At 42.9% G+C, this 57,671-nt stretch carries 54 protein-coding genes, 1 tRNA gene and 1 pseudogene (1 of these 56 running past the window's edge); 38 read left to right on the forward strand and 18 right to left on the reverse strand.

Annotated features, from left to right (window positions below):
- Positions 1-51: 51 nt before the first annotated feature.
- The 3 genes from AB4407_RS08850 to AB4407_RS08860 form a co-directional block, all read right to left on the reverse strand.
- Positions 52-125: transfer RNA gene (locus tag AB4407_RS08850), tRNA-Cys, on the reverse strand.
- Between the two features lie 198 nt (positions 126-323).
- Complete coding sequence (gene viaA / locus AB4407_RS08855; RefSeq protein ID WP_372120286.1) at positions 324-1,769, reverse strand: ATPase RavA stimulator ViaA; 1,446 nt, start codon at positions 1,767-1,769, stop codon at positions 324-326.
- Between the two features lie 12 nt (positions 1,770-1,781).
- Positions 1,782-3,437: an ATPase RavA domain-containing protein gene (locus tag AB4407_RS08860; protein ID WP_372120287.1), complete on the reverse strand. Its 1,656-nt coding sequence runs from the start codon at positions 3,435-3,437 to the stop codon at positions 1,782-1,784.
- A 287-nt stretch (positions 3,438-3,724) separates the two neighbouring features.
- Between AB4407_RS08860 and AB4407_RS08865 the strand changes: the two genes are divergently transcribed.
- The 11 genes from AB4407_RS08865 (at position 3,725) to ylqF (ending at position 14,598) form a co-directional block, all read left to right on the forward strand.
- Complete coding sequence (locus AB4407_RS08865) at positions 3,725-4,240, forward strand: NUDIX hydrolase (RefSeq protein ID WP_009845430.1); 516 nt, start codon at positions 3,725-3,727, stop codon at positions 4,238-4,240.
- Positions 4,241-4,279: 39 nt separating this feature from the next.
- Entirely contained in the window at positions 4,280-5,284 is a 1,005-nt protein-coding gene (ltaE, locus tag AB4407_RS08870) for a low-specificity L-threonine aldolase (protein WP_372120288.1), read from the forward strand.
- Between the two features lie 770 nt (positions 5,285-6,054).
- Positions 6,055-6,579, forward strand: coding sequence for a hypothetical protein (locus AB4407_RS08875; RefSeq protein WP_372120289.1), 525 nt, complete (start codon positions 6,055-6,057; stop codon positions 6,577-6,579).
- Between the two features lie 77 nt (positions 6,580-6,656).
- Positions 6,657-7,154, forward strand: a complete 498-nt coding sequence (locus AB4407_RS08880) for a hypothetical protein (RefSeq protein WP_017076027.1) — start codon at positions 6,657-6,659, stop codon at positions 7,152-7,154.
- 115 nt (positions 7,155-7,269) lie between these two features.
- Positions 7,270-7,995, forward strand: a complete 726-nt coding sequence (locus tag AB4407_RS08885; protein WP_372120290.1) for a molecular chaperone — start codon at positions 7,270-7,272, stop codon at positions 7,993-7,995.
- Between the two features lie 2 nt (positions 7,996-7,997).
- Entirely contained in the window at positions 7,998-8,684 is a 687-nt protein-coding gene (locus AB4407_RS08890) for a molecular chaperone (protein WP_372120291.1), read from the forward strand.
- A complete protein-coding gene (locus AB4407_RS08895; protein ID WP_372120292.1) occupies positions 8,668-11,160 on the forward strand; it encodes a fimbria/pilus outer membrane usher protein in 2,493 nt (830 codons plus the stop codon). Before AB4407_RS08890 ends, AB4407_RS08895 begins: the two co-directional genes overlap by 17 nt.
- On the forward strand, positions 11,150-12,031 hold the full coding sequence (locus AB4407_RS08900; RefSeq protein WP_372120293.1) for a hypothetical protein: 882 nt from the start codon (positions 11,150-11,152) through the stop codon (positions 12,029-12,031). The genes AB4407_RS08895 and AB4407_RS08900 overlap by 11 nt, the downstream gene beginning before the upstream one ends.
- Before the next feature lie 95 nt (positions 12,032-12,126).
- Positions 12,127-12,810, forward strand: coding sequence for a helix-turn-helix transcriptional regulator (locus tag AB4407_RS08905; RefSeq protein ID WP_009845438.1), 684 nt, complete (start codon positions 12,127-12,129; stop codon positions 12,808-12,810).
- Positions 12,811-13,182: 372 nt separating this feature from the next.
- Entirely contained in the window at positions 13,183-13,497 is a 315-nt protein-coding gene (locus AB4407_RS08910; protein ID WP_372120294.1) for a cytochrome c, read from the forward strand.
- Between the two features lie 165 nt (positions 13,498-13,662).
- Positions 13,663-14,598, forward strand: coding sequence for a ribosome biogenesis GTPase YlqF (gene ylqF / locus AB4407_RS08915; protein ID WP_372120295.1), 936 nt, complete (start codon positions 13,663-13,665; stop codon positions 14,596-14,598).
- Between the two features lie 185 nt (positions 14,599-14,783).
- Here ylqF and AB4407_RS08920 read toward each other — a convergent pair whose 3' ends face one another.
- Positions 14,784-15,329, reverse strand: a complete 546-nt coding sequence (locus tag AB4407_RS08920) for a GNAT family N-acetyltransferase (RefSeq protein WP_019824456.1) — start codon at positions 15,327-15,329, stop codon at positions 14,784-14,786.
- A 166-nt stretch (positions 15,330-15,495) separates the two neighbouring features.
- Here AB4407_RS08920 and AB4407_RS08925 point away from each other — a divergent pair, with 166 nt between their 5' ends.
- The 3 genes from AB4407_RS08925 to dcuC all read left to right on the forward strand — a co-directional run bounded on the left by AB4407_RS08925 (position 15,496) and on the right by dcuC (position 18,986).
- Positions 15,496-16,638 (forward strand): fatty acid desaturase, encoded by a 1,143-nt coding sequence (locus AB4407_RS08925; RefSeq protein ID WP_009845442.1) that lies wholly within the window; start codon positions 15,496-15,498, stop codon positions 16,636-16,638.
- A 253-nt stretch (positions 16,639-16,891) separates the two neighbouring features.
- Positions 16,892-17,182: a putative quinol monooxygenase gene (locus AB4407_RS08930; protein ID WP_102526037.1), complete on the forward strand. Its 291-nt coding sequence runs from the start codon at positions 16,892-16,894 to the stop codon at positions 17,180-17,182.
- Positions 17,183-17,618: 436 nt separating this feature from the next.
- The gene (dcuC, locus tag AB4407_RS08935) at positions 17,619-18,986 is read left to right on the forward strand and encodes an anaerobic C4-dicarboxylate transporter DcuC (RefSeq protein ID WP_372120296.1); all 1,368 of its coding nucleotides are present in this window, start codon (positions 17,619-17,621) and stop codon (positions 18,984-18,986) included.
- A 220-nt stretch (positions 18,987-19,206) separates the two neighbouring features.
- Here the strand turns inward: dcuC and AB4407_RS08940 are convergent, their stop codons facing one another.
- Positions 19,207-19,839 (reverse strand): response regulator, encoded by a 633-nt coding sequence (locus AB4407_RS08940; RefSeq protein ID WP_009845450.1) that lies wholly within the window; start codon positions 19,837-19,839, stop codon positions 19,207-19,209.
- Positions 19,826-21,556 (reverse strand): nitrate/nitrite two-component system sensor histidine kinase NarQ, encoded by a 1,731-nt coding sequence (narQ, locus tag AB4407_RS08945; RefSeq protein WP_372120297.1) that lies wholly within the window; start codon positions 21,554-21,556, stop codon positions 19,826-19,828. The genes AB4407_RS08940 and narQ overlap by 14 nt, the downstream gene beginning before the upstream one ends.
- 253 nt (positions 21,557-21,809) lie before the next feature.
- On the opposite strand from narQ, the gene napF reads away from it, so the two are divergent.
- The 8 genes and pseudogenes from napF to AB4407_RS08985 form a co-directional block, all read left to right on the forward strand.
- A complete protein-coding gene (gene napF / locus AB4407_RS08950) occupies positions 21,810-22,289 on the forward strand; it encodes a ferredoxin-type protein NapF (protein WP_372120298.1) in 480 nt (159 codons plus the stop codon).
- Positions 22,290-22,312: 23 nt separating this feature from the next.
- Positions 22,313-22,618 (forward strand): chaperone NapD, encoded by a 306-nt coding sequence (locus tag AB4407_RS08955; RefSeq protein WP_009845453.1) that lies wholly within the window; start codon positions 22,313-22,315, stop codon positions 22,616-22,618.
- On the forward strand, positions 22,615-25,104 hold the full coding sequence (gene napA / locus AB4407_RS08960) for a periplasmic nitrate reductase subunit alpha (RefSeq protein WP_372120299.1): 2,490 nt from the start codon (positions 22,615-22,617) through the stop codon (positions 25,102-25,104). Before AB4407_RS08955 ends, napA begins: the two co-directional genes overlap by 4 nt.
- 111 nt (positions 25,105-25,215) lie before the next feature.
- Positions 25,216-25,677 carry a nitrate reductase cytochrome c-type subunit gene (locus AB4407_RS08965; protein WP_372120300.1) on the forward strand — a complete coding sequence of 154 codons (462 nt, stop codon included), beginning with the start codon at positions 25,216-25,218 and terminating at the stop codon, positions 25,675-25,677.
- A gap of 29 nt (positions 25,678-25,706) precedes the next feature.
- Positions 25,707-26,288 (forward strand): NapC/NirT family cytochrome c, encoded by a 582-nt coding sequence (locus AB4407_RS08970; protein ID WP_009845456.1) that lies wholly within the window; start codon positions 25,707-25,709, stop codon positions 26,286-26,288.
- A gap of 11 nt (positions 26,289-26,299) precedes the next feature.
- Positions 26,300-26,437: a TIGR02808 family protein gene (locus AB4407_RS08975; protein ID WP_372120301.1), complete on the forward strand. Its 138-nt coding sequence runs from the start codon at positions 26,300-26,302 to the stop codon at positions 26,435-26,437.
- 429 nt (positions 26,438-26,866) lie between these two features.
- The gene (locus AB4407_RS08980; protein WP_372120302.1) at positions 26,867-28,066 is read left to right on the forward strand and encodes an HD-GYP domain-containing protein; all 1,200 of its coding nucleotides are present in this window, start codon (positions 26,867-26,869) and stop codon (positions 28,064-28,066) included.
- Positions 28,067-28,494: 428 nt separating this feature from the next.
- Positions 28,495-28,830 (forward strand): annotated as a pseudogene (locus AB4407_RS08985) (transposase); the annotation flags it as partial.
- 3 nt (positions 28,831-28,833) lie between these two features.
- Here AB4407_RS08985 and AB4407_RS08990 read toward each other — a convergent pair.
- Entirely contained in the window at positions 28,834-29,511 is a 678-nt protein-coding gene (locus AB4407_RS08990) for an SH3 domain-containing protein (protein ID WP_372120303.1), read from the reverse strand.
- A gap of 95 nt (positions 29,512-29,606) precedes the next feature.
- On the opposite strand from AB4407_RS08990, the gene AB4407_RS08995 reads away from it, so the two are divergent.
- Together AB4407_RS08995 and AB4407_RS09000 are read left to right on the forward strand one after the other, a co-directional pair.
- Positions 29,607-30,194, forward strand: a complete 588-nt coding sequence (locus AB4407_RS08995) for a hypothetical protein (protein ID WP_372120304.1) — start codon at positions 29,607-29,609, stop codon at positions 30,192-30,194.
- A gap of 256 nt (positions 30,195-30,450) precedes the next feature.
- Positions 30,451-30,693, forward strand: a complete 243-nt coding sequence (locus tag AB4407_RS09000) for a hypothetical protein (protein WP_372120305.1) — start codon at positions 30,451-30,453, stop codon at positions 30,691-30,693.
- Positions 30,694-30,860: 167 nt separating this feature from the next.
- Here AB4407_RS09000 and AB4407_RS09005 read toward each other — a convergent pair whose 3' ends face one another.
- Positions 30,861-31,319 (reverse strand): Lrp/AsnC family transcriptional regulator, encoded by a 459-nt coding sequence (locus AB4407_RS09005; RefSeq protein WP_372120306.1) that lies wholly within the window; start codon positions 31,317-31,319, stop codon positions 30,861-30,863.
- A 149-nt stretch (positions 31,320-31,468) separates the two neighbouring features.
- Here AB4407_RS09005 and AB4407_RS09010 point away from each other — a divergent pair, with 149 nt between their 5' ends.
- A complete protein-coding gene (locus AB4407_RS09010) occupies positions 31,469-32,398 on the forward strand; it encodes a DMT family transporter (protein ID WP_372120307.1) in 930 nt (309 codons plus the stop codon).
- Positions 32,399-32,555: 157 nt separating this feature from the next.
- A complete protein-coding gene (locus AB4407_RS09015; protein WP_372120308.1) occupies positions 32,556-33,011 on the forward strand; it encodes an exoribonuclease R in 456 nt (151 codons plus the stop codon).
- 431 nt (positions 33,012-33,442) lie between these two features.
- On the opposite strand, the gene AB4407_RS09020 is transcribed toward AB4407_RS09015, so the two are convergent.
- Entirely contained in the window at positions 33,443-33,784 is a 342-nt protein-coding gene (locus AB4407_RS09020; protein ID WP_048606344.1) for a YggL family protein, read from the reverse strand.
- Positions 33,785-34,038: 254 nt separating this feature from the next.
- Between AB4407_RS09020 and AB4407_RS09025 the strand changes: the two genes are divergently transcribed.
- Positions 34,039-36,066 carry a PhoX family phosphatase gene (locus AB4407_RS09025; RefSeq protein WP_372120309.1) on the forward strand — a complete coding sequence of 676 codons (2,028 nt, stop codon included), beginning with the start codon at positions 34,039-34,041 and terminating at the stop codon, positions 36,064-36,066.
- A gap of 238 nt (positions 36,067-36,304) precedes the next feature.
- On the opposite strand, the gene AB4407_RS09030 is transcribed toward AB4407_RS09025, so the two are convergent.
- The 3 genes from AB4407_RS09030 to AB4407_RS09040 form a co-directional block, all read right to left on the reverse strand.
- Positions 36,305-36,925 carry a LysE family translocator gene (locus AB4407_RS09030; protein ID WP_372120310.1) on the reverse strand — a complete coding sequence of 207 codons (621 nt, stop codon included), beginning with the start codon at positions 36,923-36,925 and terminating at the stop codon, positions 36,305-36,307.
- A gap of 164 nt (positions 36,926-37,089) precedes the next feature.
- Positions 37,090-38,376, reverse strand: a complete 1,287-nt coding sequence (locus AB4407_RS09035; protein WP_012600498.1) for a DEAD/DEAH box helicase — start codon at positions 38,374-38,376, stop codon at positions 37,090-37,092.
- 182 nt (positions 38,377-38,558) lie between these two features.
- A complete protein-coding gene (locus tag AB4407_RS09040; RefSeq protein WP_017097495.1) occupies positions 38,559-39,542 on the reverse strand; it encodes a GTP-binding protein in 984 nt (327 codons plus the stop codon).
- A 540-nt stretch (positions 39,543-40,082) separates the two neighbouring features.
- On the opposite strand from AB4407_RS09040, the gene clcA reads away from it, so the two are divergent.
- Both clcA and AB4407_RS09050 read left to right on the forward strand, forming a co-directional pair.
- Complete coding sequence (clcA, locus tag AB4407_RS09045) at positions 40,083-41,489, forward strand: H(+)/Cl(-) exchange transporter ClcA (RefSeq protein WP_029225590.1); 1,407 nt, start codon at positions 40,083-40,085, stop codon at positions 41,487-41,489.
- A 301-nt stretch (positions 41,490-41,790) separates the two neighbouring features.
- Positions 41,791-42,771 (forward strand): TDT family transporter, encoded by a 981-nt coding sequence (locus AB4407_RS09050; protein ID WP_372120311.1) that lies wholly within the window; start codon positions 41,791-41,793, stop codon positions 42,769-42,771.
- 159 nt (positions 42,772-42,930) lie between these two features.
- Here AB4407_RS09050 and hmpA read toward each other — a convergent pair whose 3' ends face one another.
- Entirely contained in the window at positions 42,931-44,127 is a 1,197-nt protein-coding gene (gene hmpA / locus AB4407_RS09055; protein ID WP_372120312.1) for an NO-inducible flavohemoprotein, read from the reverse strand.
- Positions 44,128-44,476: 349 nt separating this feature from the next.
- On the opposite strand from hmpA, the gene norR reads away from it, so the two are divergent.
- Together norR and AB4407_RS09065 are read left to right on the forward strand one after the other, a co-directional pair.
- Complete coding sequence (norR, locus tag AB4407_RS09060) at positions 44,477-46,069, forward strand: nitric oxide reductase transcriptional regulator NorR (protein WP_372120313.1); 1,593 nt, start codon at positions 44,477-44,479, stop codon at positions 46,067-46,069.
- Positions 46,070-46,158: 89 nt separating this feature from the next.
- Entirely contained in the window at positions 46,159-46,518 is a 360-nt protein-coding gene (locus AB4407_RS09065; RefSeq protein WP_065679986.1) for a glutaredoxin, read from the forward strand.
- A gap of 107 nt (positions 46,519-46,625) precedes the next feature.
- Here the strand turns inward: AB4407_RS09065 and AB4407_RS09070 are convergent, their stop codons facing one another.
- Positions 46,626-47,219 (reverse strand): OmpA family protein, encoded by a 594-nt coding sequence (locus tag AB4407_RS09070; protein WP_372120323.1) that lies wholly within the window; start codon positions 47,217-47,219, stop codon positions 46,626-46,628.
- A 271-nt stretch (positions 47,220-47,490) separates the two neighbouring features.
- Between AB4407_RS09070 and AB4407_RS09075 the strand changes: the two genes are divergently transcribed.
- From AB4407_RS09075 to AB4407_RS09100, 6 genes are all read left to right on the forward strand, one after another.
- Positions 47,491-48,117: a thioredoxin domain-containing protein gene (locus AB4407_RS09075; RefSeq protein ID WP_372120314.1), complete on the forward strand. Its 627-nt coding sequence runs from the start codon at positions 47,491-47,493 to the stop codon at positions 48,115-48,117.
- 42 nt (positions 48,118-48,159) lie between these two features.
- Complete coding sequence (locus AB4407_RS09080) at positions 48,160-48,633, forward strand: FKBP-type peptidyl-prolyl cis-trans isomerase (RefSeq protein WP_012600489.1); 474 nt, start codon at positions 48,160-48,162, stop codon at positions 48,631-48,633.
- A 146-nt stretch (positions 48,634-48,779) separates the two neighbouring features.
- Positions 48,780-49,370, forward strand: coding sequence for a TetR/AcrR family transcriptional regulator (locus AB4407_RS09085; protein WP_009845490.1), 591 nt, complete (start codon positions 48,780-48,782; stop codon positions 49,368-49,370).
- A gap of 137 nt (positions 49,371-49,507) precedes the next feature.
- Positions 49,508-50,539 (forward strand): NADP-dependent oxidoreductase, encoded by a 1,032-nt coding sequence (locus AB4407_RS09090; RefSeq protein ID WP_372120315.1) that lies wholly within the window; start codon positions 49,508-49,510, stop codon positions 50,537-50,539.
- 34 nt (positions 50,540-50,573) lie between these two features.
- Complete coding sequence (locus AB4407_RS09095) at positions 50,574-51,194, forward strand: glutathione S-transferase family protein (protein ID WP_372120316.1); 621 nt, start codon at positions 50,574-50,576, stop codon at positions 51,192-51,194.
- A 151-nt stretch (positions 51,195-51,345) separates the two neighbouring features.
- Positions 51,346-53,028 (forward strand): RluA family pseudouridine synthase, encoded by a 1,683-nt coding sequence (locus AB4407_RS09100; protein WP_372120317.1) that lies wholly within the window; start codon positions 51,346-51,348, stop codon positions 53,026-53,028.
- Between the two features lie 167 nt (positions 53,029-53,195).
- On the opposite strand, the gene AB4407_RS09105 is transcribed toward AB4407_RS09100, so the two are convergent.
- The 3 genes from AB4407_RS09105 to AB4407_RS09115 all read right to left on the reverse strand — a co-directional run bounded on the left by AB4407_RS09105 (position 53,196) and on the right by AB4407_RS09115 (position 55,608).
- Complete coding sequence (locus tag AB4407_RS09105) at positions 53,196-53,489, reverse strand: YkgJ family cysteine cluster protein (RefSeq protein WP_372120318.1); 294 nt, start codon at positions 53,487-53,489, stop codon at positions 53,196-53,198.
- Between the two features lie 165 nt (positions 53,490-53,654).
- On the reverse strand, positions 53,655-54,839 hold the full coding sequence (locus AB4407_RS09110) for a serine hydrolase (RefSeq protein WP_372120319.1): 1,185 nt from the start codon (positions 54,837-54,839) through the stop codon (positions 53,655-53,657).
- Between the two features lie 172 nt (positions 54,840-55,011).
- Positions 55,012-55,608 carry a DUF4136 domain-containing protein gene (locus AB4407_RS09115; RefSeq protein ID WP_372120320.1) on the reverse strand — a complete coding sequence of 199 codons (597 nt, stop codon included), beginning with the start codon at positions 55,606-55,608 and terminating at the stop codon, positions 55,012-55,014.
- 268 nt (positions 55,609-55,876) lie between these two features.
- Here AB4407_RS09115 and AB4407_RS09120 point away from each other — a divergent pair, with 268 nt between their 5' ends.
- Positions 55,877-56,131: a YgjV family protein gene (locus AB4407_RS09120; RefSeq protein ID WP_009845500.1), complete on the forward strand. Its 255-nt coding sequence runs from the start codon at positions 55,877-55,879 to the stop codon at positions 56,129-56,131.
- A 90-nt stretch (positions 56,132-56,221) separates the two neighbouring features.
- Here AB4407_RS09120 and AB4407_RS09125 read toward each other — a convergent pair whose 3' ends face one another.
- Positions 56,222-57,671, reverse strand: the 3' portion of a protein-coding gene (locus AB4407_RS09125; RefSeq protein ID WP_372120321.1) for a diguanylate cyclase domain-containing protein. 14 nt of this gene lie beyond the right edge of the window; 1,450 of the gene's 1,464 nt are visible here — the last part of the coding sequence; its start codon lies off the right edge, out of view — the gene reads right to left on this strand; it ends in the stop codon at positions 56,222-56,224.

The raw sequence follows: 57,671 nt of genomic DNA on the forward strand, positions 1-57,671 counted from the left end.
ATCGCATTTTCATTCTTATTACCTCTTAATTTTTCAAACTAAGAGAAAGAATGGAGGCGCCTCCCGGAGTCGAACCGAGGTCCACGGATTTGCAATCCGCTGCATAGCCACTCTGCCAAGGCGCCTTTTCAATTCAACACTTTAGGGGCTAAAGCAAGCCACACCGCTGTGTTCGGGTGCCCACTTTACGGATCGCGGGGAGATAGTCAAACAAAAAAATGAATTTCAAATCCGTTTGCTGACATTTAAATCAAATTGCTGCATGTTCGATCTCTTCAATCAATAAACACGCAGCAAAATGGAGCAAATTAAGGAATTCGACGTTACCACTTCTTCATAAAACGACCGACTAGGCTTGGATGGTAAGCCCAACAATGGTCAAACATCGTCATAAGTTGTGGGTTGCCATATTTCGAAAGACTAACCGCATGAAAACGGTTTTTGTGCTCTTTCAATTTTTCGACCTGAGCAATCATTTCATCAGACTGCTTAGGAGCAATAAAGTCAGAAAGCACGATCAAATCTGCGTTCTTGTATTTGTCACCCGTCATCAAATCAATCGACTTCATCAGAACAGGTTCTAAATCTGTACCGCCATGGAATGAGTAGCTTAAAAAGTCACTCGCTTCACGTAGGCCATCTTGCCTTGTTAACTCATAGGTGATCTGCTCAGAAGAGAACAGAATCACGTAACAGTCTCTCTCTTCAGCTAGAGCTATCTGCATCAAAGCATAAGCCATAGCTTTGGCTGACTGCTCTGGGAAACCGCTCATAGAACCAGAAGCGTCGACACAGACGATAAACGGGCCCTTTTCAATATCGATATTCTTGCTATCAGGCTTTTGCGCTTTCACTTTACGCAATGTCCGTGATTTACCTTGCGAACGATAGCTCAATAAACGCTTGTCGGCCAAGTGCTTATAAAAGATAACCTCAAGTTCAGGGTAAGCGAGGAACATGGTTTCGTTTGGCAGCATCTTGTTGAGATCATCACTTTCGTGAATCCCAACAATATCATCGACCGCTTCATCGCTTTTCTCTTCAACCATCTGCAGTTCTTCTACAGGAGCTTTGTGTAGCGAAGGATCATCTTCCTCAGCAGCCATACGTCCTAGTTTTTCTGCGATCTCTTGCAAGCCCTTGTGCTTATTCAGAAACTCAGCGTGGCGCTTCATGATGGTTAGGTCTGTTTTGCTTAACTTGGCCGATGCCATGTCCCATAAGCGCCCTACACTGCCTTCATCGCCCGACTCTGTCACTTTGTCCATGTTTTTCATGGTTTCCATGCGCTGATAAAGATCAGCTAAGACTTTTTCTTTGCTTGTTTCGAGTTCGGTGACTTGAGCTTGCTTGATGGCGTCTGAGAGCGATTGGTACCATTGATCACAAAAGTAATGTGGAAACATCGCGTTATAAACACCTTTATTGTTTTCCATCAAACGTCTTGCTTGTAGATAAAATGCTGAGTGCCACTCCAGCTTCTTGATCACGCTATCAATCTCGTCAAAAAACTGAGATTCATCCCAGTAAATCACTTCTTGGTAAAGTGCGATTTCCTCTTGGAAACGGTCGGTTTCACACACTTTAGTGACGCGTTTTTTCACTTTACCGCGCCATTTAACTAAGTGGTTTTTGACTGATGTTTTCACACCTTTATTCTCAGCAGCCATCATCACTTGAGAACGAGCGATAAGATCATTCATCGCGGTATCAATGATACCTGAGTCAGCCACCATCAAAGCGAGGTTTAAGCCGTCAGCTCCTAACATATACTCCCCCTCTTACTCAAAGTACTGACTCATGAACTTAATGCGTTGTGCGATCTTGCTACTTTTTACTTTCGTCGTTTCAAGCTCTTGTGTTACCGCCTGTAAGCTTGATTCCATCGCTTTCGGTAAATCAGGGTCAATATAGTTATGCGGCAATGCGTCATGGAATTCAGTGCGTACTCTTTTTAACTTAAATTCTGCTGCAGTTAACTGTTCTAGGGCTTTCTCAGCGCCATTCAACCACTTGTTATACAGTTCTTGATCTAAACCGTCAGTAGTCACCACACTCACCAATACAGAACGATTAGCAATGTCTTTGATCACTAATTGATTGGATGCATCCAAGTCGAGCTTTAAACGGCATAGATTTTTGTTTTCGTTTACGTAACCGTAAATGTCGCCATGACCTTCTTTTAAAACACGGTCAAAATCATCTTTGGCTACATACACCCAACGACTATCGCCTTTCTCAGATTCAGACACCGACATATTGCTTTGCAGCATAACCAATTTAATAAGATTGTATGCGCTACCGACGCTGTACATTTTCGCGTTCTTGATATCATGTTGGTAAACGTCTTTACGTCGTAAGCCACTGGTTGACTCCACAGAGAGCGACACCGACAGAGTCGATTCAACATCATCTTGAATCTCTTCTAGCTCTTCACGAGACATTTCGATTTGAGATTTAGACTCTTGCTGATCAAACGCTCGGTTCAACGCAAAATCTTTTACAACGCTACGAACCACATCGCGAGATTCAGGGCTATGCCACAAACAATCTTGAAGAAGCATAATATCGAGCGGGTTAACGCTATCACGGCCACTGAAGAATGCGCTCGCTTTCAATAATTTAACCGCTTTCTTCCAGCGTCTGTCCGAAACATACAAATCCGACTCTGACGCTGAGCCTTGCTTCTTAATCGTGTCTTCAAGCATGGTTTTTAGCTCAAATAACTTGTTAAACGAATTATCCGTCAACTCCAGATTATCGAGTTCTTTCTGCCATTGATGATATTCAATGTCTGTAATCGCTAACCCTTTTGGAATGACGGCTTCTTGAGAAGTACCTGTCGTTAGCATCGATTTGAAGTTTTGTTTGTTTTGAATACGGTTGACGAACACGCGAACTAACATTCGGTCATAAAGTGCTTCTAGTCCACTGTCTTCGTCAGGAAGTTCATTAGACGCTGAAACCAATAGACGCATCGGCACACGCTCAATGTCTGCGCCATTTTTAAATGTCTTTTCGTTAACCACAGTCAGTAACGTATTGAGAATGGCAGGGCCTGCTTTCCAGATCTCATCAAGGAATACAACTTGCGCGGTTGGTAGGTAGCCTTCGGTCAGCCTTACGTAACGACCGTTATCTTTTAATTCTTGAATGCTTAGTGGGCCGAACACTTCCTCAGGAGTAGAGAAACGTGTCATCAAATATTCGAAGTAGCTACTGTTGTCAAAAGCCTGGATGAGCCGTTTAGCGATAAGGCTTTTTGCGATACCCGGAGGGCCCAATAGGAACACACTTTCGCCAGCCAGAGCCGCTAGTAAACAAAGCTTAATGGTGTCTTCTCTTTCATAAACGCCATCAGAGAGAGCATGCGCTAATTTATTGATTCTTTCAGAGAGTAGCGCCTTGTCAGCATGTGAGGAAATAGAAAGGTTCATGCGTTACTCCGAAAATCTTTGAACAGTTGAGAGTGTAGATACGTTTTTATACATTTGTTAGCACTTTGTTACAAGTATCTTTTATTATTGAGTTGCCTTTATATCAGATGGTTAAGCTGCAATTTTCGCGCAATCATAGATTCCAATTATGAGAATAACATCACGAATGGTGTGAAACTAAATCTATTGTTAACCCTAATTTTTCTTTTATTTTCGACACCATAGACGTTATGGTGGTACACGTCTTCAGTTATAAGAAAAATTGGCAAGGAAAGTGGCCAGATTGCATGAGTAAAGTTATCCATCAATGGAAAAGTATTTCTCTTATAGAAGAGAACGTGACGCTCCCTACGAACGTCGTGGTAAAACATACAACAATAAACCACCCCGGCGCGGCCGTTATTCTTCCTATCACTTCGTCTGGAAAAATCATCCTCATTAACCAGTTTCGTCCTTCTCTTAAGAAATGGCTTTTGGAACTCCCCGCTGGCACGATGGAAATTGATGAGACACCTCTTCAATGTGCACAACGCGAACTCGAAGAAGAAACGGGTTACAGTGCAACTTATTTCCAGAGCTTAGGGCAAGTTACCCCTTTAGCTGGCTTCTGTGATGAGATCCAACACTTATTCATCGCAAAAGACTTAAGCCTTACTACCCGCTTTGAATGTGATGAAGATGAAGTCATAGAGGTTATTGAACTTAGCTTGGAAGAGCTGCAACATAAAATTCGCAACGATCAAATTACCGATACCAAAACCATCGCTTGTTTAAGCAAAGCCCAACTATGTGGCCATCTATAGCCAATTATATGACTACCTAAAGTTCTCTAGGAGATAAACATGGACTTTCGTTCTGACACCGTAACTAAACCTTCGCAAGCTATGCGTGATGTAATGGCAAATGCAGAAGTAGGCGATGATGTATATGGCGATGACCCAACCGTCAACGATCTGGAACAATGGGCTGCAAATGAAACCGGTTTTGAAGCGGCTATGTTCACTTCTTCCGGCACACAAGCCAACCTGCTGGGTTTAATGGCGCACTGTGAGCGCGGTGACGAATACCTTTGTGGCCAACAGGCGCATAACTATAAGTATGAAGCCGGCGGTGCTGCAGTGCTTGGCTCGATTCAACCTCAGCCAATCGAGAACAACCCTGACGGCACGTTAGATTTTAAAAAGCTTGCTGCTGCGATTAAGCCAGACGACAGCCACTTTGCTCGTACTAAGCTTCTTAGTTTAGAAAACACAATCAATGGTAAAGTGCTGCCAATCTCTTACCTAGCGGAAGCGCGTGAGTTCGTAAACCAACACGGCCTGCAAATGCACCTAGATGGCGCGCGTGTCTATAATGCGGCGGCTGCACTAGATGTTCACATTAAAGAGATCGCTCAACACTTCGATTCGATGACAATTTGTTTATCAAAAGGTTTGGGTGCTCCGATTGGCTCTCTACTTCTTGGTAGCAAAGCGTACATCGCTAAAGCTCGTCGACTGCGTAAAATGGTCGGTGGTGGTATGCGTCAGGCTGGTATTCTTGCTGCAGCAGGTAAAATGGCGCTCACGGAGAACGTGGCTCAACTTAAAGTAGACCATGAAAACGCAAAAAAACTAGCGATTGGTTTAAGCAAGTTAGAAGGTTTCTCTGTTAACCCTGATTTCATTCAGACTAATATTGTGTTTGCGAAGTTAGATCAGTCGGTTGATATTAACCGTATCGCACGGGAGTTAGGAGAACAAGGCATTACAATGTCACCAGGTAACCCTGTACGTTTTGTTACTCATAGAGATATCAGCTCAGAAGACATCACGACTTTCCTAACTCAGTTGGAAAATGCGCTTTAACGCTGAACAAGATTCGCATAAAAGCAGTTAAGACTAGAGCTTCCCTTACGAAGCTTTAGTCTTTCAGAAAAAATCATTCACCTCTTCCACCGAAAAATAGCCAACTCACCTATACCGACTAATCTGCCTAATAGACTCCACTAAATTAACTGCAACAGAACGCAATCTTGTTTTGGCCTATGTGAATACCTTCTATGTATTAAACCTGCGTTTAAGCATTCAATTTTCGTTAAATTTCGATTTTAATTTGTGAGATTGAATTTTTCGCGCCCAATAAAATCAAATAATTTAATAGTAATAATTTCATTTTCTATTTACCACACGTACGGTATTTAAAAATAAAACACATCAACTCTAAAAAATCATCGTAATAGGCTAATTTAAATAGAAATTTATCAACCAATATAGATAGCCACTGTACACTATTACAATTAAAAATCGTCATATTCAAATTATAAGCCAGTGAATAAAACTAAAAATAAAATATTCCTGGAAGATTAATCCATCGAAAAATTCACCAAAAATAACGCCGTAGACCATAGTTCTAATTTTATCAATTAAGAAAAATTCACTCGTAAATTTAACTGTGGGTCAAAATCTGCCTATCTAATTGAAAACAAAATTATTATCTAAAAATGTACTCTCTATACCTTACCTTAAACTCATACTAAAACTCATACTTCGTCTAAATAATAAACTTTTTTTACTACTTCACCATTTTTTAAAGCACTTATAGTTTTGAAAGTTAAGCAACAGGTTACATTCAATCAATGAGAGGTGAAATGATGATTAGAGCATTCGTAATTATTCGAAACTTCATCGTCTCAACGTTAATTTTTAGCCTGTCACTTTCATTCTACACCAGTGCTAACACCTTAACGTTAGGAATTAACGGCCAGATCAAAGCTCGATGCGAAATAAATTTCTTCTCTGGCAATGTCATGAAGTTTACGGAACACCGTGATGTGCAACTATTGCCTTTTATTATGTATTGTAATCGTCCGTTGGGTATAACGATTAATTCAAAATATGGAGGCTTAAAATATCAGCACCAAGGGGTTGATATTATTGAAACTTATAATCTGTCATTACAAATAGACAAGCTTCGTCTTTATGAAAGTAGGCACAGCAGCCAACTTACTTCACCAGTAATGATAAACAGTTCTGGTGTTATTCCTTTCTCTCAACAGGGGAGCCTTAGGGTAGCACTCGAAAATAGCTTGCGTTTCGCGGGTTATTATCAAGACGTTATTGAAATCGAAGTTTACCCTTCGATTCATAGCGTGACCAAGTAAAAACTCTGCAATGTATCTGCAGAACAAAATACGCTCAGCAGTATTCGAGCCAATCATTTAAGATAAAGGAATTTCTAATGAAAAAGCTAACACTCTACGCAGCAACAGTCACTGCTATTTTTGGTGCTCAAGTTCAAGCCGCTCCTGGTGATGTCCAGCTAGTTGGTTTTGTTTCACCTGTATGTGAAGTTACTGGTCTTTCAACACAACTGATGGACTTTGGTAACGTATCTCAAATTCAAAACCTTTCTGTTAGTGGCCTTAACATGAAGTGTAATGACGTCGACGGTGCAACTGTGACACTGACGAGTGCTGAGGGTGGTCTAGAGTCCGATGATAGCGAAGACTACGCTCTTACCTACGATGCAACATTTAACCCTTCAGGCTTAGCACCTTTCACACTAAATGCACCAGGTGGCCCAGGTCAAAATGACGTTTCAGTCAGTAACTCTTATGGTGGTTCTGGAGTATTGGCGACTGGTGTTGCCGCGTCCATTGATATTGTGACAACAGAAACCTCCCCATGGGCAGGTGGTTATTCAGATACATTAACCGTAAATATCACCTCAAATTAGAGGTTAAATAAGTCGGGGGCTATTATTTAGCCTCCGACTTCATCTAAGCCTTAGTGGTATTAAAACTTAACCTCAGTTGTATTACCGACTCTAGTTTAATTTGGAGCTCATCGCGATGTATAAATGGATCATGCATAAATGGACTGTTCTCTTATTGTTGTCACTCACTTGTTTGTCAGCTCATGCGTTCAAAGTAGAGCCGATGTCTATGGAGATGACACCACTTGGTAAAAGAGCTCAAATGACGATGAGGGTTGAGAATTCGTCTACCGAACCACTCACAGTGGAACTGACTCCAGTATTTATGACTATGAATGAATACGGAAAAGAGACCACGACGCCTGCAGATGACGAGCTATTAGTGATTCCAGTAACTGCAATTATAGAGCCTGGGCGTTCGCAATCTATTATGGTCCGATATTTAGGCGATCCGTCCATTACAGAATCAAAAGCTTTTCGTATTGCTGTTAAGCAAATGAAAGTTCAAAGAGCAAGCAGCAACCAAGGGCAAGTGAGTCTGTTACTTCAGTTTAATACGCTTATCAACGTGCGACCTCAGAACACTGCCTCTCAACTAGAAATTAAAAGTATCGAACCAAATGACAAGAATAACAAATGGGTCCTTGAAGTACTGAACAGCGGTAATAGTTATGGTCGGTTAACCAATACGACATGGAAAATTTCTGACGGCACAAAATCAACCTATTTAAAAGGCGTAGAAATCGCCAAACGTATTCCAGGAACTTTAGTTCTTCCCTATTCCACTCGTTTTTTCGAAATGCAGCCACTTGAAAATTACAATGTAGACACGCTATCGATTGAAATCGAGCAGGATCAGTAGCAATGAGACGTTATATTTTGGGTGGGTTCATTTCTTGTTTTCTGTGTGCACAAGCGTTTGGCATAACACTGTTTCCAACCGTCATTGAACTCAATACCGATCACAGGGCAACATCGCAACTGGTTGTGACTAACAACTCAACGCGGGATCTCCCACTTGAAGCTAACGTTCGTCGTTTGAAATTCTTACCTGATGGCACGTTCCAAACATCAGATCTATCGAGTGAGGTGATGTTTGTGTTTCCACCTGCCGCTATGTTGGCACCCGGTGAGCGTCAAGTATTCCGTATACAATGGTTGGGAAACCGCTCACTCGAAACTTCCCAAAGTTACTTTGTTCGTTTCAGTACCGTGAATATTGGTCAAAACAACGGAAAAGTGGACAGTCCTACCAGTTTAACAACCGGTATCAATTTGCAAGTTCACTACAATGCGTTGTTGCACATTCACTCATCCTCGCTAGAGCCTGACGTGAACTTACATATAGATGAACAAGGAAAACTAACACTCACTAATTCAGGGTCGCGATTTACCTATACATCGTTACTTCATTTTAAGGGGCTCGAATCTCAGAACCAAAAGGTACATGAGGCTTTAGGTGAACAGTTTATTCCACCACGCTCGACTATTACTTTGCCTTCTTCTTTAAATTACTTACCAGTAGGCACTTATCATGGATATGAAAACTGAAACCTCTCACAAGATGTGGCAAGTTTTCTATGTCTTGGGATTAGTACTGTTTTATTGTACCGCCTTAAGCCCTGTAGCTTGGGGGCAGGAAATGGTATTGAACCCGACAGGACGCGATATTCAACTTACCTCTTTACTAAGAATAAGTGACACCATACTTGGTGAAGCGGATATTATCATTACCGCAAACAACGAAATTCTATTGCCAAAGGAAAGTACGCTGTCTCTCCTTTCGTCTGTCGTCACTCAAGAAGGTATTGGTAAGCTCCATAACACAACAGACGATGAGATGCTGTCGCAGCACCACTTTAAGAGCGTAGGGCTGGGACTTAATTTCGACTTTTCTTCGTTGGAATGTATCGTGACGGTTCCGCCAGAATTTAGCTTAACCCAACAACTCTCGATGAACGGCGCAGATGATTTTTATAACTATGCTGAGCCAAGTCTGTTAAGCGGATACGTTAACGTGGCCCTTTCCGCCAATGAGAGCCAATACGTCGATCAAAAATCGTCAAGGCAAGATCTTTATCGCAGTCAATTCGACTCGGCACTTAACATTGGTTTTTTCAATTTTGAATATGAATCCTATTTAGAAAATGGTTCATCACAAAAGTCACAATATGTGAGAGAAGGAACTCGTCTTAATATTGACTTTGCACAGCAAGGTACACGACTTGTGCTCGGCGATATGTACAACAGTGGCCAATCTTTTCAGGACAGCACCGACATACTTGGTATTGGCTTAACTCGAGATTTCACACTGATTCCAACCAGAAATGCACGACCACGAGCCAATCAATCGTTCACACTTCAAAGAGCCTCGAATGTCGATGTCTATATAGATGGGATTGCAGTTCAACGATTAACTTTAGGCGCTGGTAGCTACAACCTGAGTGATATACCTCTCGCGCAAGGTAGTAACGATATTGTACTCGTCATTACCGATCGTTCTGGGAATGAAGAGCGTATCGAGTTTTCTATTGCGACTGGTAACGACTTACTCAATAGAGGTGAGTTTGAATATAGCATTATGTACGGAGCACCCTCTGAACTCCAAAATGGACAACTAGAATACCTAACCGATGAGCGTATTTTCCATGGTTATGTCGATTTGGGGATTAACCCTTGGTTAACGTTAGGTTCCAACTTTCAAACCCGTGAAGATTTATATCAATATGGAACTACCGCACTCATCGCTTCTAGATGGGGAGTCACTGAACTCAATGCTTCACGTAGCGAACATCCTGTATTTGGAACTGGCGATGCTTACAAATTTGCATTTGATGCGGAATTTTCCAGTAAGAATACACTGGCTCCACAACTGAGTGTTAGTTATGAGTATCTGAGCAACAATTTTACTGGTGTTGCTGGGTTTGACGCCTCCGACAAAGACATCAACTTAACCACTCACTATGCTTCTGCATTCGGTTCGATTTATCTAAGTCGATCTTTACGTGCCGCCATGACAGTCAATTACCGTTCAGGAATAGACAAAGAGAACGACTATTGGCTAATTAGCCCGAGTTTATCGGATGGACTGTTTGATACTCACGCGACTTGGAGTGCCCGAGTTAGCTATCAAGATCACGCCAGTAAAGGCGATGACATCAGCACTACGCTCACCATAAGTTGGCCTCTTAGCCGACAAACTCGTGTCGTCGGTCGTTACAGCACAGAGCTAAGAGAAGCCGCCTTAGATTACAGCTATCAGAATAATATAGGTAACACCGGAGGGATATCAGGGTTTGCGAGTGTCATTACGAATGAAGAAACGGACGCCGATATGGACGCTGGTATTAACTATACAGCAAACCGTTACGAATTGAGTGCGACCCATGCCTCTCGACTTGACGACATTAGTGGTGACACAAGAAACCACAGTACCGACGTGACTATCAGCAGTGCACTTGCGTTTGCAGGTTCATCGGTAACGATAGGCAGACCGGTTCGTGAAGCATTTGCTATTGTCAGCAAGCACGAAAGTCTCGCAGAGAATGACGTGGCATTGGACCCAACAAAAGACGGAGAGTACGCACGTGTTTACCTTAACGGAGATGCCAGTGCCATGGTCCCTGATCTTGTTGCTTACAATAGCCAAGTCATCGGTTATGAGGTCGATAACTTACCACCAGGATATGATTTGGGGGATGGTGCTTTTTGGGTTAAGCCTGACTATAAACGGGGCTTCCAACTACAAATTGGTTCCGATGCGGTCTTAACCGTGATCGGTAAGCTATACGACCGTCAAAGTAACAATCCAATTTCACTTGTCGCTGGTGTAGCACATTACCTTGGTGAATCTAAACAGTTACCGATTGACTTCTTTACCAATCGGAGTGGCATATTTGCGATATCCGGGTTAAAGCCAGGGAAATATCAACTGATTCTCGACACTAAAGGACAAGAGTCAGCCGTCATTACTCTCAGCGAGCGCAGTGACAACTTGATCAGACTAGGAGATGTGTATGTGGATTAAACAACTTCGGTGGGGAGGATGGTTCCTCATCGCCATGAATTCGATACCCTCTGTATTAGCATGTGAAGCTAGTGCATTGACTATTCAACCCGTCTCATCCCAGTCGCAATACGACGTTTTCAACACAGGTACTTACGCAAAAATTAATACTTATAGGATCGATGCAAATATAGTTGGAGAAGCCTGTAAATTGAGTTTGGTTTTACAACTTAACGATACCAGTCGGACGTTAAAAGGGTTAAACCAAGACAAACTCAACTTCGAGTGGAGTGGACAAGTAGGTGTGCCAATCGCGAATCAGTGGCATTTATCATTAACCGACAGTCAACCTTCGACAACCATACAAATGCGTTTCCCAAGCAAACAGTGGCTAGCGTCAGGAACCTACCGGGGGCTTTTAGAAGTGTCGCCCTCTTATACCTCAGACAACCAACAAATAGAGATCAGCCCTAGCTCACTCCCAGTATCCGTTACCGTGCCACCAGCTGCAAAAGTTCACTTTTATGGGTTAACTCAACAGCATTATGACCTTGATCTAGGAACATTATATTCAAACAAGATTATTCGTTCTGCACCGAACCTATGGGTGCAAAGTAATACAGCGTATACCATCGTATTGGAATCATCCCATCAAGGGATGCTACGTCATGAATCTGATGAGACAAAATGGGATATTCCATACGAACTTTCCCTAGATAACGATAGAGTAAACCTCGGTCAACTTGATGCAAAAATTCAGCGTATTTCGGCTACGATCGGTCAACCTATTCCTTTGAGTTTTGTAATTGGGGAAACAGAGAACAAACCGGGAGGAATATATGACGATACATTACAAATTTCTATAGAACCCCTCCTTTCACAGCAGCCTTAAATATGTAATTATATAAATCCTGAGATATGCAACGCAATTATATAAAACCTAGTATCATATAATCACAACACGATTTGTCAGTTTCGGAGTAAAGTATGCATAACAGTAAAAATAATTTAAAGCACATGCTCCTAATTGGCGATAACGGTATAAATAACCAGTTTATTCAACGAGAAATAGAGAAATACAGTGACTTTTGTTTTAGTCGTGAATGTATTTCAGGCATTGAACGTTCGAATCATCGCAAGACGTTCGATGTCATTCTCATTAGTTACTTACTCTTAGCTGACATCAAAGATGTCTACATCACCTTATCAAAAGTAGAGTCCAACAAATGGGTAATCTATGATGTTCCCTCTGATATTACCGGACAGAGTATTACCGTAATGCAACTATTCAACATGTTTAATATAAAGGGCATAATCTATCAAGATGCTCCTGTAGAGCACCTTACACGTTGCTTGAAAACGGTCTGTGATGACGACCTATGGCTACCGAGGAAGTTAATGTCGCATATTTTATCCAATGCGCGATCCCAAACATTCAAGTCACAGGTAATATTATCTACCCTTACAAAAAGAGAAGCTCAAATATTTAAACGAGTTATCAGAGGAGATACAAATTTAGAGATATCAAGTGAACTATTTATTTCAGAAAGTACAGTGAAAACACATGTATATAATATATATAAAAAAATAAACGTAACCAACCGAAAAGAAGCAATAAGAAAAGCAAATTTTATCAATAGTTTAGAGACTATTATACAACCTGGCATGTAGTTAATATTTGAGTCACAAATATAAAGACACTGGAATACAGTTATTTTTACAACAGATCGTATTATAATTTAGGCCCTTGAAAAGGTGAGCTTCTATTATCCCCCCTCCGTCATAGAATCACAGTTAGACTGAACAATGAGGTTTAAATCCTATCATCAGTGAGTTAATTACATTCTGTCATCTAAAGCACGAGTAGAATTTGTGAACTCACAAAACATCACTTCTTAAGCCCTCTACTCGCCTAACAGAACGAAGTCAGTTGTAACTGTCAACACTATTAGCTTCTAAAATATCTAAAGCATCTAAAGCAATTCGGACTTGAGCTTCCCCTTAGGGTAAGCTTTATTGTTATGTTTTTACCGGAGCAAATGCATGACTTACCGATCCTTCACTTTACTATTACTCACTCTTTCCCCTAGCCTTCATGCCTCTAATTTTGGCGATCCTGAACTGGGTAAAATGAAGTCACCAAGTTGCATTTTCTGTCATAACCCCACGGGTGAAATAAGTAGCACTGCTTACCCTAAACTTTCTGGCCAAGATTCAACTTACCTCTATAACACAATGAAAGCTTACCAAAATGGTGATAGACAAGGCGATTACGCTGAAATGATGCAAACACAGCTGAGTAAACTTAGTGATCAAGACTTGAAAGATATTGCGGCTTTTTATACTTCACAACAGTAATGGATCTCACCTTCATTAGGTCAATCTAAGCTAATAAACATCACTAAGTCGCCTATACTTCAAGCAAACTCACTGAGCTCATTGAAGGTCGGGAGAGATATACCTTTACACGTATCATCCAACCCTTACAATGTGCAGCAAATATATTTATCAAGGTTTATCTCTATGTCTATTCAATGGTTTCCGGGTCACATGCATAAAGCCCGTAAAGAAATCGAAGAAGTTATCCCACAGGTTGATGTGATCATCGAAGTACTGGACGCTCGTATCCCGTTCAGTAGTGAAAACCCAATGATCTCTTCACTGCGCGGCGATAAGCCTTGTGTAAAAGTGTTGAACAAGCGCGACCTCGCCGACCCTGAGCTTACTGAGCGTTGGATTGAACACTTTGAAAAAGAGCAAGGCGTTAAAGCGATTGCGATTACTACAAGCGTAAAAGAAGAAGTGAACCATGTTATGGAGCTAGTACGTAAACTGGCACCGCACCGTGAACAAATGGGTAAGAACATTCGTACCATGATCATGGGCATCCCGAACGTGGGTAAATCGACCATCATCAACTGTTTAGCGGGACGTACGATCGCAGTTACAGGTAACCAACCTGCAGTAACTCGCCGCCAACAACGCATCAATCTGCAAAATGGCGTGATCCTTTCAGACACCCCTGGAATTCTATGGCCTAAAGTAGAAAACCCACACAGTGGCTTCCGCCTGGCTGCAACCGGCGCGGTAAAAGATACCGCAATGGAATACGATGAAGTGGCATTCTACACAGTCGAGTACCTTGCAAAGCAATACCCTAATCTTTTACAAGAACGCTACCAAATTGAAGAACTGCCAGAGTCAGACATCGAATTGATGGAAGCAATTGGTCGTAAGCGCGGTGCACTCCGAGCTGGTGGACATATCGACATTCACAAGTGCTCGGAAATCCTACTTCACGAACTGCGTAATGGTACATTAGGCAAAGTGACTCTGGAATTACCAGAAATGATTACCAAAGAGTTGATCGAAGTTGAAGAAGCAGCCGCACTGAAAGCAGAACAACAAATTAAGAAGAAAGAAGAGCGCCGCAAGCGTTACTTGAAGAACAAACGTTAAGATCTATTCGTTTTAAGAAAAAATCACATGGTGCGACTAAACGGCAAATAATTGAAGCGTCTACTCTAATCAAAAAAGCCCCGAACAATTTAATGGTCGGGGCTTTTTGGTTTGTTCTTCAGCTTTAAAGCAACTTCAGCAAGAGGCAGCTGTTGAGCAAGGAACCATTATTCAACTTGAAGTGACTAAGAATACACAACGCTTGCTGTTTTCTGTTCAAGTTCAACGGGAGAGCTCCAAGAGATCACCTTCTCATTCACTTGACTTCCACACGGTGCGTTCCAAACTTGTTCTAGCTCTTCTTTACCACCAATCGCTTGATAGAAAGCAATGGCTTGGTGATTTTCAGACATCACCTCTAAGTACAGTCCTGAGTCCGAATAGTATTGCTGTAACCACTTTGATAATTCAGACAACAAACGCTTACCAACACCACGACCGCGGTAATTATTGTCGACATGTAACGCATCAATGAACGTACCACGCTCAAAGTTGTGATTACCAAACGCGCAGACGAAACCAACCAGTAAACCACCCTCTTCAAGCAATAAAACATGTTGGTTAAAAGGAGGATTAATCAAACGAGTCTGCCAAATAACAGACCTATCCTCCAAAACATCATTTTCTAAGTAATCATCAGCAAGAATGCCACGGTAATATAGCTTCCAGCTATCCGCGTGCAATTGGGCAATCCGCTCATAATCTTTATATTCAGCTACTTTAATTTCCATTTATTAGCCCTTAGTACTTCCATTTATGACTTGCTACTACATTTCACACTACCTTTATACAATATTTAAGTAAAACATACTAATGCACGTTTACACTTTCAATATTGACTTACACGTGTACGCTGATATTCTAGCGCACAGATGTAAGCTCAATGGAAATTTGCTAATGAATAGTGCCGACAAACAATCTACAAAAAAGCCGCCATTAATCTGGCTCAATATTTTTGTATTCTCTTTTAGTATGCTGCTTGCTGTTGTTGCAGCTCCCGTTTATGGCTACTTTTTTGGCTATGGTATGGAGCACTGGATATGGCTAGCGATCTGCTTTACGTTCTGTAACCTTTCAATCACGACGGGTTATCATCGCTTATGGTCACACAAAGCGTTTGAAGCGCATTCAAGCCTAAGATTCCTGTTTGCACTAGGTGGCGCATTTGCCCTGCAGAACAGCGCGTTACACTGGTCTTCTGATCACCGTGTGCACCACAAGCATGTAGATAACAACGACAAAGACCCATACTCAGCAAAACGTGGTTTTTGGTATTCTCACATCGGGTGGATGATTCGTAACTACAGCACCTCGATGTATGAAAATTATGAAAATTGTCGAGATTTAAAGAAAGACAAAATTGTTATGTGGCAGCACAAGCACTATGTTCTGTTGGCATTGCTAATGAACTTCGGTGTTCCTATCGCTTTAGGTGTTATTTACGGTGACGTACTTGGCATGTTGTTAATCGTAGGTGCTGTTCGTTTGGTGCTTAACCATCACACGACATTCTTCATTAACTCTCTTGCTCACATCTGGGGTAGCCAACCTTTTACCGACAAAAACACGGCCCGTGATAACGGTGTGTTAGCGGTTCTAACTTTTGGCGAAGGCTACCACAACTTCCACCACATCTTTGAGAACGATTACCGCAACGGCATCTACTGGTGGCAATACGATCCTACAAAATGGTTGATCAAGAGTGCTTCTTTGATGGGATTGGCAAGCAAGCTTAAGAAAACCCCTCAAGCTCGTATCGAAAAAGCAGAAGCATCAATGTTACTTAAACGCACGCAGCAAAAGATCATGCATCGTGCCGACAAGCAGCAAATCGCGGACAAACTTCAACAAGAATTCGATGCTCTAGTATCAAACATGAACGAGTATTACGAAGTCAAAAAGCAGCTACTTGAAAGCAAACGTGAAGATGTTGTGAAGAAGTACGAACACTCTCTACTTAAAGTTCGTTACCAACAAATCAAAATGAATTTTGAGCAACAGAAAAAAAATTGGGCAATGACAGTGGAACAGTATGCTTAAGATAGAACAATATACTTAAGGCAGGATAGTCCGCTTAATGTACCAGTAACGACACTGCTTAACTCTTATTTGAAGCCCTCATATTTCTATGAGGGCTTTTTTATGAGCGCAACCGATCACCCTAACGTTATGATCTCGGATTTAAATTGTGGACGCTAAGCACCATAGTTATTGGATTCCAGAACTCTTTCTTCAACCTGAATTTATACTTATATTACTCTAACTTACTGAGTTTAGATCTAAGGAATTGAAAATGAGCAAGCTAACTATTATTGCAACGATCGTCTCTAAAGAAGACAAAACTGAGCTTGTAAAAGCTGAGATGATTAAATTGATCGATAAAACTCGTGTTGAAGACGGTTGTATCAACTACGATCTGCACCAAGATAACAGTAACCCTGCTCACTTCGTTTTTCATGAGAACTGGGAGTCTGAAGCTCATCTAGAGAAACACTTAGCGAGCCAACACATCGCTGAGTACATGGCTGCGACTGAAGGTTGTATTGAAACCTTTGTGCTTAATAAAATGACGCACATTGCCTAACCAGTCACTCATTACTGATTCAATAAAAGCCCTGCTCTCAACGCAGGGTTTGTCTTTTGTACAAACTTATATCTGCTCATTCTACGTATAAAAACCCGCCACTTTGACCGCATTTCTAAGATAAAGACCCATTTCGTTACACGTTTCTTTTCAACACACAACAAACACCCACGCCTTATAAAACAACTCCACCATATGAAACTAAAACAAGCAAAGGTGATCCAAGTTATATTCTAGTGAGTTCTAAAATTTGTTTATTAACACCCAAACAACAGTAGTTAATCAATATTTACAACCACAATTAACATCAAAAAAAATGTTTGTCTTAGATCATACCAAACTCAAGTTTGCCTCGTGCCACAGTGCAGTTTTCTGTACATTCATTGTCATATTCTGAAACACTTTCTTATACTTTTTAAACTTTGTGGAGATTTCTATGTTAGAGCTCTTGATCGGATTAGTGATTACCATTGCTGTTGGTTACTTTATTGTAAAAGGCTATAAAGCAGCGGGCGTGTTACTAACTGCTGGCCTTGCCCTACTTCTTATTACTGGCCTTATTGGTCACACAGTCTTACCAGCTAAAGTCGCATCAACAGGTAACATGGTTACCGACTCACTAGAATTTGTTAAGTACATGCTTAAGTACCGTGGGGGCGGCCTAGGCATGCAAATCATGCTTCTTTGTGGTTTTGCTTCTTACATGACGCACATTGGTGCTAACAACGTAGTAGTGAAACAGTTCTCTAAACCGCTTGCTGCTATCAAATCTCCCTATGTACTTCTTGTAGCGGCTTACATCGTAGCGTGTCTAATGTCTCTAGCTGTAAGTTCTGCAACGGGTCTTGGTGTCCTATTGATGGCAACCCTATTCCCAATGATGACGGCAATGGGTATTTCTCGCCCAGCAGCCGTTGCGGTTTGTGCGTCACCTGCAGCCATCATTCTTTCACCAACCTCTGGTGATGTGGTTATCGCAGCTGAAAAATCAGGCATGTCTCTTGATGTGTTTGCTGTTCAAACAGTATTGCCTGTTTCTATCTGTGCAATCATCGTAATGGCAGGCGCGGCTTTCTTCTGGAACAAATATCTAGATAAGAAAGAAAACACGCCAATGGAAAAAGTAGACGTTTCTGAAATCGAAACAACAGCACCGGCTTTCTACGCGGCACTGCCATTCCTACCTATCATCGGTGTTTTCCTATTCAACGGTCGTACGATTCCAGGGCTTTCTCTTGATATCTACACCATCGTCGTAGGTTCTATCTTCGTGGGTGCAGTTATCGATTACGTTGTTAAGAAGTTTGACGGAGAGAAAACATTAGAAGACTTAGATTCTTGCTACCAAGGCATGGCTGACGCGTTCAAAGGCGTGGTAATGCTGTTGGTCGCGGCGGGCGTATTTGCTCAAGGTCTAATGTCTATCGGTGCGATTGATAACCTAATCGGTCTTGCTGAATCGGCAGGTGCTGGTGGTATCGCATTGATGCTTATCCTAACAGGTTTAACGGTTGCTGCAGCTATCGCGACAGGTTCTGGTAACGCGCCTTTCTATGCATTCGTAGAACTGGCTCCATCACTAGCGGCGAAAATGGGCTTGAACCCAGCGTTCCTAATCATCCCTATGCTTCAAGCATCTAACTTAGGCCGTACCATTTCTCCAGTATCTGGCGTAATTGTTGCGACATCGGGTATGGGTAAAATCAGCCCGTTTGAAGTTGTAAAACGTACTTCTGTTCCAGTAATCTGTGGTCTTATCACGGTTATCTTTGGTACGCTGGTATTGGTTCCAATGGCAGCTTAACTTAAAGAAACACTCTATCTAGACTGATACAAACTAAGATAGAGATGCCGATATAAAATGCCCTAACAAAAAGGCGCTGAACTTAATAAGTTCAGCGCCTTTTTTGCGTCATATTATTTTAGAAAACTCAAAACTCTATCGATTGGAGCATGACACTAAAAATGTCACAAGGGATTGAAACAGCACGGCTTTAAATAGTATTACTTAAAAAGAACAAGCCCTACTTCATGTCACCATAACGTTCTAAATAAAGAACGGTTGCTGCGGTACGAGAAGGTACTTGCAGCTTTTTCAACAAGCTCTTCATATGTACCTTAACTGTCGATTCAGAAATAAACAGGTGATCGGCGATCTGCTTGTTGCGGTAACCTTTCGCGACTTCTTGAAGAATTTGCATCTCACGCTCAGTCAGTTGGTCGAAGATGTCGTTGCGACTATCAGCATCATTCAAGTAACGAGCTACAACACTGCTGTAAGCCTTATCACCGCTATGTGCTTGCTTAAGCAGTTCAATCAGCTCATCGGGTTCAGTATCTTTCAATAGGTAACCATCGGCGCCCGCTTTAACAATCGCTTCGATATCCGCAGGGCTATCAGAAACCGTTAAAATAACGATGTTAGCGCTTGAACCATCAGTACGAAGTGCTTTCAGGGTATCTAGCCCAGACATGCCTTTCATATTCAGATCCAACAAGATCAAATCAGGTTCTTCTTCATGGGCAAGAGCGACCGCTTCAGTACCGTTACTTGCTTCTGCAATCACTTCAAATTCATCTTCAAAGCTCAGTAATTGGCTTATACCTCTGCGCATCAATGGATGATCATCAACCAACATTACTTTACAAATCGTCAACTTTAACTTCCTTTAAACTTTTATATTTCAATATGACTGTACAGCCTTCACCTTGAGCCGCTTCAATCGTTAAGTCACCATTCAGTCTTGCCGCACGCTCCTGCATAATACTCATTCCGTAGTGGTTCATCTTCGAACTACTTGGGTCAAAGCCATCTCCATTATCTTTTATCACGACTAATACTTGTCCGTCCTCATCGATACAGCATACATCTATCAAGTCGGCATTGGCGTGTTTTATTGCGTTTATTGTTGCTTCACGAATCAATTGAAGCAAGTGAACCTGACTGTGTGCATCAAGCTCTAACGATGAAAGGTTATTAGTTAATTTGATCTTCGCATCGGTTCTTTCACTGAGTTGCTCTAGCATGGTGCTCAAAGCATCTCCAAAGCTACCCTCTTTGATGGATAACCTAAATGTGGTGAGTAGCTCTCTCAATTGAGTATAGGCACCCGCTAATCCATTCCCTAGCTCAGATGCTATCTGCTCTGACTGCTCTCTATGTTTATGTTCCGGAAGTTTACCAATCACACGCTTCAACAATGTCACTTGGATTTTTAAATACGACAGCGATTGGGCCAAGGAATCATGCAGTTCACGCGCAATCGTCGCTCGCTCTTCCATAATAATAAGCTGCTCAGCTTTCTTTTGAGCGCGATTATAGTAGATAGCTCTCGATAACAATTGGATAAAACTCTCAATTAACGTCTTAGTCGAATGACCATGATGATATGAGCAATACAGGTAGCCCAAAACAAGTTCGTTATCATCCAGTTTCATTTCAAACTTTTCATAGTCGCAAGTCGGGTCGTACCCTTCATCCATAATCAAAGAACGTCCAGAATTATCGACGATTTCTAACCTTAACGATTCAATCCCTTCTAGGCTGACCAAGTGTTGCAAAATAGCTCGGAAATTTTCTGGTGCAACACGCGTTACCGTGAGTTCTTGAGAAGAATAGTAGAGTGCTTGCAATGATTGGTTAGCATTTTGTAACTCAACCGTCTTGGCATCGACAACATCTTCAAGGTTTCGATACAGCACCCCTAAATCTTTCGCCATCGAGTTAAATGTTTTAGTCAAAATGCCCAGTTCATTATTGTTGGTAACCTCTAACTTAACCTCAAAATCACTATTTTTGATTCTCTGGCTAGCTCTAACGAGAGCGTGTAGGGGCTTAACAACTTGTTTACGTACAAAATGAACAACAAAAAGAGATATGACGAGTATTCCACCTAGACCTATACCACCAGCCCATGCCAATTTAATTAATTTATTTTCTGAAAATTCTTGTAACTTAAAAACAAAGCGGTCGATTTCAATAACAAAGTTTTTAACCAACACAAGGTAATGTTTTCGATCTTCGCTATTTAAGACCTGCTTCAATTCATGCCAACGGCCAATTATTAAATAATAATCATTTGTAATATCAGTTGGTACTTCCCAACTCACTAAATTAGTCATTGATGTGGAATAAAGCGAACTTTCAAATTCACGAATATGTGAATCATAATCGACTGATTCTATTTGAATATCATGCGCTAAGCGGTAGCTTTGCATACGCATTGAGCCTGCCACGTTAACGGCTTCGGCATCGTTAAGGCTAGACGCCAATGTAAAAATAGCAAAACCAGTGGTGGCAACTGAAAGGAGCAATATTAATAATAATGATTTCGCTATTGTACTCGTCACAGATGAAACAGGTTTAATAAGCAATGTTAATATCCTGAAGGTATATAAGTGGCTATCTGAAACCCATTGTCACACATCAAAAAACAGAGCTCCATTCAATATGTGACCAAACGCTTCATAATTTATTGATCTAAGACAATATAGGATCCTATTTAGCCCTTAAGGGGTATTTATACAAATATTTCTAAAACTACACTACTTGTGAGGATAAATGACAAGATATTAACGAAACAATGATCTACAATTACAACATCTTAGCAACATTAATGGGCATTTAGTGGTAGACCTATCGAAACGACGCCTATTTTCTAGGCGAAAAGTAGATTCAAGCCAGATTCGATTGCCTTGGATTAACAGTCTAGAAAGCTTTGCAGATGATTGTACACGTTGTGGCAAGTGCATCGAAAGTTGCGAGACACACATCATCATTGTTGGCGACGGTGGTTTTCCTACTGTCGACTTCTCACAAGACGAATGTACATTCTGCTATCAATGTGCAGACGTTTGTCCTGAACCAATTTTTAAACCCAAGGAAGAGACGCCTTGGCTGGCAAAAGCAGCTATCTCTGATAAATGCTTAGCACAACAAAATGTTGAATGCCGAAGCTGTGGTGACATGTGTGAACCTATGGCGATTCAATTTCAACTTAGAGCAGGCAGTGTTGCTCTACCAAAAATCGAGTTAGATGAGTGTAGCGGTTGTGGAGCCTGCGTAGCAGTTTGCCCTACTTCGGCTATTCTTGTGAGTAATGCATAAAACAAAAATAACGAGAGCAATTTATGGCACTAAATGAAGTGCATATATCAAGTTTAGTCGTGCATGTGAGCCCAGAGCATCTAGACGAGATCAAAGCACAAATCGAGCAATACGATAATGCGGAAATCTACGGCAGTAGCCCTGAAGGCAAAATCATCGTGGTCCTAGAAACCGAGAACCAAGGTTTTGTTACGGACACCATCGAAGAAATTAATAATATTACGAACGTTTTAGGGACAGCTTTGGTTTACCACCAAATCGAGACTGGACTAGACGAAACGGATTTAGAAACTGGAAGCAACAATTCTCAACTTGAGGGTGAAGTATGAAAATGACAAGACGCGCGTTTGTGAAAGCAAACGCAGCTGCATCAGCGGCAGCCGTTGCAGGTGTAACTCTACCAGCAACAGCAACCAACCTGATTGCTAGCTCAGATCAAACAAAAATTAAGTGGGATAAAGCGCCTTGTCGTTTTTGTGGTACGGGCTGTTCGGTACTAGTAGGTACTCAAAACGGCAAAGTGGTCGCGACTCAAGGCGATCCAGAAGCGCCTGTAAACAAAGGCCTTAACTGTATTAAAGGCTACTTCCTTTCAAAAATCATGTACGGTAAAGACCGTCTTGAACAGCCTCTTCTTCGTATGAAAGACGGCGAGTTCCACAAAGATGGTGATTTCACACCAGTATCTTGGGACAAAGCGTTCGACGTAATGGCTGAGAAATGGAAAGCTGCACTGAAGAAGAACGGTCCAACAGGCGTTGGTATGTTCGGTTCAGGCCAGTGGACTGTAATGGAAGGCTACGCAGCCGTTAAGCTGATGAAAGCGGGTTTCCGTTCAAACAACATCGATCCAAACGCTCGTCACTGTATGGCTTCTGCGGTAGGTGCATTCATGCGTACCTTCGGTATCGATGAGCCAATGGGTTGTTACGATGACTTTGAACACGCAGACGCATTTGTGCTATGGGGTTCAAACATGGCAGAAATGCACCCAGTACTATGGACTCGTATTACAGACCGTCGTCTAAGCCACCCACACGTTCAAGTAAACGTACTGTCTACTTACTACCACCGTTCTTTCGAGCTTGCAGACACAGGTTACATCTTCGAACCTCAATCAGATCTTGCGATTGCTAACTTCATCGCTAACTACATCATTCAAAACGATGCGGTGAACTGGGAATTCGTGAACAAACACACGAACTTCAAGCAAGCAACGACAGACATCGGTTACGGCCTTCGTGACGATGACCCACTACAGAAAGCAGCTGCGAACCCTAACTCAGGTAAAATGACTGATATCAGCTTCGAAGACTACAAAGCTTCTGTCGCTGAGTACACCGTTGAGAAAGCATCTGAAATGTCAGGCGTATCTCAAGATGACCTTATCAAGCTGGCTAAGCAATACGCCGATCCAAACATTAAAGTAATGTCACTTTGGACTATGGGTATGAACCAACATACTCGTGGTGTATGGATGAACAGCCTTGTGTACAACATCCACCTTCTTACAGGTAAGATTTCTACTCCAGGTAACAGCCCATTCTCACTAACTGGCCAACCATCTGCGTGTGGTACAGCTCGTGAAGTTGGTACGTTCTCTCACCGTCTACCGGCAGATATGGTGGTTGCTAACCCTAAACACCGTAAGATTGCAGAAGACATCTGGAAGCTTCCAGAAGGCACTATCCCACCTAAACCGGGTAAACACGCAGTTGCGCAAGACCGAGCGTTAAAAGACGGTACGATCAACGCGTACTGGGTAATGTGTAACAACAACATGCAAGCTGGTCCAAACATCAACACTGAACGTCTGCCAGGTTACCGTAATCCAGATAACTTCATTGTTGTTTCGGACCCATACCCTACAGCAACTGCACAAGCGGCCGACCTTATCCTTCCAACAGCAATGTGGATCGAAAAAGAGGGTGCATATGGTAACGCTGAACGTCGTACACAAGCTTGGTACCAACAAGTGAAAACCGTAGGTGAAGCAAAGTCTGACCTATGGCAAATCATGGAGTTCTCTAAACGCTTCACTGTTGAAGAAGTTTGGGGCGAAGAGCTTCTAGCTAAAGCACCTGAGTATCGTGGTAAAACGATGTACGACGTGCTGTACAAAAACGGCAATGTTGATGCTTTCCCTCTGTCTGAAGCTCAAGAGCTTAACGACGATGCACAAGCACAAGGTTTCTACGTTCAAAAAGGTCTATTCGAAGAGTACGCAGCCTTTGGTCGCGACCACGGCCACGATCTAGCACCATACGATACTTACCACAAAGTACGCGGCCTACGTTGGCCAGTTGTTGACGGTAAAGAAACACTATGGCGCTTTAAAGAAGGTTCAGATCCATACGCTAAGAAAGGTTCTGGTTGGGACTTCTACGGCAAACCAGATGGTAAAGCACTGATCATCAATGCTCCATACGAAGCGCCACCTGAAGTACCAAACGATGAATACGATATGTGGCTATGTACAGGTCGTGTTCTTGAGCACTGGCACACAGGTACTATGACTCGTCGTGTACCAGAACTTTACAAAGCAGTACCGGATGCACTTTGCTACATCCACCCTGCTGACGCTAAAGCTCGTGGTCTTCGCCGTGGTGATGAAGTTCTTATCGAAAACAAACGTGGTGAAGTTCGTGTGCGTGTTGAAACTCGCGGCCGTAACCGTCCACCACAAGGCTTGGTATTCGTACCATTCTTTGATGCAAGAATTCTGATCAACAAGTTGATCTTGGATGCAACAGATCCTCTGTCTAAACAGACGGACTACAAGAAGTGTCCAGTTAAGATCACTAAAGTCGCTTAAGCCCTAGGCTTAGAGAGACGATCTTAAGTATCTAATATTGCGGCTACTTTTTTCACACTTTTGAAAAAAGTAGTCCTCTCAAAGAATTAGCCTTTAGGCGGAGAAATTAACATGAAAAAACTGATTACTGCCCTACTATCAGCTGGTCTTTTACTAGCTGGTGCAGTTCAAGCTCAAGCTGAGCTGGATAACCCAGGCGGCATTGGTGGCGTAGAATCTCTACGTGGTGCAAGTGAACTAGAAGCAACTCGCGCAGCTGACGACTTTAAAAAGTTTCCACGCGACCAAGTACTAGAGAGTGATTACGTATACCAACCACCTTTAGTACCTCATAGTATTCGTAGCTATGAAGTGTCTCTTAACGCGAACAAGTGTCTTGCTTGTCACAGTTGGAAAAACGCTAAAGAAATGGGTGCAACTAAAGTAAGTGTAACTCACTACATGAACCGCGAAGATGCGGTACTTGCTGATGTTTCACCTCGTCGTTACTTCTGTCTACAGTGTCACGTACCTCAAGCTAATGCTAAACCGCTAGTTGAGAACGAGTTCAAACCTGTAGATTCACTGCGTTAATCGTAGCCGGACTGTAAGAGAGGCTATATATGATAAAATTACTTAAAGCGTTTTGGAAAAGACTCGCAACACCAAGTAAAGCAGCGGTAGGCGTTGTTTTGTTCTTGGGGTTCTCGGGCGGTCTTTTGTTCTGGGGTGCATTCAACACGGGTATGGAAGCAACCAACACAGAAGAATTCTGTTCTGGCTGTCACGCACCTATCGTTGCTGAAATCCAAGAAACAATTCACTACTCAAACCGTTCTGGTGTTCGTGCTATCTGTTCAGACTGTCACGTACCGCATGAATGGACAGATAAAATTGTTCGTAAGGTTCAAGCTTCTAAAGAGCTATACGCACACTTTATTGCGAAAACCATCAATACTGAAGAAAAGTTCAAGGCACGTCGTGCTCACCTAGCAGAACGCGAATGGGCTCGATTGAAAAAGAACGATTCACTTGAGTGTCGTAACTGTCACCAGTTCGATTACATGGACTTCTCAGAGCAGAGCCCTCGTAGTGCGAAACAACACTCGACAGCGCTAGCTTCTGGTGAAAAAACGTGTGTAGACTGTCACAAAGGCATCGCACACAAACTACCAGACATGCACGGCGTTGAAGGCTGGCAATAAGGAGCGATTGAATGAGTACTTTAGAAAGCGTAATTTGGCACATCCTAGGTTACAGCGCCATGCCAGTTATCGTACTTGGTGGCTTTGCAGGTGTTGCCGCCGTATCCCTTTGGATTTTATCTATGGGTAAAGACAAAGAAATCGATTAAGAATCGAAGAGTACGTCAACTTTTATCAGCTAATTTTAATCCATTCTGATATGGGTTGACTCTAAAAAGCCACTGATTTTAGTGGCTTTTTTAATATCTGACGTTTTGTCTTTTTCTTAATAAGCGGCAACCTCCCTACCTCACCTCTTTAGTCACATCCATAAGACAAAGGGGCTTTCTACAGAGCCCTTTAGATAGACACTTCGATTAGAAAAGAAGCTTAGTAACGAACAGCTAGTTTGCTTAGCTACGACTCTGCCACTTAATCGTTGTAAGCAATATCGCTAAGATCAAAGCATAACTCGGTGAAATTTCGGTCTTTAACCAGTAACTTTGGATATTTTGAGTAAATAAATCAACAATTTGACTAGATTCGTCGCGAAATTGGATTAGAATCACATTGTTTTCGACAACACTTGATTGGATGTAATGCAGTTCGACATTAAAGACTCAGTAAAAATTTCCATAGACACATTGGTTGTGGGAATGTTTGTTACATCAATTCAGAAAAGTGAACGTGTTTATTTATCTAACGCTGGACGCGTGTCTTCAAAGAAAGGAATCGATACATTAGTTAATAAAGGCATTCAATATGTCTGGGTTGACAAGAAACTCTCAGCCAAAGGTTGCGAGTTTCATCCAGTACCTGATGATGAAACGACAAAGGGGCCACAAAAGAGCAGTAAGAATTCTCCTAGCAAATTAGCGTCTCGAGAAGTCAGGCAAAAAAATGCAGAACGGATCATCCAAGAAGCGCGTGGGCTTGCTCAGAAAATTATTACTGCAACATTTGATTCGCATACGTTTGTGGCGGACGAACTGGATGGCTGGGCAGATGAGCTCATAGAATCAGCTCTGATCAACTCAGACGCCTTACAGTGTGTTTCTGCATTGCGTAAGAAAGATGCCTATTTGCTTGAACATTCCGTCAACGTAGCTACACTTTTGGTCACATTTGGCAAGCATTTGGGGTTTGGTAAAGAGCAATTAAAACCTTTGGCGATTGGTGGGATTATCCATGATGTTGGTAAAGTGCATATCGATGATAAGGTGTTACACAAACCTTCTCGCTTAACCGAGGAGGAGTTCGCTCACATCAAACAACATCAAGTATTTGCTAAACCTATCATCAGTAAAATAGAAGGCTTAAGTCAAATTAGCCGTGATGTCTGTTTAATGCACCATGAAAAATTAGATGGTACCGGTTACCCCAACGGACTAAAAGGCGAGCAAATACCGCAGCACGGCCGAATGGCTTGTATCGTCGATATTTATGACGCATTAACGGCTGACCGTTGCTACAAGCGTGGAATGAGCCCAGCGGAAGCGTTTAAAATCATGTTAAGCATGACACCTAATCACCTAGACCGACAATTGGTGTACAAATTTATTAATTGTATTGGTATTTTTCCTATAGGGGCGATCGTTGAGCTGAGTAATAGCCATCTTGGAATTGTATGGTCATCGAATGATGATGCTCCTGTTGAGCCTGTCGTTAAGTGCTTCTATTCACGAAAGAATAAACGTTTCATTGACGTCAAGTATGTGGATTTAAAACACAGCTGGCATACGATTGTAAAAGCAATTTCTCCTACAAAGGCTGAAATTGATGTCACTCCATTCTTTTAATAGAGCCTGCTATTCGAGGGGGATGAGGTCAGCACTTTCCATGTATGACCTGATTAGATAAAACGGACAAGCCTAGAAAGCCACTGATTTCAGTGGCTTTTATGTTTTCAGAAACTCTTTCATAAACCTTTTACTAGCCCATATCCATATCCATATCCAATTTTAATCAATAACCAAACACTCATTTCACCTCCAATTTACTCGCTGTTAGGTATATCTATAGATAAATACCTTAGAGTAAGACAGCATGAACACACACCGCCCCCTATCCGCGTTATTACTACTGGGTAGTCTGACCTATCTCACTGGTTGCGCTTCTCTATCACCAACGCCGCAAGCCAGTTTGAACAATACAACCAATCACTCATTAAGGTGGTTCTCTGACTTTTTGGATTGATTAAGAGGCAATAATCAGTTGGGCGCAAAGCAAACAGAATAAGCACGGGACAGATGGCAAGCGTAGAGTCTGGCGAAAGCTTCATATTGCCGTCGATACAAGCACTCATGAGATCATTGCCGCCGAGCTAAGTCTATCAACGGTTACAGATGGAGAAGTCCTCCCGAACTTACTGAAACAAACACGCCGAAGTATCTTTGAGGTGTCTGGTGATGGGCCTTACGACACGAGAGCGTGTCACGCTGCTATTAAGATTAAGGGAGCCATTGCGCTTGTTCCTCAAAGAGAAGGGGCAGCCTTCTGGGAGCGTGGTCACCCTCGAAATCTCGCCGTGAGTTGCCAGAAATTATATGTCTCTAGGAATCGGATCCTAATTCGTAAATGTTTCATTAGTATTTACATCTAGATAAATTTTATTTTCAAGGGACAAACCAGCACAATAGATAAAATAAACGTCTCGGTTGCTGTATTTAACTGATTTGACCCAACCGCCTAACTCTTCAAAATCACTTGGGTCGCACTTCCCTTCAGAGATAAGTTTAGCTACCGTATTACGGAACTTCTCTTGATGAACCTTCAGATCATCGGACTTAGCCAAGTATGAATCTAATATCTCTCGATTTTCTTGCTCAGAGATAATCACTTCATCATTAGATAGCCCAGACATTGAAATCCATTCCGCCGTCTGTGGACCACCTTCCTCTAAAACAATATAGTCAGAGATACGAGCCCATTCGCCTTGCTTCTCTAATAGCTCGACCTTTTCGCCCTTATAAAGGTAGTCAGTTATCAAACCATCAATTTCGGGCTGCTCGACCACTTTAAGTTTTCTATCCAAAACGTAGAACTCAGTCTGTTCTAGCCCAGGCTGGGGATCTATGAGGGATGTAAGATCAGAATCAGATTGTGTCGTCGCTTCTACAACTGCCTCTTCCTCTTTCTCTGGTGGAATTGGATCTGTCTTCATGACAAAGAAGTAGTACGCGGCCCCTCCTCCCAAGATTAATAACACAAGTAAAGCGATCAGCGCTTTTTTCATCAAATCCACCAGCTCTTTCGTTTTAGGTATATTTCAAGTGTACATCAACTCATGCTGCTGCTCATCTATACTCTTAATAGAGCACGAGTAAGTAGAGGGAAATCATGAATTTTTGGGGGAAGGTTGTCATTATAAGTGTACCTTTGAGTACAAATATCGCGTTAGCAAACCATTGTGAACGTGAAAACTGGCAAACACTGTTAGATCGCCAGCTCTCATTTGAAGGACGCTATAATCAATACACTGAAGAATTTAACCAAGTTCTCTCGACCTATGAATCACAAACGCTTCTATCTAAACACTTCAACGAAGAACAGATTATCGGGCTTTGGGCAAAGTACGAACAAAGATTTAATGTGCAGCTCAATAGTCATATGAATAGCGCTTATGATGTCTCTGAGGCTTTATTAAAACAGGCATACATTGTGTCTGCAGAACTAGATGAGGTTGAATCTCTAACGTATTCATGGCAAACCATGGCTAAACACTGTGATAAAGCAAGACTACCGCGTCAAACAGAAAGTGCACAAGTACACGTACAAAGCTCAAAATCACTCTCGAAAGATCTTCATACACTCAGTAAAAAATTCCGTCAGCTGTCTTCAAAATACCGAAAAGAAGCAACGATGATAGACGAAGCTCGCCACAAAAACCAACCGATAAACGACACACCAAACGGAAATACTTACTAGGTTTTTTCACTTATTCGACTGGATTTTTCCGATAAATATGTTCACCCCACCTATAATATTCAGACAAATAATTAATCAAAGCTTTATCAATAAGTTGTAAAAGTAATGTGCTAACTATCAACAACAAAGTTCAACTTTCGACCAATGCAAGCGACCATGTGAGATATTCATCACAAAATAGATTTACAAATGCCAGAAAATTGTTATCATGAATCTTCATATAACTTAATAACAAGAAATATTTTGGCTAGGTAATATGCAAAAAACTATGGCTTTCAACTGCTTGAGTAACACGGAAGGGACTGCAGAGATAAGAAGTAAACTTATGTCTGTAGCTAAACACATGGAAGAGTTCGGTTCAGTAAGTGAGCTAGAGCTATGTAAGATATTTGGAGAGACGATTTGGAATGACGGTGTGGATTATCATTCACATGCTTTTTCATTCAGAATCAACGCACAAACTGGGGATTGTTCAATCTCTAACTTTAAGTATCACTAAGTTTTGCACCTATCATATACGGAGTACCTTTCACGAGGTACTCCGTTTTTTATTGTTGCGTATCTGCTATTGAGTCATGAGCATTGCTAACGACAAATTATATTCTCTACAATCAAACCTTTTCTTTTTCAGCTCACTACCCCGACATGCATTATCTTAACTTCTGTTCAATCGGTATAAACCGGAAGTGGCGCATTACCTTTCACCTGTCTTATCGCAAGATGGGTATGTATGTCTTTTACGTTGGAGAGTCTCTGTAGCTTTCTAGTAAATGCCTCGTACGCCATCAAGTTAGGGCTCACAACTTCTAACAAGTAATCATAAGCCCCAGATACAACGTGGCAGCTGATGACCTCTTCCATCTCGACAACCGCACTTTCAAATTTATCAATCGACACTTCTTGGTGGTTGTTTAAGCTCACCTCAACAAACACACTCATTACGATGCCTACCTGTTCTCGTGACAGGCTCACACGATAACCATCAATAATCCCTTTTTCTTCCAGTCTCTTGATGCGCCTCGCGCACGGTGAAGCCGATAAGCCAACCTCATCAGCTAACTCAGCGGTGGTTAGCCTGCCGTCTTTCTGAAGCAACTCAAGAAGATGCCTATCAATCCGATCCATAGCAAATACCGTTCATTAGTTAAATTCGTTAATAATTAAGGAAACATTAGCAGAAAGAATCAACCATCTCTCGATTTAGAACAAAAATTGCCAACCTGTGGCACACCAAGTACCCGATAATTAGTCATCATTCACTTTCCTTAATTATTATGAAGCTTGGCTATTTATCTATTACTGTCACTCTGCTCATCTGGGCGAGCTTTTTCCTTTCTCTTAAAGGCGGCGCAAATTCAGATTTAACACCTGCAGACATCGCACTGACTCGATTCCTCATACCAGCATTGGCACTATTACCTTTGGTGTGGAAAGCACGTAGCACGATCGCTGCTGTCCCGAATCGATACTTGGCCGGTATGTTTGTGGGGTGCGGGTTACCTTATTTACTCGTTGCAGGAACAGCCATGCAGTTCGTTCCGGTATCACACGGAAGTGCTTTAGTTCCGGGAACGCTTCCTCTGTTCGTAACAGGGATCGCGGTACTCTTTTTTAAGCAGCCGCTTAGCCGACACCGCGTCGTTGGCTTAGGTCTGGTTTTACTTGGGATATTGTTGTTTCTGGGAAGTAGCTTAAGCAGCTTTAACTTTGAACACACCACAGGTCACTTGTTGTTTTTATGTGGCAGCTTGATGTGGGCGACTTTTACCATCTCAGCGCGTGTTGCCAATCTTAATGCGCTTTTAAGTGCAGGTTTCATTTCATTCTGTTCTACTTTGCTATTGCTAGTCCTTATCCTTACAGGAACCCTCCCTAGTCATTTGGTGAGCACACCAATTGCTCAATGGCCAGTAACTGAACTTACCGTACATTCAGCGGTGCAAGGCGTAGGTGCTGGCTTAATAGCAGCATTCACTTATCTCTACGCTGTTAATACACTAGGGGCTGAACGCTCAGCCGCTTTTGGCAGCGCAACACCCGCCGTTGCAACTTTGCTGGCAATTCCACTGTTCAACGAGATTCCGGATACGATGACTTGGTTAGCGCTTGGTTCGATTTGTATCGGCAGCTTGGTCGCGAGCAATATTTTCATGAGAAACGACCAGTCTATGCAGTATCAACCTCCAAGCCATAGCAAAGCCTGATACTGCGTTCAAACCTACGTACAGTTTCCCTAATCATCGATTTTAGAGTTTATAGTACGTAGATAAGCCTTCAAACGTAGGCTATCTAAAATCTGCTTTTTCTAAGCTCGCTTCTCCATTAAACTGTCCGACCTTTTTGCTCATCCAAGAGAACGCCATGCAACGCGATTACACTTTAACTTGCTTAAACAACATGCCTCGTGAAGAACTAGAAGAATTTAGTTTAAGAATGATTCATCGCCTTGTCCCTGAAGATGCAATGACGGAACTGTTTACGTTCGAACAGGAAGAAGTGACCAATGAAGAGCGTATGCAATCAGCAAAGTTTGATGCGATGTTACGAATGACTGCAATCGCGCTGAGTGAAGTGAATCTTGCTTTTAGTGAGTCGGATAACTCACAACAAAACATCGAACGCATGACTCGCCTATTGCTTTGGCACTTCTATGCAATGTCGTTCAACCTTGAGCAAGCGATCAGCCTTGAAACTCACTGTGACAAAGTCGAGAAAATTTTGTTGAAAGCACCAACAGAAGCATTTGGTTGGGTAAAAGAACTCACAGAGTTACTGCACTTCTATGCAAAAGTGAACGAAGAAAATGACACTAAGTAAAGAGCACTAATACCAATCACAGTAAGTCAGTGATCATAAATAGCGCAGGAAAAATGCTTGAGAACAAGGCAGAAATTTTCGATAAGTAGTTATTCTACAATCAAAATTTCTAACGATGTTATCGAGTGTTTTAACCAGCTAAGATGAACAGTTATTTACTACGATTGGTATAAGTCACGGGACGAATTGAAAAGCGCATATTTCCAATTCTGCTTCAAACACTCTAACAAGTTAGTCGCTCCCCCTTGGATAAGTAGCACAGGTTCTAAATCGAAGAAACCTACAACACCCGAAATCCGAGGTCTGGTGTTGAGCTGACCAAACGCAAAAAGGCCGAATCGACATACCGATTCGGCCTCTGTTTTTGTGTATTTTTTCTCGCTCTAAAAGCCGTGTAGACCTCTAAGCAAAGCTAACAACACAACATCAAATTAGAACGCGTAGTTTGCGTCAATCAGTTCGCTAACTTCCACTTTGCTTACTTCTGCACGAGCTTCAAGCCATTGTGCAACTTGCAGTTGTTCTGCTTCTGTTACTGAACGGTAGCGCTCAATTGAACATAAGAAACCTTCGAACAGCTCTAAACCACCGCCACCAAAGCACAGACCGATGCTGTCGATAAAATCAATGAACTCGTCAATGAACACATCGTATTGGTCAAAATCAGCAATCGATGTCTTGCAGCTCACTTCAAACCCCAGAATCGCGAATTCACCTAGGTATAATTTCTTGCGAAGGCGGCGATTTTTGTTTTCGATTTTATCTAATTTCATAACTGTCTCTCTTTTCGTTTGATAAAGCATTTATACACAGTTCTATACTAATCCCCAAGAGTTTTATATTGCACGAGAGTCTTAATGGCAAAAATCGTGCTGCAGAAACAAAACCTTAATCAAAACTATAAAAATCTGTCACTTAACTGCTTCACGATTGGTCACACATTGAACCAAGCAATTAACTCATCAAAACATAGCTTGGTTACGCATGAATCACGAATAATGAAGTCAGCCAACAGGAAGCAGCCCCGATGAGCAAGGAAACATTTGATAACACTCGTTTTAACAAGAGTAACAACAAACCCTTCGAAGAAGTTCTAGATGCAAACCTTTCAAGAAGAAACGTATTAAAAGGCGGTTTAGGCATCAGTGCAATGACCGCTTTTGGCGCATTTGGTTTAGCGGGTCACAGCACAGCTAACGCCGCAACAATCCAAGCAACAGGCGCGCAGAAAAGCACCGCGACTCTAGCGTTTGAATCGGTTAAAGGCTCATTGACTGACAGTGTTGTCGTACCGAAAGGCTACACGGCACAAGTTCTGGTTCCTTGGGGTACCCCACTGAACAAGCAAGGCAAGGCTTGGTTAAAAGATGGAACCAACAACGCACAAGATCAAGCAAACTCACTGGGCATGCACCACGACGGCATGCACTTCTTCCCGCTTGATGGCAACAGTAACGACGGCTTGTTGGTGATCAACCACGAATACATCGACCAAAAAGCACTGCACGCTGATGGCCCGACATACAATGAAGGCACTCGTCCTAACATTGATGAAGTACGCAAAGAGATCAACGCACACGGCGTGAGTGTTGTTCGAGTAAAACTTGAAGGCAACCAATGGGTGATGGTCGATAACGATCCACTGAACCGCCGCTACACAGGCGCAACCGTAATGGATCTATCTGGCCCTGTTGCTCACAGTGAATTTACCAAAACCAAGTTCTCACAAGACGGCAGCCAAGCTCGCGGCACGCTGAACAACTGTGGTAATGGCTACACGCCATGGGGCACTTACCTAACTTGTGAAGAGAACTGGCCGGGTTACTTCGTCAATAAAGGTACAACAACACCAGCTCAAGAACGTATCGGCATCGCGACGGACAAAACACGGTACGGTTGGGACACGCTTTCAGGTAACAAACAAGAACGCTTAGACGAGTTTGCACGCTTTGATGTGACGCCAACAGGTGAGTCAGCAATGGACGATTACCGTAACGAAGCACACGGCCACGGCTACATTGTTGAAATCGACCCATACACAGCAAACTCTCGTGCGAAGAAACGTTCTGCTCTGGGCTGCTTCCGTCATGAAGGTTGTACGTTTGGTAAGTTAACCGAAGGCGAGCCGATCGTATTCTACTCTGGCCACGATTCTCGTTTTGAATACCTCTACAAATTTGTTTCTGAAGCCAAATGGGACCCGCGTGACGCTGAGCCAAGCAACCGCCTAAGCACGGGCGACAAATACATGGACAAAGGCACGCTTTATGTCGCTAAGTTCAACGACGACGGTTCAGGTACATGGTTGCCATTAACATTGAGCAGCAAAACCACCAACGGTGGCAAGCTAGGTGATACGTTTGATTCTCAAGCAGCACTTATCGTTAATACCGCAGGCGCAGCCGACCTTGTAGGCGCAACCCCTATGGATCGCCCTGAATGGTGCTCTGTTGACCCAATGACAGGTACGGCTTACCTAACGCTAACAAATAACAACAAGCGCAAAGAAGCCAATTCAGCGAACCCTCGCGTAAACAATAAGTTTGGTCATGTTATCCGTTGGGATGAAGGCAAAACTGCGAGCGAATTCAATTGGGATATCTTTGTATTCGGCTCTCCTGCAGTGGAAGACAAGTCTATCAACCGCTCAGGTCTAACAGATATGAACCAGTTCGCTAGCCCTGACGGCTTAGCGTTTGATGCTCGTGGCATCTTGTGGATTCAGACTGATAACGGCGCAGATGAAGTTACAGGCTACACCAACGATCAAATGCTGGCTGTTGTTCCATCTCAGTTAACGGATGACAACGGCAACAGCGCGGTGATTGATGCAAACAACCAAGCACAGCTTAAACGCTTCTTTGTCGGTCCAAACGGTTGTGAAGTAACAGGCTTTACCATCAGCCCAGATTTCAAATCGCTATTTGTGAACATTCAACACCCTGCAAACTGGCCATCATCAGACGATGCAACTGCACAAACTCAAGGCAATGTTCGCCCAAGAGCATCAACGGTTGTAATTCGCCGTGAAGACGGCGGTGAAATCGCGGTTTAATAAGCAAATCTAGCTAAGATCAGCAACCTTACTGTTATCTAGTTTCTGTTCGCTAGCTAAGTAAAATCAAAAAGAGCGATAAGGCTAACTGCCCTATCACTCTTTTTCTATTCTATCAATCTTCGGTTGAAACAAGAGTCCTAGCGCTCGAACTCATCGTCATCCTCGAGAAGGAGGAACGACTGAGTCGGGGGATCTTTCTACCCGTTCTCGTTAATCGCAATACCGTTAATCACAGTTAACTCACGAACAACCACACACCAACACCCATCATCAGCGTGCCCGCAATACGGTTCATCAACTTCACATTGTCAGCCTTGCCGAGCATATGTTTTAAGCTTTTTCCGCCTGTCGCGTAAAGAGTCATACAAACAAACTCCGAAAACAGAATGATCGACACGAGAATCAACAGCTGTGGGGCTAAGTCTTTACTGCTGTTAATGAAAGGAGGAAGTAGAGAAATCATAAACGCCCAGCCTTTAGGATTAGCAATAGCTGTCACGAAACCTTGAACCACCAAATCCCAATCATTGCTGGCTTTGTTTGTTTGGTTGTCAGTACTGATCGCCAATTTGCCCCTTGAACGCCACATCTGGACACCTAAATAGAACAAGTAAGCTGCACCCACAAATTTGAAGCCTGTAAATAGCCACGGGTAGTTCAACATAATAGATGCAATACCCAATACCGCGGCAATAGAAACCACAGCGACGCCAGCTAATTCACCGATCATCATCCATAATGTACGCTTGTACCCAACACTCATGCCTAGCGTCAACGCCAAAGTCATACACATACCGGGCGTGATTGACACGAAGAAAAACGTGGGAATAAAAGCCCAAAGTAGTGCGCTATCCATATTATTACCTTATCGACTTATTTTTATTTAATAGTTCTTGTTTCTTGATCGGACTTAAAATGAAGCGAGGTTGAAACGAAGCAGTGATGACAATAAACAATATTGCGATCAATACAAACAAAAAGAGCCACATAACAGTGGCTCTTTTCAATCACCAGCCGTAATTACTTACGACGGTTTTTAATTCGCTTCATCATAGTCAAACGACGTTCTGCGCTTGCTTGATCTTGTGGCTCTTCGTTCGCGTTGTTCTTACGGCCCTGACGGTTTTTGTACGCCGATTTAGTGTTCAGCTTCTCGATGTAAGCATCACGTTTTTTCGGTTCATAACCCGGTTGTTCAACACGGCGAATACGTTGTTGAATCAGTTTTTCAACTTGAACAACAGTCAGCTCTTCTTCGCGGTTAACGAAAGATATTGCGTGACCTTGCTTACCGGCACGACCTGTACGGCCAATACGGTGAACGTAATCTTCCGCGAGGAAAGGCATGTCGTAATTAATTACGTGCGGTAAGTCTTCGATATCAAGACCACGAGCCGCAACATCGGTTGCAACCATCACACGTGCTCTGCCTTCTTTGAAATCATCCAACGCACGACGACGAGCACTTTGCGCTTTATCACCGTGACAAAGTACCGCTTTAATGCCGTCAAGCTTGAGCTCTTTAACTACATCGTTTGCTGTTTCTTTGTAGTTCACGAAAACAAGCACTTGGCGCCAGTTTTTACGACCGATCAGCTCAGAAAGTAGCTCTGTTTTACGCTCTTGATCAACTGGATACACCACGTGACCAACCGTAGCAGCCGTTGAGTTTTCACGCTCAACACTGATACGTTTTGGTTTACGCAGAATATCAACAGACAGTTGGTTTAACTGAGTAGAAGTCGTTGCCGAGAACATCATGATTTGCGGCGATGTTTCCACATCCAACATGATCTTACGAACGGCATTGATAAAGCCCATATCAAGGATACGGTCAGCTTCATCGAATACTAGGAATTCTAGGTTAGCAATAGACACGTTACCCGCTTCTAAGTGCTCTTCTAAACGGCCTGGTGTTGCAACCAAAATATCAACACCCAGTTCTAATTGACGAACTTGTGAAGACATTTTGTTACCACCGTAAACCGCTGAAACGCTTAGTTCCGTGTATTTAACGTAGTCTTTAATGTTTTGAGCGATCTGCGCAGCAAGCTCACGAGTTGGAGCAAGAATAAGGCCGCGAGCCGTTCCTCTAGACGCTTTTTTACCGCTGTTCAAAAGGTGTTGGATAACAGGCAATGAAAATGCCGCTGTTTTACCCGTACCGGTTTGAGCAGTAGCAAAAATATCATGGCCTTTACGAGCCATTGGAATCGCTTTTTGTTGAATTGGAGTGAGTTTTTCATAACCACACTCAGTCAACGCTTTGACTAATTCAGGAGCAAAACCTTGAGAGGAAAATGACATTGTTACGGGTTCCTTAAGCAGACAGCCTACATTCTTATTTCAGCCGAGCACTATAAAGTAATTAGAGTGATTTATCTCACATTTATCGTGATATAACGCAAACTTTCTCATTTAATCTGGTGTTTATCCCGCCTTCAACGAGGTAAACACCAAGATCCTTGGTTCAAACAGCAAAAACAGGGCTATTTGATGCCACACAGCTTGAGTAGAATCTGCTCGAGATCGCTCCACGGCATGAGCTGCGAGTCAATCACTTCAAGACGAGACTCAAAGCCGTCCAGTGTAATTTCATTCACAGATACAACTTGATTCGCCACGTTGAACGCGTAGCAACCTTGGTCAGTATTTACCACGGCTTTCACGCGCTCAGCCGTTAGCTCCGATAACATAGAGAATAGCGCATCGAAGTCGAACTTATGCTCTGCACCAAACAACCAACCACAACTAAAATAACCCTGCCCTTTATTCTCTTTACGGATGAAAGCTTCACCGGGAGGAAGTTGGAATTGAGGCTCTTGCTCAGCGTGATCGTGATGATGCGCTTCAATATGAGAGGAAGCACTGCCGTATACTCTTTCAATGTCCAACACTTCCAATGGCACTTCACCATCGTGAATTAGCTTATGGAAGACTTTTGCTGGCGTTTGATCCGTCACCCAATCATTGAACACATCGATGTCTTCAGAATGAACAAGGTCAACCTTAGTACCAAGAATCACATCAGCACTGTCCAGTTGATCATTGAAGTTCTGATTAGACGTATATTTCTCAATCGACAGATTTCTTGGGTCAACCAAACCTAGCGTCGCTTTTAGGTCAACGTAAGGTGTGTATTGCTCTGAAGTTAACGTCGCAATAACCTGCTTTGGATGACCAAGCCCTGTAGGTTCAATCAATAAACGGTCCGGCTTCTGGCGTAGTAAGGCATTAATACCCACTGACATAGGCACACCAGCGGTACAGCACATGCAGCCACCCGGTACTTCTTTAATCAAAGCACCTTGATCTGTCATCAATGCGCCATCGATGCCAATTTCCCCGAACTCATTAACCAGAACAGCCCAGTTTTCATTCTCAGGTTTATTTTTGAGCAGGTTCAAAATAGCTGTCGTTTTGCCAACACCCAAGAAACCCGTAATTATGTTTGTAGGAACTTTTTTGGTCATATCAGTTCTCCTTTTTTTAGGAGTATATACACAATCACGGAGAAATTGACCCCAATCGCTTGTTTATACGGAGAATGATTTAGGCCAGAAGTTGTATGAGTGTCACTAGAAAGGGGGGAACTATGAAAAAGGAATACTCCAGACGAACTAAAGGCGTACTTACTCAGTACGCCTCACCCTCGTTACTCAATCGTGAGTTCGCGAATCAGGAAGCCTTAAATATCGACCTGAACATTTAACGAGGAACTAAAACTTTATTCTGAATCCATCCAAATTGTGTGTAAAACCTCACTTCTCCTTGCGGTTCGTTATGTTGCTTTACGATTTAACTATGGTTCATTTTTGGAGATATTCAAGCCGCCACCAGAGAATCGATCAAAATTGTGACGGCGATTCAACTATTGTCCATAGATTCCATTTATGTAACACGTGCATTCCATAAATGAAATTCAACTTTTCATCTTTGTTGCTATAGGATATGTAGAGGAAGCGTATAATTTACGGTGAACCCGCCTCAACCCATTCAGGAGCCTTATCTCAATGACCAGAAGAGAGAAAATTAAGCAATCCTTATTAGCCAAAATGCCAAGGGATGCTATTAATCAATTTCTCTCAAGAGATAAGACACCCGCTTCCGTTCTCTTTCTTTCTTGTATTGTAGGTGTACTTGCTGGCGTGGTGGGTACCTATTTCGAAGTCGCGGTTCATTTCATCACAGAAACTCGTACCGATTGGCTTAAAGATGAAATCGGTAGCTATTTACCTCTTTGGCTCGCCGCTTTCCTTATTAGTGCTGCATTTGCCTTTATTGGTTACTTCCTTGTTCACCGCTTCGCTCCAGAGGCAGCAGGCTCAGGCATCCCTGAAATTGAAGGGGCGATGGACGGTATGCGCCCTGTTCGATGGTGGAGAGTATTGCCAGTAAAATTCTTTGGCGGTATGGGCGCATTAGGTTCTGGGATGGTTTTAGGACGAGAAGGACCAACCGTTCAAATGGGCGGCAGTATTGGTCGCATGGTCACCGATATCTTTCGAGTCAAGGATGACGACGCCCGACATTCACTATTGGCTTCGGGTGCCGCAGGTGGTTTGGCCGCGGCATTCAATGCACCACTCGCCGGAATCATGTTTGTAGTCGAGGAGATGAGACCGCAGTTTCGCTACTCACTCATTTCAATCAAAGCCGTCATCATCTCGGCGGTTTCAGCCAATATTGTATTTCGTTCGATCAATGGCCAATCTGCCGTTATCACAATGCCTCAATACCAACCGCCTGAACTGGATGCTCTGTGGCTATTCTTGTTGTTAGGTGTATTGTTCGGCCTGTTTGGTGTGATTTTCAATAAGCTAATTACACTTTCGCAAGACCTGTTTGTGGCAATACACAAGAATGACCGTAAACGCTACTTAATGACAGGCTCCCTATTGGGCGGGTGCTTTGGCTTATTGCTGCTCTATATACCGGAGTTGACTGGCGGTGGTATTGGTATCATCCCGAATATCACTAATGGCAACTACAGCGCAAACGTGCTGCTGTTAATCTTCTTAGGGCGCGTGCTCACCACGCTACTTTGTTTCGGCTCTGGTGCACCGGGTGGTATCTTTGCACCAATGCTTGCTCTAGGAACACTCTTTGGATACGCATTTGGGCTTATCGCGGCGGCATTCTTCCCTGAACTGAACATAGAGCCGGGTATGTTTGCGATTGCCGGCATGGGCGCCTTATTTGCCGCCACTGTGCGAGCGCCTATCACTGGCATACTGTTGGTTATTGAAATGACCAATAACTACTACCTCATCTTACCGTTGATCATCACCTGCTTAGGCGCGGTAATCATTGCTCAGATGTTAGGTGGTCAGCCAATTTACAGCCAACTACTTAACCGCACGCTGAAAAACGAGAAACTAAGACAGCAAGATCTCCCTCAGCAAGAGGAAGTTCGTTAATTGCATTGAAAACGTCAGTTCAAATGTGGGACTTAAACGTAACTCGTTAAGTTCCACTAATACAGTCAAATTCCACTACTACAATAAGCAAACCAAGCTCAATATTTATAGAACACTCAAGAAAATCAAAAACACTTTCATCGCGCTTTATATATCAATTTCGAATCAAAACCTTAAAAGCAAACGTTAAACTTGCTATTATCCACGAAATTATTTACAAGCCTAACAACACCGATTGTGAGCATGACTGAACGTTTTGATTAGAGTATACGTTCTACATTTAACTAAGTGGAGCAAGTCGTTGAACTGGAGAAGATTAACCCAAGTAAAGAATGTTCCACCGTCTCAGGCGTCTTTAGCACTTGGTGTAATTGGACTAGGACAAGCTTGGGCATTATACCTCCCGGGGGTTGGTGAGATCATTCGCCCTTACCTTGCTGCTTTCGGTGCGCTGTTATTACTGCCTGTTTTACTTCGTTATCTCACCAGCTTTAATACCTTCATCAATGACATTCGCCATCCACTTAGCGGAAGCTTAATGGCGCCGATGAGCATGGCGTTATTGATTCTATGTGACTATCTCGCCGAGATATCTCCAATAATCGCCTATCCAGTCTGGTTCTGCGCGTTGTTGTTGCATTTTACCATGATGGTGTTGTTCTTTAGTTTCCAGATCCTCAATTTCAAAATGTCGAACATTGTGCCGAGTTGGTTCCTGTATCCGGTGGGGTTAATCAGCAGTTCCTTAGCAGGTACACAGTTTGGACACACCGTTTTTTCAGAGACACTGGCGGCCACTTGTATCGGTATCTATTTCCTCATGCTGCCAGTGGTGTTGTATCGCTTGGTGTTCGAAGGAAACCTGCCACGCCGAGCAAGACCAACACTCGCAATCATGGCGGCTCCGGTTAACTTATCTTTAGCCGCTTACTTGGTGAACTTCGACAACCCAGATCCGATTCTGACAGGAGCATTGGCTGGCATTGCTATCACCATGACTCTATTGATTTACTTATGTTACATCCGTCTAATGCGTCTGAAGTTCCAACCTTCGATTGCAGCCGTCACCTTCCCGTCCGTGATCAGCGCCATTGCTATGCACCGCTTAACCACATTTTTCGGTGCTGAATACCCACAATGGTATTGGCTGCATAAATTCGGCTTCTTTGAATTAACCATCGCGACTATCTTGGTGATTTGGGTTGCTGGCGGCTATGTGAAAATGTACTGGCCTGAGTTTTTTGATTCTGATCACATGTTCAAAAAGGTTAAGCGTTCCTAAATCGACCGCCAGAAGACCTTACCTTGCTTACTCCAATATCCAATATCCAATTATCGCTCGCTGGATAAACCAAACGAAAAAAGGCCTCACAATGTGAGACCTTTGAATTGGCAAGGTGTTAATAGTTCAGGCTAGTGTCAATAGAACTGTCGAGAGCTATTAGAAATTAGCGTGAGGACCAAAGACTTCGTAGTGGACGCGAGAACGGTCGACTTTAAGTGCATCTAGCTGTTCTACGATGTTCTTCATGAAGCCAACAGGGCCACAAATGTAAAAATCGCTCTCTTCAAAGCCGTTGGTGTCAGAGATAGATGCTAGATCCATTTGACCTTGATGTGTGTTCTCACACGCAGATTCGCCTTTGTTCATGTACCACGTTTTCGCTTCCCAACCTTTATCGGCAACAATATCTTTAACGCGAGTCATGAAAGAGTGTTGACCTACATTTTCACAAGCGTGAAGGTACAGTACAGGTTCGTTTTTCTGCTCGATGTTTAAGAACTCAAGCATTGATTGCATTGGTGTTACACCCACACCTGCAGAGATGAGCGTTACTGGCTTGCTACGCTCTTGATACATGAAGTCACCCGCTGGTGCGTATAGGCTAACTTCATCACCAACAGCAACCGTATCGTGTAGGTGGTTAGATACAACGCCTTGTGTCTCTTGGCCTTGGCCTTCACGTTTAACAGAGATGCGGTATTGCTTACCGTTTGGCTTGTCTGATAGTGAGTATTGACGGATCTCGCTGTACTGAGCACCTTCAGGTTTCACTTCGATACCAATATATTGTCCTGGTGTATAATCCAGAACGTCACCGCCATCTTTTGGTTGTAGAATGAAGCTTGTTACTAATGCTGATTCTTCAATTTTATCTGCAATTACGAATGCACGTGCAGCTTCCCAACCACCAACAGCTTGCTTGCGCTGTAGGTAAAGTTCAGCTTCACGGTCGATGAATACTTGCGCTAAGAATAGGTAAGCCGCAGTCCACGCTTCTTCTACTTCTGGTGTGAATGCATCAGCAGCTAATTCACGCAGTGTTTCAATTAGATGAAGACCAACGATTTGGTAATGGTCTGGTTGAATATTAAAGCTTGTGTGTTTCTGTGCAATACGCTCAACCGCTGAGGTTAACGCTGCTAGATTTTCGATGTTCTTTGCATAAGCCGCGATAGCTTCAAACAGTGCGACACCTTGGCGACCTGTTCTTTGGTGAGTCATATTGAAGATATCTTTCAATTCAGGGTTATGCGTGAACATGCGTTGATAGAAGTGTTGAGTTAAAGCAGGGCCTGCGCTTTCTAAAAGAGGAATCGTCGATTTGATGATGTTGATATGTAGATTGTTTAGCATTGGTTTACTCCGAACACTTAGTCTTTTGACCTTTCATGTCAAATTGACTAATTTTATTTAAAGATGACTTTATATTAATTCTTTCTCAATGCGCTCTTTGGCTACTATTTTTATGAGAATTACGTGGACTGATAAATTCGTATTCATTGATTAAAATCAATGATAGGTCAGATATTCAGTCATATAGACAACACGCAATGGACACATTGCACAAACGGTGCCAACATGCGAAAGCTTGTTGTGCCTAGCATCCCTTCAAAAACCCTCTTCAAACTTTAGTCAAAAAGACCTTTTTTCTATGTCATAAAGACTCTACCATGTATGAAAATACAAACAGTATGAGCCCTTTATGCAAGATATCTCAGTATCCACTCTCATGGAAATGACCATTGGTTTAGCCAGCGGTGTGAACGATCAAGACCGTTTCAATCGCTTAATCGATGCCATTCGTAAAACCATAACGTGTGATTGTGTCGCGCTTTTAAGCCTTCAAGGCGACACGCTAGTACCCATCGCAATGCAAGGGCTCAGTCGAGATACATTCGGTCGCCGCTTTATAATTTCAGAGCATCCACGTTTTGATGCGATTTGTGCATCGCGTTCTCCAGTTCGTTTTGATGCGGATAGCTCATTGCCTGATCCTTTCGATGGCTTACTGATCGACCACGACGGCGATTTGCCCATGCATGCCTGTATGGGTTTGCCTCTTCTTTTTGGTGACAAATTGTTAGGGGTACTAACCCTCGACAGCCTAAAACCTGATGTCTTCGCGAATATTCCTGCTCGGAACCTAGAAGTTCTCGCTGCAATTGCTGCCTCTACGATGCAAATGGCGATGACTTTCTCGCAACTGGAACATCAAGCCAAACAGTCTAAGCAACTATTAGAAGAGTTGAACGTGGAAGCGTGGGAACGTGACGGCGGTGAATTGATTGGTAATAGTGACACCATGGTCGCGCTTAAAAACGATATCGCGGTTGTCGCACCCTCTGAATTTAATATTCTGATTCATGGTGATACAGGTGTTGGTAAAGAGCTCGTTGCTCGAACCCTGCACCACCAATCGCAGCGTAAGCGTAATCCGCTGGTCTACGTGAACTGTGCTGCTATTCCTGAGAACTTGGTAGAGAGTGAACTATTTGGTCACGTTCGTGGCGCATTTACTGGCGCAGACAAAAACCGCTTAGGTAAATTTGCTTTAGCCGATGGCGGCACACTGTTCTTAGATGAAATTGGTGAATTGCCTTTGGCTGCGCAAAGTAAGCTATTGCGTGCACTGCAAAACAACGAAATCCAACCTGTAGGCCAAGACAATATTCAAACTATTGATGTTCGTGTTTTAGCTGCAACCAACCGAGACTTAAAGCAAGAAGTTGAAGACGGTCGATTCAGAGCCGATTTATACCACCGATTGAGTGTGTACCCTATCGCAGTGCCAGCTCTGAAAGACCGAGGTGACGACATCAGCTTGCTAGCAGGCTTCTTCCTAGAACAGGCACGTCGTAAACTTGGTATCAACCAAGTTAAATTCCGCTCTGATGTACTGGTATTTTTAAACCGTTACAGTTGGCCAGGTAACGTACGTGAGCTTGAGCACGTGATTAGCCGTTCAGCACTAAAAGCATTAGCTCGTAGCACCAACAAAAACCTCGTGACGATTACCAAAGAAGATTGTGGCCCACTCGACCAAGATCAACCTATAGCGACGACACAGGTAAAAAACACACCTTTATCAACACCAACGATCGACCTATCTGCAGGTTTACGTGGCGCTACCGATGATTTTCAACGCAGCATCATCACTGAGGTGTTGGAAGATGCCAACTTTAACTGGGCGCAAGCAGGGCGAGTTCTGAAAACAGACCGAGCAAACCTGACTCGACTGTCCAAACGTTTGGGGCTAAATGTGGCGAAGTCTCACACGATCGAACGGACAAAATAGATATTAGCGGTTTGTTGCGAGCATCTGACAAAACTTGTGTATATAATGCTGCAAATTGTAACGCTAATTTTAAATATGTAGAGAGAATTATGAAGTTTATCCGTTGGTTCTTAGGTCGCGTCATCTTGCTATTAAATTTTGTTTTCAGCCCACGTGGTGTGAAGCGTTCTCAAGAAGAGCAAAGCAAAGTAAATGAACAAGCAAAAACGCACACGTTGTACCAATTCGAAGCATGTCCATTTTGTGTGAAAGTACGACGCTCGATGAAACGTCAGTCTGTTCAGTTTGAACTTCGTGATGCAAAAAACAACGAACAACACCGTGCAGAGCTTGAAGCTGGCGGCGGTCGTGTGAAAGTGCCTTGTCTACGTATCGAGAAAGACGGTAAAACTGAGTGGATGTACGAATCTTCGGATATCGTATCTTACTTAGAAAAACAGTTCGCATAAGCGGAAAAAGCAACACAAGCTAAATACAAAAAATCCCTCTTCATGAGGGATTTTTTATGTCTGTAATCGATACACTCTTTCGATTCAAAGAATCAAGCTTCTCGCATCTATTTCGCCACAATCAGCATCAACTCTACACGGCGGTTACAGGCTTTACCTTGCGGCGAAGCGTTGTTACACGCGGGAACGTACTCACCGAAACCACGGGTGTAAATAGCACGACTCGAAACATAGTTACTTTCTAAGCGAGCTTTCACTTCTTTTGCGCGCTGTTCAGAGAGCGGATCATTAACACGATCACTGCCTGTATTATCCGTGTGTCCTTCAATGACGACATCAATGTCTTGGCGTCGAGAAAGATAGCTGCCTAACGTATCCAACCAATTGTTGTAAGCGGGTTCAGGAGATGTCGAACCTGTTTTAAAGTTCACATGTTGTACAAGCTTTACCATCACATGATTGCCAGGTAAAACTTCAAAATCGATACGGTTTTGTCTTAAAAAGACTTCCAGTGGGTCATTGCTCGATACACCACGTCCGTAATTAGTGGTAATGGTTCCTTGTTGATGAGTGGTTTGAACCACACCCCATTCAGGATACATAATGTCGTAATCAGTTTTCGGTGCAGTTTGTAACATATCCTCACCGAGTAACCCTGTTGGTAACGTAGTTTCGCACCCAGCCAAAGCTATGCTTAACATTATCGCTAAATATCTCATTACTTCACCAACCACTTATGCAGATAAACCATTCACTAATGTCTATATCGGCACTGAGAGAAAAACTTTAGATAAAAACTTTATACGAAAAGAAAGCGCATCCCAAAAAAGTGCTTTTGATCACAGTTAATCGTCAAGTCGCCTGCCATCACCCACGAGTTCCAATTGTTTGCATTTATTTACCTTATAATTGTTTTCCAATTCGTACTAAATAGTTAGAATCTCACGACTTCTCAACGCTAGAGCAAACATTATGTTTAAACCATTTACTAAATTCATCACAGCACTCGCTGCCGTACTGATTATCGCGGGTTGTAGTGAAACAGACGAGCCACAGAAAGGCGTTCAATACGAAGCGCTGCCTACTGCTCTAACTGAATTTAACCTGTCTCCGATCACTGAAATCTTCTCTCTAAATTGTGGTCACTGCCGTCAAATGGAAAGTGCAATTCCAGAGATCGAATCTCTAACGAACCAAACGATTGGCAAGATGCACGTTACGTTCAATGAAAGTGCTCAAATCAGCGCTATGATCTACTACACAGCAGTAATGCAACTTAGCGCGACACCTGACCACGCGTTCATGGACGACCTATTTGGTGCAGTTCAAATGGGTGCAGACGCAACACCTGAACAACGTCAACAAGCTCTAGAGACTGCGTTCACTTCTCGTGGTCTGGTTAGCCCATACCAACTGAACAAAGAACAACAAGTCGCTCTATTTGACTACGTAAAGAAAGCAGAAGAAATCTCAGTTAAAGGTCAAATCAACTCTGTACCAACATTTATCATCAACGGTAAATACCAAGTACTGACAGCAGGTCACCAAGATGTTCAAGGTATCGCAAAAACGATCAACTACCTTTTGACTCAGCCATAACGGCTTTTCTCTATAAAGAATCAACAATAAATAGGTTTTACTATGTCTAAATTTATCATCCCGGTCATTGTCTTCATTTTGGCTGGCTTCATGATCTACCGCACTTGGATGAACCATAAATCTGGCGAAGAAAATATCGAACAAGGCCAACAATTCCTTATCGAAAACGGCGCTAAAGAAGGGGTTGTTACGACTGAAAGTGGTCTTCAATACCTAGTTCTTGAAGAAGGTACTGGTACAGAGCACCCAACTAAGAACAGCAAAGTAACGGTTCATTACCACGGTACACTTATCGACGGCACTGTTTTCGACAGCTCTGTTGATCGTGGTGAGCCAATCTCATTTGCTCTTAAACAAGTGATAAAAGGCTGGCAAGAAGGTTTGACTTACATGGTCGAAGGCCAAAAAGTTCGCCTGTTTATCCCAAGCCAATTGGCTTACGGTAAAGGTGGTTCAGGCCCTATCCCACCATCAGCAACTTTGATTTTTGATGTTGAGTTAATCTCTATCAAATAATTGAAGAGACTGATTTAAGCCCTAACATACGAGCTATGTTGGGGCTTTTTTATCTCTGAATATTTGAAGCCACTTTTGTAACGACGGAATATACCTCAAAAAGCCGAAGACTAGACGACTGGTCTAATTTAACTTATAGTAAGCCCATGAACGATAAAACGAACGACACACGCCTGCATGTTTTAGATGTTGGCTACCAATTAATAGTGAACAACGGCTTTAACGGCGTTGGCTTATCGCAATTGCTTAAAGAAGCGGATGTTCCAAAAGGATCGTTTTACCACTACTTTAAATCTAAAGAGCAATTTGGCGAGGCTCTGATCCAGCACTATTTTGAGACCTACATCAGCAGAGTTGAAACTATTTTGGTTCATGGTGAAGGCAACCATTACCAGAGAATTATCAGTTATTTCACTCGATGGTCACAGATTGAAAACGGTACTTGTAACGCTCATAAATGCTTAGTCGTTAAGCTCAGCGCCGAAGTTTCTGATCTTTCTGATCCTATGCGCCAAGCGCTATTGAAAGGTGCTGAGAAAGTGACGCATACCATCGAGCAGTGCATTGTCGGTGGTATTGATGATGGCTCGATAAAGGTTGAAGAGAGCCAAGAAACCGCTCAAAATCTATATTCTATGTGGTTAGGCGCAAGCTTATTAAGCAAACTAAGCCAGAGTTCACGTAGCTTAGAATCAGCTTTAAACCTAACCCAACAGATTTTAAAAGGTAAAAACTAACCACGTACTGTGTTTAGTCTTTACTAACGAAAGATAACCCGCCCTCTTATCATTTGATGACGGCGGGATTTTTAGACAACAAGACTAGACGACTGGTCTAATTCTAAATAAACATAATATAAAATTAAGGATACCCAATGACTCAACAAGACAATCGCCGCATCGTATTGGCTTCTCGCCCAGTAGGCGCACCGACTCAAGATAACTTCCGTTTGGAGACAGTAGCCGCACCAACAATTAAAGACGGCGAGATGTTACTTCGCTCAGTTTACCTTTCTCTCGACCCATACATGCGTGGCCGAATGAGCGATGCAAAATCTTACGCTGATCCAGTTGCGATTGATGAAGTAATGGTTGGTGCAACCGTGTGTCAGGTTGAAGAGTCAAACAACAGCGATTATGAAGTTGGCGAATGGGTACTGGCTTACACCGGTTGGCAAGATCTTGGTGTGTCTGATGGTGAAGGCCTAATCAAACTAGGTAAAGAGCCAACACACCCTTCTTACGCACTAGGCATCATGGGTATGCCAGGCTTTACTGCGTACATGGGCTTACTTGATATCGGCCAACCTAAAGAAGGCGACACGTTAGTCGTTGCGGCTGCAACAGGTGCAGTAGGCGCAACCGTTGGCCAAATCGGCAAACTAAAAGGCTGTCGCGTCATTGGCGTTGCAGGCGGTCAAGAGAAATGTCAGTACGCGAAAGAAGTGCTTGGTTTTGATGAATGTATCGACCACAAAGCCGACGACTTCGCGGAGCAACTGGCTAAAGCATGTAGCAACGGCATCGACGTTTATTTTGAAAACGTTGGCGGCAAGGTGTTCGATGCGGTAATGCCGCTTCTAAACACAGGCGCTCGTATACCTGTTTGTGGCCTTATCTCTCAATACAACGCGACATCACTTCCTGAAGGTCCAGATCGCATGTCTAGCCTAATGGGTACTCTGCTAGTTAAGCGCATCAAGATGCAAGGATTCATCATCTTTGATGACTACGCGCCCCGTTACAACGAGTTTGCAACTCAAATGACAGAATGGTTGTCTCAAGGCAAGATGCATTACCGTGAGCACCTAGTTGAAGGCCTAGACGAGGCGCCACAAGCATTCATGGGTCTATTGGAAGGCCAAAACTTCGGTAAGCTTGTTATCAAAACAAACGAAGCTAAATAAATTCAAAAACTGAACCAGTTAACTAGGTAAAATCATGATTACTTTGCATCACCTAAACAAATCTCGCTCAAAACGCATCATCTGGCTACTCGAAGAGCTTGGAGTAGATTACCAAATCAAACCATACCAACGAGACAGTGTAACGTTTCTAGCGCCACCAGAATTGAAGTCTGTTCACCCTCTTGGTAAATCTCCAGTCATTGAAGACGATGGTGTTGTTATCAGCGAATCTGGTGCTATCACCGAGTACCTAATCGACAAATACGGTCAAGGTAAGTTCGCACCAGTGCGCGGCACCGCTGACTACGTGGAATACTCACAGTGGCTTCACTTCGCTGAAAGCTCTGGTATTCTGCCAATGCTACTTAAGATCTTCGTGATGAAAGACGGCTGTGAAACTAACTTTCTAGGCGGTTATGCAGACGATGAAAACCAAAAGATCTTAACTTACGTGAATAATGCACTTGAAGGTAAAACTTACCTTGTTGCTGATACTCTAACAGGTGCCGATTTTATGATGTCGTTCATCGTAGAAATCGTTGGTAATTTTGGTGCGACTGCGCTCTACCCGAACATCGCTAAATACGGTGAGCTTTTAACGAGCCACCCAGCTTACCAAAAAGCAGAGCAACTGGAGCTAGAACACTCGAACTGATCGAGTTTCAATCAAGCTCGTGCGCGCTTAGGATAAGCACAAGCAACTAAATGAAGCCAAAGCCGATTTATCTTCCGCTTTGGCTTCTCATTTGCCTTCATTTCGACAACAATACCGAACTCTAACTGAACAGCCATAGAGTTTGATTTTCATGTCAGCAAACCTTGCTCAATACACATCACTGCACGCTTTAAACCAACCAGCGAACCAAGACTTATCGCTACCCACTCGGTTTACGTTTCCGTATTACTATACTCCGCACCCAATGTGTGAGTTAGCAATGCAGCAGCTTCAACAGTCATTACTCGACTGTGGTATGAATGAAACCTCGCAAGGCAACCTCTATGCAGTACTTCTTGTTCAGGATCCAACAACTCAAGAGCTAGGCTACCTTTCTGCGTTTTCAGGTTTGCAGTTAGATCTGTCTTTGGAACCTCAGCTATCGAGTATAGCCTTTGTTCCTTCTGCTTTTGATAAGCAGCAGTTTGAAGAACTCAACACGCAAGGCCTAACCCAACAAGCAACATTAGCGAACGACATTGCGAACCTCGAACAAACGCAAAACTTAGACGCATTATTGACTGAACTTGAAGAGTTAAAAATAGAATCAGCACAATCTACCGAAGCCTTTCAATTAGCCATGGCAGCAAACAAAGCTCAGCGTAACGAACTCAGAGAACAAGCCAATCAACAAAAGGCATTGGGGAATCTTGATTCAGCCGCTGACCTGCTTAAACAATTAGGCAATCAAAGCAGCCAAGAGAAACGCGACTTAAAAACACTTAGAATCGAGTGGAAACAAAAGATCGCAAAACGCCAGTCGCAAGTTGATGCTATCGAAAGCGAACTCAAGAGCCGCAAGCAAGAGTACCAAGCGATCTCAGCCGAATTAGAAGCGCAACGTTTGTCTCATTATCGCTTTATCAACCAAGCTCTCGAATCAAAGAACCTGCTTGAATTGTTAGATGGCAAAAACGCTCTTGAAGGCTCTGGCGACTGCTGCCTGCCTAAGCTGCTAAATTTTGCTTTTGAACACGGCTTTAAACCATTAGCTTTATCTGAATTTTGGTGGGGATTGCCGCCAACAGATATCATTCGACAACACGGAAACCTTTACCCTGTTTGCCAAAGTAAAAGTTTCGAGATACTCGACCACCAGCTAAGCGGAATTGAGTTAGAAGATAATCCGCTTATCGTGAACCCTGCGGTGGGTAAATCGTTTGATATTGTTTATGAAGACGAAGAGATCGTTGTAGTGAATAAGCCCGAGGAGTTCTTGTCTGTTCCGGGTAAGTTCATTGAAGACTCGGTTTACACACGTATTAAAGCGCGTTACCCCGATGCAACAGGGCCTTTGATCATCCATAGATTAGACATGTCGACGTCAGGCTTATTGATCTTGGCGCTCACGGCAGAATCAAACAAACACATTCAGAAGCAATTCATTGATAGAACAGTCGATAAACGTTACACCGCTCTGCTTGATGGCGAAATCCACGGTAAATCTGGCGATATTAGCTTGCCCTTGCGCGGTGACATCACAGACAGACCAAGACAGTTAGTTTGCCATGATCACGGACGCAACGCTGAAACACATTGGCAAACCGTCAGCACTAACAACGGCAAAACCAAGGTTCACTTGTACCCTAAAACAGGCCGTACTCACCAGCTGCGTGTTCACTGTGCTCATCCACGAGGTCTTGGTGTTCCGATTCGTGGTGACGACCTTTATGGCTACAAGCGCGAACGTCTACATCTTCATGCGGGCTACCTTAAACTGGTTCACCCAACAACTGGCGAGTGGATCGAGTTTGAAGTGCCTTCTGAGTTTTAAGCTGTTCTTATCCTGCTAAAACTATTACCGCACTAAAATTTTTGTCTCGTTAAACGCATCAGGGTTCTAAATCTGCTTGAGATATAGAACCCTGAAATTTAATTTTTTAATGTGCTTATCACAGCTCGGTTGCGTACTTTCGCTACTAACGTCAATGTTGCAGACACTTAGCCCATCACATCTTTGCGCTGGTCAACGCATTCGAAAGAGCCCATTTCGAACTCACGGCAGATCCATGGCCGATTTTCGTAGATGGTACACATCAACGTTTCCCTATCTACCGCTGAACACCAACCATCATCTAGACGTTTCATGGTTTCACCGCCCCATTCGTCGTAAGCGATATGCTCTTCTGGAACCCCAGTGTCTGTGATGATCATAACCTCTAAACGACAACAGCACGCCTGACAATTGGCACAAGTTACTTCAGGTTCGGTGATGTTCTTTATCTTTATGGTCATAAGTGACTACACTGCTAAATTTTGCGTATAGTAATCGAAACCGCTCTCCACGGCTAATAAAGAAAACAGCCAACACTGTTTTCGGGCTGACAAAATTAAAAACGGGCGTTGTGATTGACTCACAACACCCGTTAGATTTCTCATTTAGCTAGCTAGAAGCACTATCTAGAATAGACTCGCGAAGAACAACTTAACGTAATCCATTAAACGCTTGAACAACCCGCCCTGCTCGACCGCTTCAAGCGCAATCAAAGGTTGAGTTTGAACATCTTCGCCATCGACTGTGTAGTGAACCACACCTAAAGTTTGCCCTTCAGCAATCGGCGCTTTCAGTTCAGAGCTCAACTCGATAGACGCGGTCAGCTTTTTACTGTCTGACTTAGGCAAAGTGATAAACGTATCTTCAGCAACACCAAGCTTCAATGTTTCTTGATCACCAAACCACACCTTCTCTTCTGCTACTTGATCGCCGCCTTGATGCGGGTTTAGCGTATCGAAGAAGCGGAAGCCGTAGCTCAATAGCTGTTTACTGTCTGACTCACGACTCTTAACGCTCGATGCACCCATAACCACCGCGATAAGTCTCATTTCACCTTGTGTCGCCGAGCTCGCTAAACTGTAACCAGCGCCAGATGTGTAGCCTGTCTTCATACCATCAACGGTTAAGCTTCTATCACGAAGCAAGCCGTTACGGTTGTGTTGTGTGATGCCGTTATAGCTAAAAGAGCGTTCACTGTATAAGCCATACACATCAGGAAGATCTTTAATAATCGCTCGGCCAAGCAACGCGATATCATAAGGAGTCGAATAGAGGTCTTCGGCGTCTAGACCGTGTGCGTTAGCGAAATGGGTATTTTCCAATTTCAGAGAGGTCGCCCAAGAGTTCATCAAATCTACAAAAGCATCTTGTGAACCAGCTACGTGCTCGGCAATCGCAACACTCGCATCGTTGCCTGATTGAATGATCAAACCGCGATACAGATCCATCATCGCCACATCAGTATTCACTTCAATGAACATCTTTGAAGAGTCCGGGAAGTTCTTCGCCCATGCGTTTTCACTGATACGAACTTGGTCGTCCGCAGAGATGTTGCCTCGCTTCATCTCTTGGCCAGCAACATAACTGGTCATCAGCTTGGTTAAGCTTGCTGGGTTTAACTTAGTGTGTGCATTGTTTTCGACAAGCACATCACCAGAATTGAAGTCGATTAACACATACCCTTTCGCACCTAAGCTAGGTGGAGTTGGTACGATAGAAGGTGCTGCGACGGCGGCATTACTAACCATCGCGGCGTTACTTACAATGAATATACTTAATAGAGGGAGAGAGTATTTGGAGAACAGTTTCATTGAATCAAACCTAAGTTAACGTTTTGTCCAGTATAGACAAATGCTAGCAAAAGAAGCGCGAACTTTACGTTGCTTTACGCAAATGTACCTTTAGTTACAAATAAAAAAGTATAATCTGCGTTCTGTCCGTTTTTTAGACAGATAATATTGACTCAATGAATATATTAAATAATTAGTTTAAGCGCTCGGGCATGCGTCTAAATAGCATCTCTACAAAGCCTGAAATGCGTTGTTTGCTTTCGCCAGATTCCAGTTGTGGTTGAATACCAGACTGCGCCAGTGCCCGCCACTGTATCACTTCTGAATTCGGCACCGAGAACACAATGTACAGTGAACCTTTTTCGGCCAATTTACCTTTGCCATCATAGAATGGAACACCAGTAGAAAGCTGAACCGCATCAAAAATCGAATTATCATTGAGCTCTGATTCTTCAGCTAGGCCGAAACCAACCACCACATCGCCAATACCGCTTCCCTGCTCTAAGCTATATCCTTTCGCAGACAGCTGATCTTCAATCGCGTCACGTACCATATCGGTCACTACAGTTTCATCGTATTTTTGCGAAAGGTATACCTGTTCCGATTCCGGGTGCCACGAGTATGTCTTCACCCCATTTTTCATGAACTCGAAGTCACCACTGGTCACCACACCATAGTCATATACTGTTGGCTGTTCTTGTGTCGTACAAGCGGTCAGTCCAACTGCCATTAACACCAATAGAGCGGCTTTTTTTATGCTTTTTGTTGCACAAATAGAACGTTTTATCATTCGTGGCGTCCTTTCCTATACAAGAATAACTATCAATTTAACCTTCAACATAAACAGTAATTATATTAACAGAAAGATCATTAAACGTTTGCGTAATCGCTAACCTTCACTTCTACTCATTTTGGGGGTTTATTCACAGAAATTGACTCGGTATAGTAAACTTAGTTAAACATAACCAAACCATTCGGGGCATGGAGCTTCCTCAACCATCTCATGAAGAGAAGAATTGGTACCGATAAAGTATCGGCAAATTTAAGAGGGTCACACAATGGAATTCAATATGGTTGAAATTTTAGGTTACGCGGCATCTATTATGGTCGCAATTTCATTAACAATGAAAGATATCGTGCGTCTGCGTGTCCTTAACTTTGTTGGCTGCACCCTATTCACAGCCTACGGCGTTATGATTGACGCATGGCCAGTGGTTGCTACCAACGGTTTCATCGCTTGTGTGAACATCTACTTCCTGGCAAAAATGCAAAAGGAAAAAAAAAATGAAGCGATGAAAGCAGCAAAAGCTTAAATTAGCGATTAGCACTTTCAAACAAATCTAAAAAAGCCCAAATAGAACCTTCTATTTGGGCTTTTTCATGCTTATCCGTTTTAGAAAACCTCAATTGCAGGCTATACCATATTGACTCTCTCTGTATACCTGAGTGTTATTGCGCCCATTCTCTTTGGCTTGATAAAGTGCTTTGTCAGCTTGGTCTATCGTCCCTTCTATGTGGAACAACGCATGTGCGTAACGACACCCGACACTGACCGTTACAGGTAACTCTAATCCCTCAATTTTTTCGACGCTACGTCTCAGCTCTTCCGACAATTCGTACAATTGATTTTCGTCGCAATCAAAAGTCACAAAAACAAATTCCTCGCCGCCATAGCGAGCAATTAGACGATTTTCATTTGCAAACTGTTTCAATACTTTTGCAACGGAGCAGATCACCCTATCGCCTTCAGCATGCCCGTGTAGATCATTTACCGATTTAAAATGGTCAATATCTAGAAGAATTATACCAACATCTTTTAGAGGATAAGGCGAACACTCTAAAATTCTCATCTTGACCTGGGAAATGAAGTCTCGCCGATTACTCAACCCAGTAAGATAATCTAAGCTAGCTACATCTAGGATCTTTAAATGACGATGCCTTAGATAAAGCACCAAAACGGTTATGATACTAAGCAAACTGATAACCAAGGTCATCAGACTCACCAGCAATAAACTGTGGTTTCTGTTGAGCTCTTGCTCCAAGACTCCAGCCGAAATGATCCAATTCAAATATGGGTAGAACTTATAGAAAATATTTTTACTTGTTGTGCCGTTTTCATCTGAAACAGAGTAACTAAAATGCCCTTCAGGCGCAGCACCTACCTTGTCGATGAGCAACTCTGATGAATTGCCAATTAAGGCTTTCAAATGCTCATGTTCAAAATTGGGTTGGAGGACCAGTTCACCCTGTAAATCAACGATATATACATAGCCGCTATCGCCATATGAATACTTTCTGAGCTTATCTTTAAGCGCTTCGATGTCGACCAAGTACATGAGTTCGTCTTTATAGGTCGTCGCCACCAAGGTGTTTCCACTCGGAAGTCTTACTGAATAGGCCACCTTAGCGCGCTTGCCGACTTCATGTGGGTTAGCATGAGAGTACTGGGTCATTCCTGACTTTAAACTTAGCTGTTGTTGGATATGGGTTAGGTGCGCACGATTTTGCCCTTGTAAAAACGGGTGATACAGGTGGACACCTTGAGGTGACATCAAATAGATATAGCCAGACTCGCCAATAACCAACTCATTGGCAATTCGACTGATATCTTTGACTTCTTTGTCTGGAGTAAGACGTAGCGTGTGAGAAGCAACCGTATCAGTTACTCCTTTAAGATAGGTTTTTATTGCTTCATTAACTGTGGTGTCTACGATGTCGTAGCTTGCGTTCACAATCGTTCGAAAAAAGAATTGGTTAGATTCTAAAAGTGATTCTTTGGTCCGATTCAATTGGATCGCAGAGAGGACCAGAGATACGAGTGCCAACACAATGGAAAAATTGAGGATATATTTA

It is taken from the genome of Vibrio sp. 10N.261.46.E11, from assembly GCF_041472735.1.
Classification (GTDB): domain Bacteria; phylum Pseudomonadota; class Gammaproteobacteria; order Enterobacterales; family Vibrionaceae; genus Vibrio.

Bases quoted from the DNA above. Each gene is read 5' to 3' on its own strand.
- viaA (WP_372120286.1), bottom strand. From the start codon at position 1,769: ATGTTAGGAGCTGACGGCTTAAACCTCGCTTTGATGGTGGCTGACTCA.
- AB4407_RS08860 (WP_372120287.1), bottom strand. From the start codon at position 3,437: ATGAACCTTTCTATTTCCTCACATGCTGACAAGGCGCTACTCTCTGAA.
- AB4407_RS08865 (WP_009845430.1), top strand. From the start codon at position 3,725: ATGAGTAAAGTTATCCATCAATGGAAAAGTATTTCTCTTATAGAAGAG.
- ltaE (WP_372120288.1), top strand. From the start codon at position 4,280: ATGGACTTTCGTTCTGACACCGTAACTAAACCTTCGCAAGCTATGCGT.
- AB4407_RS08875 (WP_372120289.1), top strand. From the start codon at position 6,055: ATGAGAGGTGAAATGATGATTAGAGCATTCGTAATTATTCGAAACTTC.
- AB4407_RS08880 (WP_017076027.1), top strand. From the start codon at position 6,657: ATGAAAAAGCTAACACTCTACGCAGCAACAGTCACTGCTATTTTTGGT.
- AB4407_RS08885 (WP_372120290.1), top strand. From the start codon at position 7,270: ATGTATAAATGGATCATGCATAAATGGACTGTTCTCTTATTGTTGTCA.
- AB4407_RS08890 (WP_372120291.1), top strand. From the start codon at position 7,998: ATGAGACGTTATATTTTGGGTGGGTTCATTTCTTGTTTTCTGTGTGCA.
- AB4407_RS08895 (WP_372120292.1), top strand. From the start codon at position 8,668: ATGGATATGAAAACTGAAACCTCTCACAAGATGTGGCAAGTTTTCTAT.
- AB4407_RS08900 (WP_372120293.1), top strand. From the start codon at position 11,150: ATGTGGATTAAACAACTTCGGTGGGGAGGATGGTTCCTCATCGCCATG.
- AB4407_RS08905 (WP_009845438.1), top strand. From the start codon at position 12,127: ATGCATAACAGTAAAAATAATTTAAAGCACATGCTCCTAATTGGCGAT.
- AB4407_RS08910 (WP_372120294.1), top strand. From the start codon at position 13,183: ATGACTTACCGATCCTTCACTTTACTATTACTCACTCTTTCCCCTAGC.
- ylqF (WP_372120295.1), top strand. From the start codon at position 13,663: ATGTCTATTCAATGGTTTCCGGGTCACATGCATAAAGCCCGTAAAGAA.
- AB4407_RS08920 (WP_019824456.1), bottom strand. From the start codon at position 15,329: ATGGAAATTAAAGTAGCTGAATATAAAGATTATGAGCGGATTGCCCAA.
- AB4407_RS08925 (WP_009845442.1), top strand. From the start codon at position 15,496: ATGAATAGTGCCGACAAACAATCTACAAAAAAGCCGCCATTAATCTGG.
- AB4407_RS08930 (WP_102526037.1), top strand. From the start codon at position 16,892: ATGAGCAAGCTAACTATTATTGCAACGATCGTCTCTAAAGAAGACAAA.
- dcuC (WP_372120296.1), top strand. From the start codon at position 17,619: ATGTTAGAGCTCTTGATCGGATTAGTGATTACCATTGCTGTTGGTTAC.
- AB4407_RS08955 (WP_009845453.1), top strand. From the start codon at position 22,313: ATGGCACTAAATGAAGTGCATATATCAAGTTTAGTCGTGCATGTGAGC.
- napA (WP_372120299.1), top strand. From the start codon at position 22,615: ATGAAAATGACAAGACGCGCGTTTGTGAAAGCAAACGCAGCTGCATCA.
- AB4407_RS08965 (WP_372120300.1), top strand. From the start codon at position 25,216: ATGAAAAAACTGATTACTGCCCTACTATCAGCTGGTCTTTTACTAGCT.
- AB4407_RS08970 (WP_009845456.1), top strand. From the start codon at position 25,707: ATGATAAAATTACTTAAAGCGTTTTGGAAAAGACTCGCAACACCAAGT.
- AB4407_RS08975 (WP_372120301.1), top strand. From the start codon at position 26,300: ATGAGTACTTTAGAAAGCGTAATTTGGCACATCCTAGGTTACAGCGCC.
- AB4407_RS08980 (WP_372120302.1), top strand. From the start codon at position 26,867: ATGCAGTTCGACATTAAAGACTCAGTAAAAATTTCCATAGACACATTG.
- AB4407_RS08995 (WP_372120304.1), top strand. From the start codon at position 29,607: ATGAATTTTTGGGGGAAGGTTGTCATTATAAGTGTACCTTTGAGTACA.
- AB4407_RS09000 (WP_372120305.1), top strand. From the start codon at position 30,451: ATGCAAAAAACTATGGCTTTCAACTGCTTGAGTAACACGGAAGGGACT.
- AB4407_RS09005 (WP_372120306.1), bottom strand. From the start codon at position 31,319: ATGGATCGGATTGATAGGCATCTTCTTGAGTTGCTTCAGAAAGACGGC.
- AB4407_RS09010 (WP_372120307.1), top strand. From the start codon at position 31,469: ATGAAGCTTGGCTATTTATCTATTACTGTCACTCTGCTCATCTGGGCG.
- AB4407_RS09015 (WP_372120308.1), top strand. From the start codon at position 32,556: ATGCAACGCGATTACACTTTAACTTGCTTAAACAACATGCCTCGTGAA.
- AB4407_RS09020 (WP_048606344.1), bottom strand. From the start codon at position 33,784: ATGAAATTAGATAAAATCGAAAACAAAAATCGCCGCCTTCGCAAGAAA.
- AB4407_RS09025 (WP_372120309.1), top strand. From the start codon at position 34,039: ATGAGCAAGGAAACATTTGATAACACTCGTTTTAACAAGAGTAACAAC.
- AB4407_RS09030 (WP_372120310.1), bottom strand. From the start codon at position 36,925: ATGGATAGCGCACTACTTTGGGCTTTTATTCCCACGTTTTTCTTCGTG.
- AB4407_RS09035 (WP_012600498.1), bottom strand. From the start codon at position 38,376: ATGTCATTTTCCTCTCAAGGTTTTGCTCCTGAATTAGTCAAAGCGTTG.
- AB4407_RS09040 (WP_017097495.1), bottom strand. From the start codon at position 39,542: ATGACCAAAAAAGTTCCTACAAACATAATTACGGGTTTCTTGGGTGTT.
- clcA (WP_029225590.1), top strand. From the start codon at position 40,083: ATGACCAGAAGAGAGAAAATTAAGCAATCCTTATTAGCCAAAATGCCA.
- hmpA (WP_372120312.1), bottom strand. From the start codon at position 44,127: ATGCTAAACAATCTACATATCAACATCATCAAATCGACGATTCCTCTT.
- norR (WP_372120313.1), top strand. From the start codon at position 44,477: ATGCAAGATATCTCAGTATCCACTCTCATGGAAATGACCATTGGTTTA.
- AB4407_RS09065 (WP_065679986.1), top strand. From the start codon at position 46,159: ATGAAGTTTATCCGTTGGTTCTTAGGTCGCGTCATCTTGCTATTAAAT.
- AB4407_RS09070 (WP_372120323.1), bottom strand. From the start codon at position 47,219: ATGTTAAGCATAGCTTTGGCTGGGTGCGAAACTACGTTACCAACAGGG.
- AB4407_RS09075 (WP_372120314.1), top strand. From the start codon at position 47,491: ATGTTTAAACCATTTACTAAATTCATCACAGCACTCGCTGCCGTACTG.
- AB4407_RS09080 (WP_012600489.1), top strand. From the start codon at position 48,160: ATGTCTAAATTTATCATCCCGGTCATTGTCTTCATTTTGGCTGGCTTC.
- AB4407_RS09085 (WP_009845490.1), top strand. From the start codon at position 48,780: ATGAACGATAAAACGAACGACACACGCCTGCATGTTTTAGATGTTGGC.
- AB4407_RS09090 (WP_372120315.1), top strand. From the start codon at position 49,508: ATGACTCAACAAGACAATCGCCGCATCGTATTGGCTTCTCGCCCAGTA.
- AB4407_RS09095 (WP_372120316.1), top strand. From the start codon at position 50,574: ATGATTACTTTGCATCACCTAAACAAATCTCGCTCAAAACGCATCATC.
- AB4407_RS09100 (WP_372120317.1), top strand. From the start codon at position 51,346: ATGTCAGCAAACCTTGCTCAATACACATCACTGCACGCTTTAAACCAA.
- AB4407_RS09105 (WP_372120318.1), bottom strand. From the start codon at position 53,489: ATGACCATAAAGATAAAGAACATCACCGAACCTGAAGTAACTTGTGCC.
- AB4407_RS09110 (WP_372120319.1), bottom strand. From the start codon at position 54,839: ATGAAACTGTTCTCCAAATACTCTCTCCCTCTATTAAGTATATTCATT.
- AB4407_RS09115 (WP_372120320.1), bottom strand. From the start codon at position 55,608: ATGATAAAACGTTCTATTTGTGCAACAAAAAGCATAAAAAAAGCCGCT.
- AB4407_RS09120 (WP_009845500.1), top strand. From the start codon at position 55,877: ATGGAATTCAATATGGTTGAAATTTTAGGTTACGCGGCATCTATTATG.